This is a genomic window from Stenotrophomonas sp. SORGH_AS_0282, from assembly GCF_030818125.1.
GTDB classification, from domain to species: domain Bacteria; phylum Pseudomonadota; class Gammaproteobacteria; order Xanthomonadales; family Xanthomonadaceae; genus Stenotrophomonas; species Stenotrophomonas rhizophila_A.
Map to the genome: position 1 here is coordinate 1,886,312 of NZ_JAUTAB010000001.1, position 57,671 is coordinate 1,943,982.

General features: G+C 68.1%; 45 protein-coding genes and 2 pseudogenes (2 of these 47 running past the window's edge). 20 read left to right on the top strand and 27 right to left on the bottom strand.

Going from position 1 to position 57,671, the window contains the following annotated elements:
* Together QE395_RS08400 and QE395_RS08405 are read right to left on the bottom strand one after the other, a co-directional pair.
* Positions 1-2,001, bottom strand: the 5' portion of a protein-coding gene (locus QE395_RS08400; RefSeq protein WP_306988480.1) for a DUF802 domain-containing protein. The gene continues 282 nt to the left of window position 1, outside the view; the window shows 2,001 of its 2,283 coding nt (coding positions 1-2,001); its start codon is at positions 1,999-2,001; its stop codon lies beyond the left edge, outside the window.
* A gap of 10 nt (positions 2,002-2,011) precedes the next feature.
* A complete protein-coding gene (locus QE395_RS08405) occupies positions 2,012-2,689 on the bottom strand; it encodes a DUF3348 domain-containing protein (RefSeq protein ID WP_176472663.1) in 678 nt (225 codons plus the stop codon).
* A 152-nt stretch (positions 2,690-2,841) separates the two neighbouring features.
* Between QE395_RS08405 and QE395_RS08410 the strand changes: the two genes are divergently transcribed.
* From QE395_RS08410 to QE395_RS08435, 6 genes are all read left to right on the top strand, one after another.
* Positions 2,842-3,261 (top strand): host attachment family protein, encoded by a 420-nt coding sequence (locus QE395_RS08410; protein ID WP_093535732.1) that lies wholly within the window; start codon positions 2,842-2,844, stop codon positions 3,259-3,261.
* 3 nt (positions 3,262-3,264) lie between these two features.
* Positions 3,265-3,588, top strand: a complete 324-nt coding sequence (locus tag QE395_RS08415; protein WP_306988484.1) for a thioredoxin family protein — start codon at positions 3,265-3,267, stop codon at positions 3,586-3,588.
* Positions 3,589-3,659: 71 nt separating this feature from the next.
* Positions 3,660-4,001 carry a type II toxin-antitoxin system prevent-host-death family antitoxin gene (locus tag QE395_RS08420; RefSeq protein WP_068852335.1) on the top strand — a complete coding sequence of 114 codons (342 nt, stop codon included), beginning with the start codon at positions 3,660-3,662 and terminating at the stop codon, positions 3,999-4,001.
* A 3-nt stretch (positions 4,002-4,004) separates the two neighbouring features.
* Complete coding sequence (locus QE395_RS08425; protein ID WP_217538163.1) at positions 4,005-4,631, top strand: hypothetical protein; 627 nt, start codon at positions 4,005-4,007, stop codon at positions 4,629-4,631.
* Positions 4,632-5,160: 529 nt separating this feature from the next.
* Positions 5,161-6,648 carry a glycine betaine/L-proline transporter ProP gene (proP, locus tag QE395_RS08430; RefSeq protein WP_068852330.1) on the top strand — a complete coding sequence of 496 codons (1,488 nt, stop codon included), beginning with the start codon at positions 5,161-5,163 and terminating at the stop codon, positions 6,646-6,648.
* A 119-nt stretch (positions 6,649-6,767) separates the two neighbouring features.
* On the top strand, positions 6,768-9,110 hold the full coding sequence (locus QE395_RS08435) for a GH92 family glycosyl hydrolase (RefSeq protein ID WP_306988488.1): 2,343 nt from the start codon (positions 6,768-6,770) through the stop codon (positions 9,108-9,110).
* 6 nt (positions 9,111-9,116) lie between these two features.
* Here the strand turns inward: QE395_RS08435 and QE395_RS08440 are convergent, their stop codons facing one another.
* The gene (locus QE395_RS08440) at positions 9,117-9,845 is read right to left on the bottom strand and encodes an SOS response-associated peptidase family protein (RefSeq protein WP_306988490.1); all 729 of its coding nucleotides are present in this window, start codon (positions 9,843-9,845) and stop codon (positions 9,117-9,119) included.
* 94 nt (positions 9,846-9,939) lie between these two features.
* Here QE395_RS08440 and QE395_RS08445 point away from each other — a divergent pair, with 94 nt between their 5' ends.
* Positions 9,940-10,737, top strand: a complete 798-nt coding sequence (locus QE395_RS08445) for a helix-turn-helix transcriptional regulator (protein ID WP_068852322.1) — start codon at positions 9,940-9,942, stop codon at positions 10,735-10,737.
* A gap of 126 nt (positions 10,738-10,863) precedes the next feature.
* On the opposite strand, the gene QE395_RS08450 is transcribed toward QE395_RS08445, so the two are convergent.
* The 3 genes from QE395_RS08450 to QE395_RS08460 form a co-directional block, all read right to left on the bottom strand.
* Positions 10,864-11,628 carry a hypothetical protein gene (locus tag QE395_RS08450; protein ID WP_141236257.1) on the bottom strand — a complete coding sequence of 255 codons (765 nt, stop codon included), beginning with the start codon at positions 11,626-11,628 and terminating at the stop codon, positions 10,864-10,866.
* Positions 11,629-12,442: 814 nt separating this feature from the next.
* The gene (locus QE395_RS08455) at positions 12,443-13,261 is read right to left on the bottom strand and encodes a Fic family protein (RefSeq protein WP_306988493.1); all 819 of its coding nucleotides are present in this window, start codon (positions 13,259-13,261) and stop codon (positions 12,443-12,445) included.
* Between the two features lie 553 nt (positions 13,262-13,814).
* The gene (locus tag QE395_RS08460) at positions 13,815-15,056 is read right to left on the bottom strand and encodes an MFS transporter (protein ID WP_095363943.1); all 1,242 of its coding nucleotides are present in this window, start codon (positions 15,054-15,056) and stop codon (positions 13,815-13,817) included.
* A gap of 179 nt (positions 15,057-15,235) precedes the next feature.
* Between QE395_RS08460 and QE395_RS08465 the strand changes: the two genes are divergently transcribed.
* The 3 genes from QE395_RS08465 (at position 15,236) to QE395_RS08475 (ending at position 18,465) form a co-directional block, all read left to right on the top strand.
* Positions 15,236-16,600: a hypothetical protein gene (locus QE395_RS08465; protein WP_306988496.1), complete on the top strand. Its 1,365-nt coding sequence runs from the start codon at positions 15,236-15,238 to the stop codon at positions 16,598-16,600.
* A gap of 66 nt (positions 16,601-16,666) precedes the next feature.
* Positions 16,667-17,089, top strand: coding sequence for a DUF2231 domain-containing protein (locus QE395_RS08470; RefSeq protein ID WP_306988498.1), 423 nt, complete (start codon positions 16,667-16,669; stop codon positions 17,087-17,089).
* Positions 17,086-18,465: a sorbosone dehydrogenase family protein gene (locus tag QE395_RS08475; protein ID WP_249832567.1), complete on the top strand. Its 1,380-nt coding sequence runs from the start codon at positions 17,086-17,088 to the stop codon at positions 18,463-18,465. Before QE395_RS08470 ends, QE395_RS08475 begins: the two co-directional genes overlap by 4 nt.
* Before the next feature lie 57 nt (positions 18,466-18,522).
* On the opposite strand, the gene QE395_RS08480 is transcribed toward QE395_RS08475, so the two are convergent.
* The gene (locus tag QE395_RS08480; RefSeq protein ID WP_141236259.1) at positions 18,523-19,197 is read right to left on the bottom strand and encodes a hypothetical protein; all 675 of its coding nucleotides are present in this window, start codon (positions 19,195-19,197) and stop codon (positions 18,523-18,525) included.
* A gap of 162 nt (positions 19,198-19,359) precedes the next feature.
* On the opposite strand from QE395_RS08480, the gene xth reads away from it, so the two are divergent.
* From xth to glgX, 8 genes and pseudogenes are all read left to right on the top strand, one after another.
* A complete protein-coding gene (xth, locus tag QE395_RS08485; protein WP_095363987.1) occupies positions 19,360-20,157 on the top strand; it encodes an exodeoxyribonuclease III in 798 nt (265 codons plus the stop codon).
* A gap of 325 nt (positions 20,158-20,482) precedes the next feature.
* Positions 20,483-22,051: a glycogen synthase GlgA gene (gene glgA, locus QE395_RS08490; RefSeq protein WP_306988501.1), complete on the top strand. Its 1,569-nt coding sequence runs from the start codon at positions 20,483-20,485 to the stop codon at positions 22,049-22,051.
* A gap of 80 nt (positions 22,052-22,131) precedes the next feature.
* A pseudogene (gene glgB, locus QE395_RS08495) lies at positions 22,132-24,000 on the top strand (1,4-alpha-glucan branching protein GlgB); the annotation flags it as partial.
* Positions 23,997-25,634 (top strand): annotated as a pseudogene (gene treZ / locus QE395_RS08500) (malto-oligosyltrehalose trehalohydrolase); the annotation flags it as partial. The pseudogenes glgB and treZ, both read left to right, overlap by 4 nt.
* A gap of 99 nt (positions 25,635-25,733) precedes the next feature.
* Complete coding sequence (locus tag QE395_RS08505) at positions 25,734-27,647, top strand: 4-alpha-glucanotransferase (RefSeq protein WP_249832566.1); 1,914 nt, start codon at positions 25,734-25,736, stop codon at positions 27,645-27,647.
* On the top strand, positions 27,644-30,148 hold the full coding sequence (treY, locus tag QE395_RS08510; protein ID WP_249832565.1) for a malto-oligosyltrehalose synthase: 2,505 nt from the start codon (positions 27,644-27,646) through the stop codon (positions 30,146-30,148). The genes QE395_RS08505 and treY overlap by 4 nt, the downstream gene beginning before the upstream one ends.
* A 9-nt stretch (positions 30,149-30,157) precedes the next feature.
* A complete protein-coding gene (locus tag QE395_RS08515) occupies positions 30,158-30,322 on the top strand; it encodes a DUF2934 domain-containing protein (protein ID WP_083214152.1) in 165 nt (54 codons plus the stop codon).
* Entirely contained in the window at positions 30,319-32,445 is a 2,127-nt protein-coding gene (gene glgX, locus QE395_RS08520; protein WP_249832564.1) for a glycogen debranching protein GlgX, read from the top strand. Before QE395_RS08515 ends, glgX begins: the two co-directional genes overlap by 4 nt.
* 18 nt (positions 32,446-32,463) lie before the next feature.
* Here the strand turns inward: glgX and QE395_RS08525 are convergent, their stop codons facing one another.
* Positions 32,464-33,687: a patatin-like phospholipase family protein gene (locus tag QE395_RS08525; RefSeq protein WP_306988507.1), complete on the bottom strand. Its 1,224-nt coding sequence runs from the start codon at positions 33,685-33,687 to the stop codon at positions 32,464-32,466.
* A 55-nt stretch (positions 33,688-33,742) separates the two neighbouring features.
* A complete protein-coding gene (locus tag QE395_RS08530; RefSeq protein ID WP_249832562.1) occupies positions 33,743-34,663 on the bottom strand; it encodes a LysR family transcriptional regulator in 921 nt (306 codons plus the stop codon).
* A 126-nt stretch (positions 34,664-34,789) separates the two neighbouring features.
* On the opposite strand from QE395_RS08530, the gene QE395_RS08535 reads away from it, so the two are divergent.
* Positions 34,790-35,920: an alkene reductase gene (locus QE395_RS08535; RefSeq protein ID WP_249832561.1), complete on the top strand. Its 1,131-nt coding sequence runs from the start codon at positions 34,790-34,792 to the stop codon at positions 35,918-35,920.
* Here QE395_RS08535 and pip read toward each other — a convergent pair.
* The gene (gene pip / locus QE395_RS08540; protein WP_249832560.1) at positions 35,896-36,858 is read right to left on the bottom strand and encodes a prolyl aminopeptidase; all 963 of its coding nucleotides are present in this window, start codon (positions 36,856-36,858) and stop codon (positions 35,896-35,898) included. The two genes, QE395_RS08535 and pip, sit on opposite strands and share 25 nt — an antisense overlap.
* Before the next feature lie 47 nt (positions 36,859-36,905).
* Complete coding sequence (locus QE395_RS08545; RefSeq protein WP_249832559.1) at positions 36,906-37,352, bottom strand: hypothetical protein; 447 nt, start codon at positions 37,350-37,352, stop codon at positions 36,906-36,908.
* 130 nt (positions 37,353-37,482) lie between these two features.
* On the opposite strand from QE395_RS08545, the gene QE395_RS08550 reads away from it, so the two are divergent.
* Positions 37,483-42,237 (top strand): ATP-dependent helicase, encoded by a 4,755-nt coding sequence (locus QE395_RS08550; RefSeq protein ID WP_306988511.1) that lies wholly within the window; start codon positions 37,483-37,485, stop codon positions 42,235-42,237.
* Positions 42,238-42,247: 10 nt separating this feature from the next.
* Here QE395_RS08550 and QE395_RS08555 read toward each other — a convergent pair whose 3' ends face one another.
* From QE395_RS08555 to QE395_RS08630, 16 genes are all read right to left on the bottom strand, one after another.
* On the bottom strand, positions 42,248-42,847 hold the full coding sequence (locus QE395_RS08555; RefSeq protein WP_306988513.1) for a nucleotidyltransferase family protein: 600 nt from the start codon (positions 42,845-42,847) through the stop codon (positions 42,248-42,250).
* The gene (locus tag QE395_RS08560; protein ID WP_249832557.1) at positions 42,844-43,875 is read right to left on the bottom strand and encodes an XdhC/CoxI family protein; all 1,032 of its coding nucleotides are present in this window, start codon (positions 43,873-43,875) and stop codon (positions 42,844-42,846) included. The genes QE395_RS08555 and QE395_RS08560 overlap by 4 nt, the downstream gene beginning before the upstream one ends.
* Positions 43,872-46,070 carry an aldehyde oxidoreductase molybdenum-binding subunit PaoC gene (gene paoC / locus QE395_RS08565; protein WP_249832556.1) on the bottom strand — a complete coding sequence of 733 codons (2,199 nt, stop codon included), beginning with the start codon at positions 46,068-46,070 and terminating at the stop codon, positions 43,872-43,874. The genes QE395_RS08560 and paoC overlap by 4 nt, the downstream gene beginning before the upstream one ends.
* 3 nt (positions 46,071-46,073) lie before the next feature.
* The gene (locus QE395_RS08570; protein WP_249832555.1) at positions 46,074-47,024 is read right to left on the bottom strand and encodes a xanthine dehydrogenase family protein subunit M; all 951 of its coding nucleotides are present in this window, start codon (positions 47,022-47,024) and stop codon (positions 46,074-46,076) included.
* Entirely contained in the window at positions 47,021-47,665 is a 645-nt protein-coding gene (gene paoA, locus QE395_RS08575) for an aldehyde dehydrogenase iron-sulfur subunit PaoA (RefSeq protein WP_306988517.1), read from the bottom strand. Before paoA ends, QE395_RS08570 begins: the two co-directional genes overlap by 4 nt.
* 60 nt (positions 47,666-47,725) lie before the next feature.
* Positions 47,726-48,193, bottom strand: coding sequence for a molybdenum cofactor biosynthesis protein MoaE (locus tag QE395_RS08580; protein ID WP_249832554.1), 468 nt, complete (start codon positions 48,191-48,193; stop codon positions 47,726-47,728).
* Complete coding sequence (locus QE395_RS08585) at positions 48,190-48,435, bottom strand: MoaD/ThiS family protein (protein WP_208856145.1); 246 nt, start codon at positions 48,433-48,435, stop codon at positions 48,190-48,192. Before QE395_RS08585 ends, QE395_RS08580 begins: the two co-directional genes overlap by 4 nt.
* Positions 48,432-49,022 carry an NTP transferase domain-containing protein gene (locus QE395_RS08590; RefSeq protein WP_306988519.1) on the bottom strand — a complete coding sequence of 197 codons (591 nt, stop codon included), beginning with the start codon at positions 49,020-49,022 and terminating at the stop codon, positions 48,432-48,434. Before QE395_RS08590 ends, QE395_RS08585 begins: the two co-directional genes overlap by 4 nt.
* The gene (gene moaC / locus QE395_RS08595) at positions 49,019-49,510 is read right to left on the bottom strand and encodes a cyclic pyranopterin monophosphate synthase MoaC (protein ID WP_249832552.1); all 492 of its coding nucleotides are present in this window, start codon (positions 49,508-49,510) and stop codon (positions 49,019-49,021) included. The genes QE395_RS08590 and moaC overlap by 4 nt, the downstream gene beginning before the upstream one ends.
* Positions 49,507-50,532 (bottom strand): GTP 3',8-cyclase MoaA, encoded by a 1,026-nt coding sequence (gene moaA / locus QE395_RS08600; protein WP_249832551.1) that lies wholly within the window; start codon positions 50,530-50,532, stop codon positions 49,507-49,509. The genes moaC and moaA overlap by 4 nt, the downstream gene beginning before the upstream one ends.
* A 1-nt stretch (position 50,533) precedes the next feature.
* On the bottom strand, positions 50,534-51,787 hold the full coding sequence (locus QE395_RS08605) for a molybdopterin molybdotransferase MoeA (RefSeq protein WP_306988522.1): 1,254 nt from the start codon (positions 51,785-51,787) through the stop codon (positions 50,534-50,536).
* A gap of 6 nt (positions 51,788-51,793) precedes the next feature.
* Entirely contained in the window at positions 51,794-54,070 is a 2,277-nt protein-coding gene (locus QE395_RS08610) for a xanthine dehydrogenase family protein molybdopterin-binding subunit (protein WP_306988524.1), read from the bottom strand.
* A complete protein-coding gene (locus tag QE395_RS08615) occupies positions 54,067-55,137 on the bottom strand; it encodes a xanthine dehydrogenase family protein subunit M (protein WP_249832548.1) in 1,071 nt (356 codons plus the stop codon). The genes QE395_RS08610 and QE395_RS08615 overlap by 4 nt, the downstream gene beginning before the upstream one ends.
* Positions 55,110-55,694, bottom strand: coding sequence for a (2Fe-2S)-binding protein (locus QE395_RS08620; RefSeq protein WP_306988527.1), 585 nt, complete (start codon positions 55,692-55,694; stop codon positions 55,110-55,112). The genes QE395_RS08615 and QE395_RS08620 overlap by 28 nt, the downstream gene beginning before the upstream one ends.
* A 163-nt stretch (positions 55,695-55,857) precedes the next feature.
* A complete protein-coding gene (locus tag QE395_RS08625; RefSeq protein ID WP_249832547.1) occupies positions 55,858-57,138 on the bottom strand; it encodes a HAMP domain-containing sensor histidine kinase in 1,281 nt (426 codons plus the stop codon).
* Positions 57,135-57,671 carry the 3' portion of a response regulator transcription factor gene (locus QE395_RS08630; protein WP_210132816.1) on the bottom strand. 138 nt of this gene lie beyond the right edge of the window, so only the last 537 of its 675 coding nucleotides appear in the window; the start codon falls outside the window, past its right edge; the stop codon is at positions 57,135-57,137. The genes QE395_RS08625 and QE395_RS08630 overlap by 4 nt, the downstream gene beginning before the upstream one ends.

The following is a 57,671-nucleotide window of genomic DNA, read 5'->3' on the forward strand; positions in this document are numbered from 1 at the left end:
GGCCACGCCATCCAGCTTGCCGGTCTCGGCAGCAATGTGGTTGGTGAACTGCGTGCCCACGCGCTCCAGCAGATCGGCCGAGGTGCTGACCAGCGCGTCCACGGCGGTGCGCTGTTCGGTGGACGCGTGGTTGACTGCATCCAGCAGCGTTTCCAGCGTGGCCAGCAGGCGGGTGCGTTCGTCGAGCATGGCGGTGTCGCGGACCATGCTGTCGGACAGCTTCTGGCGCAGTTCGGCGACCACTTCGGCGGCCGCCTTCGGGGCTTCCGAGGCGAGCGTGACCAGCCGCGAGATCTCGCTGATGGTCTCGGCCGCATGCGCCTGCGCCTGCGTGCCGATCTCGTGTGCGGTACGCGACAGGGTTTCGCAGACCGCCTGCTGGCTGGCCGCAACCTGCGCGCCGTTGTCGGCCCATTGCTGGCCGAGCTGCTCCGACAACTGGGTGAAGGCATCGCTCCAGGTGGCCAGGCGCTGCGCATCGCGGGCCTCCAGACGATCCTGCAGGCCGCTGTGCGAGGCCTGCAGGCCATCCACCAGCGAACGCGCATGCCCATCGAAGCCGGCCGTGGCCGCGACCAGTGCCTGCTGGTTGCGTTCGGCCAGTTCGGCGTTCACCGACTGCTGGCCCTGCAGTGCATCGCGCCACGCCTGCGCGTGGGTGCTGGCGCTGTTGTCCATGCGCTCGGCGAGGGTGTCGACCCAGGCAGTCAAACGCGTACCCACCGAATCGAGCAGGCGGGCACCGTGCTCGCCCTGCAGCTGGCTGAAACCTTCAAGCGTGCTGCGCAGATCGCGGGTAAGGGCGGCATGGCGCTGCGCCTGTTCGGTCTGTGCCCCGGTCCATGCATCCACGCTGGCGTCGAGACGGGCGGCCAGGGTTTCCAGCAGCTGCACGGCACGCTGGTCGTGCTGTTCGCTGAGCGTGGCCAGGGTAGAACGCAGTTCTGCCGACAGGGTGTCGTGCGCCTGCTTCTGACTGCTGAGCGCAGCTTTCCAGGTCTCGCTGGTGGCGGCGCGGCTGGCATCGAAGCCACTGGCCAGGCCGTCCAGCTGCGCGCGCACGGCATCGCCCACCGTGGCCTGCAGGGCAGTGGTCTGCTGGCTGATGCCGGCCATGGTCTCGGCCATGATCGGCTGCAGCGCCTCGCCGACCGCGCGCGCACTCTGCGCGACGCTGGCCTGCAATGCCTCCTGCACCGAACCGGCGAGGCGCTCATGGGCGGCCTCGGCGCGGGCATGGAAGGCGTCCTGGCTGGCCGACAGGCGTTCGCCGGCCGCGCCGCTCTGCGCTTCGATCGCGGCACTCATCGCTTCCAGGCGGTCCACCAGCGCCGGCATCAGGCCTGCCTGCGCCTGCAGCAGGCGGAGCGCTTCGGCGCGCTGCCACGCCTGCGAGTGCAGGTGCAGGGTGGTGGCGATGCGGGTATCCAGCTGCTGCACGCCCAGCAGGCGTTCGCGCCGGCACAGCGCCGACAGCAGGCCCAGCATGGCCGAGGTGGCCACGCCGGCAATCGAGGTGCCGAAGGCCACGGCCAGGCCTTCCACCGGCGCGCCCAGCGAGCCGCGGATGGACTGCAGGTCGGTGGCGCTGCCCAGCGCCAGCCCGGTGCCGCGCAGGGTGGCCATCATGCCCAGCAGGGTGCCGAGCATGCCCAGCAGCACCAGCAGGCCGACCAGATACGGGGTCAGCACCGGCGCCGGCAGCGCCACGCGCTCGCCCTCCACGCGCAGGCGCACCGCGTTGCGCAGGCCTGCCGGTACCTTCTCCAGCCAGTCGCCCAGGTTGGCCGGTGCCGTCGCCGCCTCCGCCACCGCGACGTTGAGTCCTGCGGTAGCCGCCCGGTAGCGGTGCAGTTCCACTGCACCGGCCACATAGCAGGCGGCAATCACCAGCGCCATGGCCAGGCCAACCGGGTTGCTGCCCACGTAACCGGCACCGATCCAGCACACCGCCAGCAGGCCGGCAAGGAAAACAACGAGGTAGAGAGGAGTTCTGAACATGACAGCCCGGTTAGTGGGGGCGAAGCGCTGCAAGCAGGCCTTCGATGGGGTGAAAACGGACATCCAGCTCGGCCAGCAGCACGGCCTGCATGTCGTTCCTGAACAAGTGCAGCCAGCCGCTGTCGGGATCGACCTCAGCGGTGCCGGCGTCGTCGCGCAGACGCTCGAAATGGGCGCCGAGCAGGGCCGGCACGCTGGCCAGCAGTTGCTGCTCGCGCGGGCTCAGCGCCTGCTCCATGGCGGCGTCCACCTCGGCCAACCGGGGCAGCTCGCCGGGCCCGGCACTGAGCCGGTCCCGCAGCAGGCCGCGCAGGCGCCCGGTGGCGGTGAGCATGGCGCGCTGCACGGTGAGACAGCGCTGGCGGTAGGCGGTGGCGTCGGTCGCGGCCGGTTTGCCTGCCGCCGGCGGGGCGGTGATGCTTTCGACCAGGGTGGCGCGTACCCGCGCGCATTCCTCGTCAAGCGCCTCGACGGAACCCGGTGCGGCGTCGGCCACGGCCGGCAGCCGCCCGTCGAGCGCGCGCGACAGGGCCACGGCCCGGGTCCAGTCGATCCACTGGCTGAGCCGGTCGGACAGGTCGGGCCCGGTACGCGGGGCGTTGCGGTCGGCCAGCGCCGCCAGCAACCGGATGAAGGGCGGGCCGGGGACAGGCGTGCGGTGCTGCTTCTTCGCCATGGTTCCGGTCAAAAACCGCGAATTTTACACTGTAATGACCGACCGACTCCCTGAATGCCCTTGCACACACGGTGAACACGCGCCTATGCACCGCGCTTACATCCGTTTCCCTACGGTGGGGGCGGGCCAACACATCGCCCGTTTTTCCATCCAAGGAGTTCACCATGTCCACCCTGCAGATCCCCAAAGGTACCCTCGTCATCGTCGCTGATGGCGGCTCGGCCCGCGTGTTCACCAATGTGGGCGACGGCCGCACCCTGCAGCTGAAGCAGGAGGAGGAACTGGAGGTCAAGGACATCAGCGCCGAAGGCGTCTCCGGCCAGGGGCCATCCGGCTCGGTGCCCAAGGACATGAGCATTTCCCAGCTCAATGAGGCCACCTTCGCCAAACAGCTGGCGCAGCAGTTGAACGATCACGCGCTCAAGCACCGCTATGAGCATCTGATCCTGATCGCCGACCCGACTACGCTGGGCCACATCCGGCCGCAGCTGCACAAGGAAGTACAGAGCCGGATGCTGAAGGAGATCGCCAAGGACTACACCAATTCCACGCTGGACGACATCCAGCGCGCCCTGGCGGCCTGAGTCATGGCCTACGCACGCAGGTTCACCGATCTGCTGGAGCCTGCCCGCGCCGAGGTGGAGGCTGGCACGGGCTGGCAGCTTCTGGAATTCGGCACGGACTGGTGCGGGCATTGCGCGGCTGCGCAGCCGGTGGTCAAGGACTTTGTTGAAAAACACGACCTTGACCACCGCAAGGTCGAAGACGGCAAGAGGCGCCCCTTGGGGCGCGCCTTCACGGTCAAGCTCTGGCCCACGCTGGTACTGCTGCGCGACGGGCTGGAGGTGGCACGGGTGGTGCGCCCCACCGCCGAGGGAGATCTGGATGCCCTCGACCGCGCCCTCGGGTAGATGAATATCCCTTTATTCCCAATTTACCCAAAAGGGGTATAGTGGCCACATCCCTCCGCTGGATGTCCGTCATGAGCCTGCCCCTGGATGTTCCCGGCCTTGAAAAGGCCACTGCGTCATCGGTGAAGACCCGGGGCTGGCCGAGCCTGATGCGCACCGTGCGCGAAAAGCAGGCCCTGGTGATCACCAACCACAACCACCCCGAAGCGGTGATCGTGGACATCAAGGCCTACCAGGAGCTGCTGGCCCGCGCGGCGGGCAACCCGGATGACGCGCGACAGGGGGAGCTGGATCGACTGCGCGCGGAGTTCGATACCACCCTGGCCAGCCTCAATACCGACGGTGGGCTGGGCAAGGTGATGGGCCAGCCGATCCGTCGCGGGCGCAGGACCGCCCTTGGCCCGTCGCTCTGATCGGTGGCGCGGATCCTGGTACTGGCCGGCGTCAATGGCGCCGGTAAAAGCTCGCTGCTGGGCACATGGCTGCGCGACGCCGGGCTGACCTGGTTCAATCCGGACAGCTTCACCCGGCGGCTGGTGGAGCAGGGCTGGCCGCTGGACGAGGCCAACGCCGCAGCATGGAGCGAGGGCGCCCGACGGCTGCGCCAGGCGATGGCCGATGGCACCGACTTTGCGTTTGAAACCACCCTGGGCGGCAACACCATTCCGCGCCTGCTGCGCGATGCCTGCCAGACCCACGACGTGGCGATCTGGTTCTGCGGCCTGCACAGCGTGGCGTTGCACATCGAACGCGTGGCGGATCGGGTCAGCCAGGGCGGACACGATATTCCGCACGACAAGATCCGCGCGCGTTTCGATTCCGCGCGCGAAAACCTGATCGAACTGCTGCCGCATCTTGCCGAGCTGCATGTGTACGACAACAGCGCGCCCGCCGATGCAAAGGGCAGGGCGGCACCGCTGCCGCTGCTGCAGCTGGATCGCGAGGGATTGCATTTTCCGGTCACGGTGATCGATCTGCTGCAGACGCCCGATTGGGCCAAGCCCATCGTAATGCGCGCGATGGAACTGCAAAGCGGGGCCTGATGCAGAGCGGTAGGGTCGCATCCCAATCGACGATGTGCATGGATGCACGAGTGGTGAGGCCGCAGGATGCGGAAGAGCACCACCGCCGTGGAATTGCCAACATTCGATTACGGCATGACCGTCGGCGACATCACGCTTCTGCCTCGGCACAGTCCATGCGTTACCGAACGCGGAAGCGCTGAGGGCAGTCGTTCGGGAACCGACTCTACCAATGGACGTCAACGATTGCCCCAACTTTACCAATGGCTGAAAAAACGCCTTGAAACAAGGTGTTTGGACAGAATGTGAAGAATCGATAAAGGCCACATGCACACACTGTGGTAACATGTGCGCTTGATCATTGCCTCGGGCCATTGCCCGTCTCTCGGTCATCCTTCCTGCAGCGCCGTGGTGTACCACGCGGCCGTCCGGGAACGCCTGTTGTTACCCCTCTTCGCGCCTCGTGCCGCGTTCTTCCAGAGGCGGTGTTTACCTGTGCCTTGCGCGGGACCTCGGGTGCGTTGATGACCCTGCTTCCAGGAGAAAGCAGATGCAGGAACTGCATGCCGCACATGCCCATTTCGGGTGGTTCAAGCGCCGCCGCCAGATGAAGGTCGACGAAGTCACCGTGGTCGATCGCCCCATGCTCAAGAAAGCCGTGGGTGCCGCCGCGCTCGGCAATGCGATGGAATGGTTCGATTTCGGTGTGTATGGCTATCTTGCGGTCACGCTCGGCCAGGTGTTCTTCCCCGCCAGCAGCCCGACCGCGCAGCTGATCGCCACCTTCGCCACCTTCACCGTGGCGTTCCTGGTCCGCCCGCTGGGTGGGCTGGTGTTCGGGCCGCTGGGTGACCGATACGGCCGCCAGAAAGTGCTGGCGTTCACCATGATCCTGATGGCGCTGGGCACCTTCAGCATCGGCCTGATTCCGTCCTACGACAGCATCGGCATGTGGGCCCCGGCCTTGCTGCTGCTTGCGCGCCTGGTGCAGGGGTTCTCCACCGGCGGCGAATACGGCGGCGCGGCCACGTTCATCGCCGAATATTCCACCGACCGCAACCGCGGCCTGATGGGCAGCTGGCTCGAGTTCGGCACGCTGGGTGGCTACATCGCCGGTGCGGCCACGGTGACCGTGCTGCACATGGCCTTGAGCAGCACGCAGATGCTGGACTGGGGCTGGCGCCTGCCGTTCCTGATCGCCGGCCCGCTGGGCCTGCTCGGCCTGTACATGCGCATGAAGCTGGAGGAGACCCCGGCCTTCCGCGCCTATGCCGAAGAGGCCGACAAACGCGACCTCGAACGCCCGGGGCTGGGCGCACTGCTGCGCGTGCATTGGCCGCAGCTGCTCAAGTGCGTGGGCCTGGTGCTGGTGTTCAACGTTACCGACTACATGCTGCTCACCTACATGCCCAGCTACCTGAGCGTGACCATGGGTTATGCCGAGAGCAAGGGCCTGCTGCTGATCATCATCGTGATGCTGGTGATGATGCCGCTCAACGTGGTGGGCGGGTTGTTCAGTGACCGCCTGGGCCGCCGGCCGATGATCATCGGCGCGTGCATCGCGCTGTTCGCGCTGGCCATTCCGTGCCTGCTGCTGGTCGGCAGCGGCCACGACGGGCTGATCTTCCTCGGCCTGATGCTGCTCGGGTTGGCGCTGGTGTGTTTCACCAGTTCCATGCCGTCCACCCTGCCGGCGCTGTTCTACACCCCGGTGCGCTACAGCGCGCTGTCGATCGCGTTCAACGTCTCGGTGTCGCTGTTCGGTGGCACCACGCCGCTGATCACCGCCTGGCTGGTGGAGCGCACCGGCGACCCGCTGGTGCCGGCGTACTACCTGATGGGCGCGGCGGTGATCGGCCTGGTCACCATGCTGTTCGTCAACGAAACCGCCAACCTGCCACTGCGCGGCTCGCCGCCGGCAGTAGCCAGCGAAGCCGAAGCCCACGCCCTGCTGCGCAGCGACGAGCCGGTGACGGTGGATGCCACCCAGCCGACGCTACCCCGGCCGGCACTTCCGAACGACCCCACCCCCGCGTAGTGCCACGCCCTGCGTGGCAACCCCAGCCAATTCAACCCAAGCACGCCCCCGCGCCGCAACATGCGGCGCGGGGACAACCAATGCTAGGATCGGTTCACCTTGAATCGATCTAAATCCATATGAGCAGAGCGGGGAAGTCGGGGTTGGTGGCACTGGCCATGGGCGCCATGCTGGTGGCAGGCACCGCAGCAGCGGCGCCGCAGAGCGCAGGCGAACGCGCCTACGCCGCCGTGGATCCATTCATTGGTACCGGGGGCGAAGGGCATACCTATCCCGGCGCGACGGTGCCCTTCGGCATGGTCCAGCTCAGCCCGGACACCCGCATCCAGCCGCGCGAAAAGGCCTACGACTGGGCCGCCGGCTACCGCCACGACGACAGCAGCATTGTCGGCTTCTCGCACACCCATTTCTCCGGCAGCGGCCATTCCGACCTGGGCGATGTGCTGGTGATGCCGTTCACCGGCGACCCCGGCCTGGAGCGTGGCGATCCGGAAAAGCCGCGCAGCGGCTACGCCTCGCGCTTCGACCACAAGGATGAGAAGGCCGAACCGGGGTATTACGCGGTCACGCTGCAGGACTACAAAGTCCGCGCCGAACTGACCGCCAGCGCGCGCACCGGCGTGCACCGTTACACCTACCCGAAGGGCCAGGAGGCGAAGGTGCTGCTGGACCTGCGCACCAGCCTGTACGACTACCCCGGCAAGATCCTGTGGTCGCGCCTGCGCCTGCGCGAAGACGGCACCGTGACCGGCTTCCGCGAGACCCGTGGCTGGGCGCCGGGCCGCCAGTTGTATTTCGCGATGCGCTTCTCGCGCCCGCTCACCGGGCACGCGCTGCACAACACCGAGACCGACATCGCCTACAAGGGCTTCCCGCCGCCGGGGCAGAACCACCCGGAGCAGCGCCCGCAGATCGAAGGCCGCCAGTTGGTCGGCACGTTCGACTTCGGCAAGCTCGATGCCCCGCTGGTGGTCAGCGTGGCGATCTCCTCGGTGAGCGAAGCCGGCGCCATCGCCAACCTCGACGCTGAAGCGAAAGACCAGAACTTCGACCGCATCCGCGCCGACGCCCGCACGCAATGGCAGCAGGCGCTGTCAGTGCTGGACATCGAGGCCCCCGCGCATGACAAACGCAGCGCCTACACCGCGCTGTACCACAGCCTGCTCGGCCCGACCCTGTTCATGGACGTGGACGGCCAGTACCGTGGCTCGGACAACGCCGTGCACCGCGCCGAGGGCTATACCAATTATTCGACCTTCTCGCTGTGGGACACCTACCGCGCCCTGCACCCGCTGCTGACCCTGGTGCAGCCGGAGCAGCGCACCAGCGACATGGTCAATTCGCTGCTCGCGCACCAGCACAACAGCGCCTACGGCATGCTGCCGGTGTGGGCGTTCCACGGCCAGGAAACCTGGTGCATGATCGGCTACCACGCGGTGCCGGTGATCGCCGATGCCTACGTCAAGGGCATTCGTGGCTTCGATGCCGACAAGGCGCTGCAGGCGATGGTGGCCACCGCAAACTACGGCCCCTACGATGGCATCGCGCAGTACCGCGAGCTGGGCTGGGTGCCGATCGACGAAGAGGGCGAGGCGGCCAGCAAGACGCTGGAGTATGCCTTCGACGACTGGACCATCGCGCGCATGGCCACGGCCATGGGCAAGACGGATGTGGCGGCCGAGTTCGACAAGCGCGCCGGCAACTGGCGCCATGCCTTCGACGCCGAAACCGGCTTCATGCGCGCACGCAAGCGTGACGGCAGCTTCCGCACCCCGTTCGATCCCAGCGCCAGCGGCTACGGCACCGACTACACCGAAGGCAACGCCTGGCAGTATTCCTGGTACGTGCCGCAGGACGTGGCCGGCCTGGCCGAAGTGCACGGCGGCGCCGACAAGCTGCTGGCGCGGCTGGACGCCGTGTTCGATGCCAAGGTCGATCCGTCCATCTTCGAGCACATGGAAGACATCACCGGCCTGATCGGCTGGTACGCGCACGGCAACGAACCCAGCCACCACGTGGCCTACCTGTATTCGTACGCGGGCCAGCCGTGGCGCGCGCAGGCGCGCTTGAAGCAGATCATGGACACCCAGTACGCCGACCGCCCCGATGGCCTGGCCGGCAACGACGACCTGGGCCAGATGTCGGCCTGGTACGTGTTCACCGCGCTGGGCTTCTACCCGGTGGCACCGGGCAGCGCCGAGTACATCATCGGCCGCCCGTTCCTGCCCAAGGCGGTGCTGAACCTGCCCAACGGCAAGACCTTCCGCATCACCACCGACGGCATGGGCAAGGGCCACGAATACGTGGGTTCGGTGACGCTCAACGGCAAGCCGTTGAACCGCACGTTCCTGCGCCATGCGGAAATCCTGGCCGGCGGCGAACTGCACTTCACCCTGCAGGCAACGCCGAACAAGGCATGGCCGGGGCAGGGCGCGGAACAGCCGTACTCGATGTCGCGCTGACCCCGCTCAGCTGTCCTCGTCCCAGCCATCGCCGTCCCCGTCCACCGGGGGCGTCGATGTCGTTTCCAGGTCCGGATCGACCGGTTCCAGCAGCGTGTAGTCGTCGCGCTTGAGGTCGCGGAAGGCGCGTCCGACCGGATACGCCTCCAGTGCCGGCGAGCGTACCCGCAGCGACGCAGGGGTGTTGGCGGCACCGGAAAGCCATGCCAGTGCCAGCTCGGCGGACAGGAACACCGGCCCATCCGGCGTCAGCGGTTCCGGAATGGCGCGGTTGGGTGCGGTGAGCACGCTGAAGGAATCCATCGCGTGGCCGTCGCCGTCCTCCCAGTGCTCCCAGAGGCCGGCGGCCAACAGGGCCAGGCCATCGCGCCGCTGCACGAACTGCGGCCACGGCGGCCGGCGCTGGCGGTCCAGCTTGTAGTAACCGGTCATCGGAATCACGCACGGGCGTTCGGCCCAGGCCTTGGCGAAGATGCGGCTGCCCGGCGCCCGGTCCAGGCGGGCGGTGACAGTGGTGTAGGGCGTATCCGGCGTCTTCGACCAGCGCGGCACCAGGCCCCAGACCATGTCGGTCACGATCAGCTCGCCATCGGCATTGCGGGCCAGCACCGATGCCGTGGAACCCTTGCCGATGTTGTAGCGGTCCGGCGCTGCGGCCACGGCAGTGGCGAGACCGCGCGGCAGTCCGTCGGGGACCGATTCCGGCTCGGCAATGGCTTGGGCGAAACGACGCATGGGTGCAGAGTAGGGCGCGTGCCGTGAGCGTGTGGTTGAGTGGCGGCGCGGGCGGCGCTAGAGTCGCGGGGTGGTTGTTTCGCGGTATCTGCCCATGCCTCATCGGAAAAAAGACATCCCGCCGGTTGACGCCGCGGGCCAGCGCCTGCCGCTGGGCCCCGAGTCCGCCGTGCTGTGCCGGGCGCGCGATTACGCCGCCGGCACGGTGATTCCGCTGCACCACCATCCGGACCGCCACCAGCTGGTCTACGCCGCCTCCGGCGTGCTGGTGGTGCAGGCCGGGGCAGGGCGATGGGTGGTGCCCAGCACGCGCGCGATCTGGATGCCGGCCGGGATCGGCCACAAGGTGAGCTGCATCGGCGCGGTGCGCATGCGCAGCCTGTACATCCTGCCGCAGGCCATCGCCGATGCGCCGCCCAGCGCAGCGACCGTGTCGATCACGCCCTTGCTGGCCGAACTGATCGGTGCGGCCGCCATCGTGGAGCAGCCCTACGTTCCGGACTCACGCGACGGCCATCTCATGCAGCTGATCCTGGATGAACTGCAGGCGCTGCCGGTGCTGCCACTGCATGTTCCGGAACCGGTCGACCCGCGCCTGCAGCAGATCGCGCAGCATTGGGATGCCGCGCCCGACGACGCTTCCACGCTGCAGGACTGGGCCGTTCGCCTCGGCGTGGACGCCAAGACGATCCAGCGCCTGTGCGCGCGCGAACTGCACATGACGTTCGGTCAATGGCGCCAGCAGATCCGGCTCGTCCGCGCCCTCGAACGCCTCGCCCATGGCGAGAAGGTCATCGACGTAGCGCTGTCGCAAGGCTACGCGAGCCCCAGCGCGTTCACCGCCATGTTCAAGAAGCGCTTCGGCCAGCTGCCCAGCCAGTTCTTCGAGTAGTGCCGGCCGCTGGCCGGATCCCCGCCACCCAAGCGAAAGGTCGTGCTGACGGTAGTGCTGAATGTCGGTCGGCAAAGCACTGAAGCTGCCGACCGTTGGGTCGGCAGCGAGAGACATCTGTATCAATCAGGGGCGCGGCGTTGGTTGCCGGGAATGGGCAAACGACTGGTACAGCTGTGACGCGCGTCGGTCGATGGCCGCCTGTTCCATCTGCTGCAGTCCAGGAAAGCGCCGCTGCAGCTCGTCACTTGCCTTGGAATCACCGAGAATGTAGGCGACTCTCAGATACGCGCCGGACTCTACGATGCCGCCCAATCCCGGTGTCCCATACACTCTCGACATTGCGTAATAACCATAGATGCTGCCTCGCTGAGTCGCATCGAAGATGTACACGAGACCAGCATCGGTATCTCCTTGCGAAGCCAATCGTTGGCCATAGTTGACCATCGCCGCCAGCGAGCCTCTATCAGCCTCGCGCTTCAGCTGACGATCTGACATGGCCTCGAGTCGATTCAGCAGCTCGGAGGATGGATACCCATTCTGTAACAGCCACCGGGCCTCTTCGGGTGTATTTGCGCCGAGAATATCCGCGTCGCAAACAGGACCCGCTTCGCAGATGTATGCCAATGACAAAAGCTCCTGCGATGGAGTTGAGCTGCCAGGAGGAGGGGGCGCTGAGGAATTGTCCGCACTTGGCTCGGAAGCCACCTGGGCAGCCTTCTCCAATTCCGCTTCCTTTGCCGGTGCGTTCTCGTGCCGAACGCAGCCTGCGCTTGTCGTCAGGACTATCATGATTGAGATCGACAACACGAGCCTGTGGTTGCGCATGGAGAACTTCTTGGTCAAATGCTGCATTGCTTTTCCTGAATCTGCGTCCACCAGCGAGAGCAAGTTGTCTCCTGAGTGACGTGATCGTACTTGATCCTAAGAGAGTTCGCCGGATTAAGCGCGTTGACAAGTGTCTGTGGGAAATAGTCCGAAAGACTGATTCCTTCGCGATTGAGCCATTGAGCAAAGAACTGGGTAAACGACATTGTAGGTTCGGCTTCCGCCTGCAGCCTTCCCATTGCACCAAGACATAGTCGTTCCGGATTGGTCAGCCCAATACCCAGTCGGTAGGAATCCGAATCCTGTGTCTGTAATGAGCATGCATTTGATAGCGTGCGGAAGAATTGTTCGTTGATCTGATTGACTGGATAGCCTCCGGCGACGATAAAGTTGGTATGGCCATTCAGCGCTGCCGTAACTTGTCCGCGGGCTCGCGGTGACGTGCTGGGCTGTTCGCGGTAATAGAGCAGCTTGGCCAGCCCGCTTCCGTTCGGATACCGCTCGCGCCCGTACTCTGGTCCTCCGGGGAGGGGAATGGGGTTGGGGCACTGGGGAGGCTTTCGGGCAAGGAGCTCGGTGCACCTCGGGTGCGGGCCGGTGCTTCCCTGTCCCCCGTCTCCTCCGCCTCCATGGTTTCCGCCATTTGAGACATCACTACCAGGCCACGGGTCTGGTTCCGGATCGCTGGGGCGAGGGTGCGTTACTTCGATTGTGTCTTCATTCCGGGTATCGGTCGTGTCGGCAACTGAGTTCTGCGACACCAACCCTCCGCTGCAGATCAAGGTGAGGTAAATCAGAGAGCGGATTGACTTGCATAGACTTGTCTTTGAAGCTGGCCTCTTGTTCGGGTTTTTGTGCTGCGCTGCTTCCATGGGGCTCATTCAATTCCTGTTGGTGTATTTAGCTCGTCGATGCACGCGATGAGTCTATTGATGGGGCATTCTTCGTTCCTTTCCCTATGCAGGTTCAATGTGTTGGTCGCAGTGGTGAGGATCTTTCCTGCGAGTGATGCCCCGGTGCGATCAATTGCCCGGATCGTTTCTTCCGAGAACCTGCCAAAGCAGCATGTCGAGACCACCAGCGTCCGCCATGGCTTGCTGTCGGGATAAAGTCGCAGGACTTGTTCTGTTAGTTGGCCAAGGCGGACTAGTGCTGTTGAGGTGCGGGTCGCATCCACCTGCAGTTTGCTTATCGCACCTGCGTCTCCTGACCATGCGCGGCCAAATTGGCGGCGGTCTTCAAGCAACATCAGCGACAGCGCTAATCCTCCGGAATCCTGGCTGGCAAGGCTCAGTGCGGACATCCACAGTCGCGCGAAGCGCCCATTGCCGTCGGATAGAGGATGGATATGGGTGAACTGGAAGAGGAAAATCTGGGCGATCTGCGTCGGACAGGCGCAGGCAAGTTCTCGCCCCAGGAATTCGCGTAGATCTGCAAGTAGGGAAGTGATGTGCGCTACTGGGGGTGGCACAAGCCAGGCATCCTGGAATGTGGCCCCGTCGACCCATGTAAGGCTGTCGCGAATGCTCGGCGTGCTGCTGCCAGAGTTCCGTGAAAAGCTCAGGATCTCATCAGGGTCAATAGCCGATACGAGTGTTGCTTTAGAGCGGTAGGCCGATACCATTCGCAGCGAGTGGGAGCCGATATCGGTGGGGATCGCCCCGTGAGTCACCATCCTCTGTTTGCCGCTGCTCAATGCCTCAATTCTTCGGGCAATCAGAAAGAGCAGGTCGCACGATATGCGGCCGGCAGCTCGGGACGGAGCGTCAAGCCCCTGGAGAGGGGCTGGATGTGAGTAGATGTACGGCTTACTTCCATCCAGTGCGCGAACCATGGCCGCGAATTGGCTCGGCCTCTTCGGACGATAGAGCGTGAAGTTGGTCACGCAACTTCGCTGCCAAGGCAGGCTGAGCTGAGGCAGGCCTCAATCTCAGGGAGCGATGCTCGCGCCCAGGGCGAGCGCGACGGAACTCTACGGGTAACACTTGCTTGCAGTGGACAATCCATTTGCCGAGTCTCGCTTTGCTCCTGGCTGGAAAGTTGAATTACTTTCCGGCATCCGCAATTGAGTGCGGAGGCTGAGCAGCGTATTTCGGCGCACGCTGGATATCCAATTGATCTTCACGGCACTTGTGGGCCGCAGTGATATTTCCCGTCGATCGTTAGCTAGCGAGCTGCAGCTGTCAGCTTCCAATAACGCGAAAAGTCTGACGCGAAACGGTAGTGCCGACTGTTAGTCGGCAACTATGTCAGCGCCCGTTGGTCTTCGGCAGAAACGCAGTAGCCAACCCCAACAACGGCAGGAACGAGGTGAGGTGGTAGACCCACACGATGCCATGGATGTCAGCCAGCTTTCCCAACCCGGCCGCGCCGATCCCACCGATACCGAACATCAGCCCGAACATGAGCCCGGACACCATCCCGACGCGCCCCGGCACCGCTTCCTGCGCATACACCACCAGCGCGGCAAACGCAGACGACATCACCAGCCCGACGGCAACGGCCAACACCGCAGTGCCCATCAGATTGGCATAGGGCAGGGCAAGCGCGAACGGCGCCACGCCCAGGAACGAAATCCAGATCACTGCCTTGCGCCCGATCCGGTCACCCACCGGGCCGCCGATGAAGGTGCCCAGCGCGATCGACGCCAGGAACACGAACAGGTACATCTGGCTCTGCTGCACGCTCAGGTGGAAACGTTCGATCAGGTAGAAGGTGAAGTAGTTGGTGATGGAGGCGATGTACACGAACTTGGCGAACATCAGCACAGCGATCACCGCGATGGCCTGCACCACCTTGCCGCGGCTCAGGCCGATGCCATGCGAGCGCGCCAAGCTGTTCATCTTGGCCTGGCCGTGGCGCACGGTCCAACCGGTCAGCCGGAACAGCACGAAGATGGCCACGGCGGCGATCAGCAGGAACCAGCCGATGGCGCGCTGGCCGTGCGGAATCACCACGGCAGCGGCCAGCAGCGGGCCGATGGCCGAGCCGGTATTGCCGCCGACCTGGAAGGTGGACTGCGCGGTGCCGAAACGCCCGCCCGAGGCCATGCGCGCCACCCGCGAAGCTTCCGGGTGGAACGTGGCCGAGCCCACGCCCACCACGGCGGCAGCCAGCAGCAGCATTTCGTAACTGCTGGCCATGGCCATCATGCCGATGCCGACGAACGTGGCGATCATGCCGGAGGGCAGCAGGTAGGGCAGCGGGCGCTTGTCCGTGTACATGCCCACCCACGGCTGCAGCAGCGAGGCGGTGAACTGGTAGACCAGCGCGATGGTGCCGATCTGGCCGAAGGTCAGCGCGAACTGGCTCTTGAACATCGGGTACACGGCCGGCAGCACGGCCTGGATCATGTCGTTGAGCAGGTGCGCGAACGCGGCGGCACCCACGATGCGGATCGCAAAGCCCTGGTGGGCGGGATCGGACGCGGCAGGCAGTACCGGGGAAGCTGGGACGGCGGGCGGAGCGGACGGCGGGGTTTCTGTGCTCATGGGACCATTGGAAATACAGCTGCGGTCCCGGCCGGCCACGCCGCCAGGGATCCGGCGCGTGCTCCAGCCTGGACCTGGTGGGGGACAAGCGGAGCACGAGGGTAAGCCGACCGCACGCTGCCGTCTCGCGCGATAGGGACCACTATCGTCGCGTTAGGGACATCACGCATGATGGCGGCATGAGAATCCGCTACGCCGCGCTGTTGCTTGCCATCCTGATGACCCATGCCGAAGCGGGACCGCTGCTGGAACCCGGGATTTACCAGCTCTCGCCCGAGGCGCCCCAGGCAGAAACGGCGGCAGCGCCGGCCGCAGGCGAAATCCAGCAGGACCTTCTTGCCACCGCGATTCCCGACGCGGCGAACGTGCGCTACGCCTTCGTGTCGCGCGATCCGGGCGAGGCGTTGAACAAGCTGGTATTCGTCACCGATGCGGTGTACCGCCACGACATCAACAGCGCCAACCGGCTGTGCCCGGCCTATGCCTTTCCCGATTGGAACGAACGTTCCGAGGCGCAGCCCTTCTGCCGCACCAACATTGGCAGCGCGGACAGCGAAGCGGCGCTGGCCTGGACCGAACGCGCCTTCACGCTGCGCTGGGCGGACCAGAAAACGCTGATCCGTACCGAGCAGGTTCCCGGCAGCCGCAAGCCCACCCCGGATGAGATCGGCGCCTGTGCGGTGGGCGGCGTGTGTGCGCCCGACGCTTACGGCAGGTCTGTGCACCACTACCAGGTAACCCACTATCGCGACGGGTTCTTCCTGCAGGCGCCACGACCCTACATCGACGTGTTCGCGGCGACCATGGACACCCCGGTCTACCGAAGCGCCGGGGACGGTACGGCATCCGGCACGCTTGCCGCGGGGCGCTATGCCGGTGTGCTCAGCAGGGGCGCTGAGTGGATCGCCATTGAAGAAGTGGCGGCAGACGGCGCGGCGACGCCCGGCTGGATCCGTCGGGATGATCTTGCCGCCGGCGATATGCGGATTCCCCAGCAGGCAACCACCGACCACCTGCGTTTCGTGCTGGTCGTTGCGCCCGCCGACGACGATCAAGCGGTGCTGCAGGCCATCGACATCCTGGACGCCACGACCGGCCAGCGCCGGCAGATCCTGCGCGACATCGATGCCGAGCCGCTGAGCGCCGGCCCGGACGTGGTGCAGCTGGTGGACGCCAACTTCGACGGCTGGCCCGACCTGAGCGTACCCGGATACGCCGGGGGTGCAGGCCCGAATGCCACGCGGAACCTGTACCTGTTCGACCCGGTGGCCCAGGCCTTCGTGTTCGAGCCAACGCTGTCGAGCCTGCCACAGCTGGACATCGACCCCGCCACGCGCACCCTCATCTCCGCCTCGCGCGGCGGCTGCTGCTCGCACGCCACCGAAACCTACCGTTATGTGGACGGCCAGCTGCAGCAGGTGGCCAGCTGGGAGGAATCGCTGTCGCCCGATGGCGAGCACCTGCAGACGACGGAGGGCACTCTGCGCAACGGAACGATGAAGTACCGCACCCGCACGCGGAAGCTGCCCGCCGACTGGCGCTGAGCACATCAACCGCCCGTCACGCAGGCGGTGGCAGGATACCGGTTGCATTCCCCTCAGGAGACAGCCGTGTCCACAACCGCCGTCGTGACCCGCCACTGGGTCATCCATCCATTCCATGCCGCCGTGCTCGGCGGCGTGCTGCCGCTGTTCCTCGGCGCGCTGCTGGCCGATTACGCGTACTGGAACACCTACGAAATCCAGTGGAGCAACTTCGCCTCCTGGCTGCTGGTCGGGGCGATGGTCATGACCACGTTGGCGCTGTTGTGCGGCCTGGTGGGCCTGGTGCGCGGCAGCCGTAACGGCTTCTACGTCATCGTGCTGGCGGCCAGTTGGATCGTGGGCTTCATCAACTCGCTGCACCACGCACGCGATGCCTGGGCGATCATGCCGGCCGCGCTGCTGTGGTCGGTGATCGTCACGGTGCTGGCGTTGATCGCCACCTGGCTGGGCTTCGCCAGCGTCCGTGTGCGCGTGGGAGGTGTCCTGTGAACCGCGCCCCGAAGGTATTCGCACTTTCCGTACTCACCGTGGCCCTGGCCGCCTGCAGTGGCAAGGCGCCGGAGCTGCAGCAGCTGGGTGCCAACCCGGAACTGCCCAAGCCCCATCGCGGCGTGATGCCGGACATGACCATTGCCCAGCCGACCGCGTGGGGCGATACCGTTCCCACCGTGCCGGCCGGTTTCAAGGTCTCGGCGATCGCCACCGACCTGGCCATTCCGCGCCAGACCCTGGTGCTGCCCAATGGCGACATCCTGGTAGCCGAAGGTCGGGGCGGCAGCGCGCCCAACCTCAAGCCGAAGGATGTGATTGCCGGCAAGATCAAGGCCAAGGGCAATACGCAGGTGAAGAGCGGCAACCGCCTGACACTGCTGCGGGATGCCGATGGCGACGGCGTGTATGAGCTGAAGACGGTGTTTGCCGACAAGCTCAATGCCCCGTACGGGCTGGCACTGGTGGGCAACGCCCTGTACGTGGCCAACCAGGATGCGCTGGTGCGCTTCGACTACACCGAAGGCCAGACCAAGGCCAGCGGTGCGCCGACCAAGGTGACCGACCTGCCGTCGGCCATCAACCACCATTGGACCAAGTCGCTGGCCGCCAGCGCCGATGGCAGCCACCTGTACGTGGGCATCGGCTCCAACAGCAACATCACCGAACGCGGCATGGCGGCGGAGATCGATCGCGCCCAGGTCTGGGAGATCGATGCGCAGACCGGTGCGCACCGCACCTACGCCAGCGGCATCCGCAATCCCACGGCACTGGCCGTACAGCCCGGCACCGGCACGTTGTGGGCGGTGGTCAACGAACGTGACGAAATCGGGCCGAACCTGGTGCCGGATTACCTTACTTCGGTGCGCGACGGCGGCTTCTATGGCTGGCCCTACAGCTACTGGGGCAAGCACGTGGACCGCCGGGTGATGCCGCAGAACCCGGAGAAGGTGGCATCCGCGCTGACCCCGGACTTCGCGCTGGGCTCGCACGTGGCCGCGCTGGGCGTGGCGTTCGCCAACCCGGCGGTGGGCGGCAACTTCACCGACGGCGTCTTCGTCGGCCAGCACGGCAGCTGGAACCGCAATCCACCGGTCGGCTACAAGGTGGTGTTCGTGCCGTTCCGTGATGGCAAGCCCGCCGGAGAAGCGATCGATTTCGCCACCGGCTTCCGCGGCGATGACGGCAAGACCCGCGGCCGGCCGGTGGGCGTCAGCGTCGATCCGCGCGGCGCCGTGATCGTGGCTGATGACCTGGCCAACACCATCTGGCGGATCACGCCGACCGCAGCTCCCGCCACGCCAGCGGCACCGCCTTCGGCAACTCCGTCGACGCCGCCGGCAACCCCATCGGCGCCTTCGGCCCCGACGCCGTAGCGCCAGGCCCTGCCTGGTTGCTTTGCGCCTGCGGCCCAACGCCGCAGGCGCAGACGTTCACTCCACCCAGCGCACGGCCTTCAAGGCAGCCGCAAGCTTGTCCCGCGCATCCTCAGTGCTGAACGGCGGTGTACGCGGCGGGTCGTACACCTCCGGCCGGGTACCGGCTACTACCAGATCAATCGCATAGCACCGCGCGTGCTGCACTGCGCGGTAGCTGTCGGCCGATACGTAGTGACTCATCGCTGCGTCGCCCACCGGGAAGTGGGTGAAGCTCACGCCGCCTATGTCCACGGTGTCGGCTGGCCCCGTAGCTTCTGCGGGAGGCGTCAGGCAGTCGGCGACGGCACCGGCGTCGTCGCTGCGTCCGACGCGAAGCTCGGCAGCCGTTACCTCGTTGGACCCGTCCAACACCAAGGCCGCCAGTGGCGAACCGGTGCTGCCCGAGGCATCGAACAGCTTCCAGCCATCCAGCGTCAGGTAGCTGCGGGTGAAATCCCTGCGCAGCTCCATGCCAGGAACTGCAGCCAGCGCGATGCCGGGCGGCGTTTCACTGAAGGCATCGGCAGGCGGTGACGATGTTGCACGCGCCTCGTGGGTGACTGCCGCCTTCGCCGCACCCGGATCCCCGCCGCTAGGTTGTGGCGGTCCCTCCGCGTCGGGCGAAGGCGTACAGGCGGTAGACGCCAGCACGGCGGCCAGCAGCAGCGGACGAGAGGACAGGATGGGCATCGGAAGCGGCACCAGGGAAGGGAAACCCAAGCATGCGCCCGCCCAGGTTGCGCGGAGTGAAGCAGGCAGAAGCCTGGGTGCGATGGCCCCGTGAGCGGACTCTTGACGCGCACGCAGCGCAATGCCGGGAATACTGGCGACTCCCTCCTGCTGGAGCACGCCATGGCCCGTCGCAGGCGCCTCCGGATTGCCACCTTCAACGTCAACGGAATCAAGACGCGGCTTCCGCACCTGTTGGCGTGGCTGGAGAAAGAGAAACCCGACATCGTGGCGCTGCAGGAGCTCAAGGCCAGCCAGGATGCGTTTCCTGAAACCGAGATCCGTGACGCAGGCTACGGCTGCCTGTGGCAGGGGCAACGTGCCTGGAACGGCGTGGCGCTGCTGGCGCGTGGGCAGGACCCGATCGAAAGCCGGCGCGGGCTCCCGGGCGATCGCACCGACGACCAGAGCCGCTACCTGGAGGCGGCGGCGCACGGCGTGCTGGTGGGAGGGCTGTACCTGCCCAACGGCAATCCGCAGCCCGGGCCCAAGTTCGATTACAAGCTGAAGTGGATGCAGCGGCTGCACAGGCACGCGCTGGGACTGGTCGGCCTGCCGCATCCGGTCGCACTGATCGGCGACTTCAACGTGGTCCCGACCGACGCGGACATCTACGATCCCAAGTCGTGGCGGCGGGATGCGCTGTTGCAGCCGGAGGCGCGCGAGGCCTACGCCGATCTGCTGGCACAGGGCTGGACCGACAGTCTCCGCCATGTCTACGGCGAGCAGACGATCTACACGTTCTGGGATTATTTCCGCCAGCACTACGAGCGCGACCGCGGGCTTCGCATCGACCACCTGCTGCTCAACCCCGTTCTTGCCGAGGGACTGAAGGACGCCGGTGTGGACCGCTGGGTTCGTGGTCTGGAGAAAGCGAGTGACCACGCGCCGACCTGGATCGAGGCGCTCGCGCCGCAATGATTGCAACGGAGGCGTGACAGTACGCGGCCGAGAATGAAGGATTCAGGCGGGCGGCTGCAGGCGCGAAGGTCATGATGCGAACGCATCTGCTCATGCCGTAAAAGCATCGACAGCCTGCGACAAGCGCTGCATTGCAGGCACCTTGCGCCTGCGAAGCGTGGCGGGGTCACGATGTTGTCGCATCAAGTTCACGCGGTGTTTATTCCGCACACAGGTAGATTCCAACCAAGGTTCGCGCGCGACGTTTCCGGCGCCGCAGAAACCCCCGCCCTTGGCGCAATGCCGAGGGCACCCCCACCGCGGTACCACCTTCGAGATTCCCCCCATGTCGCATCTGCGTCAGATCGCTGTTCCCGTGGCTTTGCCCGTTCCCGCTGGCGACGAAGGCGGCACCCGCGTTCGCCGCACGCCCCGGCTTCGCGCCGTGGAGACCACCCCGCCGCCGCTCGATCGTGTCGATCCGGCTCGGCGCGTCCTGTTCGTCACCTCCGAGATGGCGGACTACGTCAAGGCCGGCGGGCTGGGCGACGTTGCCGCGGCGCTGCCACGTGCGCTGCGCACCCGGTCCGATGTGCGGGTGCTGATCCCGGGCTACGACGAAGTCATCGCCGGTGCGCCGGACCTGCGGTTGGTGGGCCGCGTGCCGGCACGGGCCGGGATTCCCGCCTGCGACATCGGGGAGACGCTTGCGGGTGGCGTGCCGGTGCTGGTGCTGGTGTGCCCCGGGCTGTTCCAGCGGGGTGGCAGTCCATACGGGGATGGCAGCGGGCAGGACTGGAGCGACAACGCGGTGCGCTTCGCCGCGCTGTCGCGCGCCGCGGCGGTGATCGCCTGCGGCAATGCCGGCATGGAATGGCAGCCGGAACTTCTGCACCTGAATGATTGGCCGTGCGCACTGGCCGCCGCCTATCTGCGCTGGTACGGCTCGGACGTGCCCGCGCTGCTGACCGTCCACAACCTGGCCTACCAGGGGTTGTTCCCGCTTGAAGACGCCGCCGTGCTGGGCGTTTCGCCCGAGCAGGCCGAGAGCATCACCTTCCATGGCCGGCTGTCGTTCCTGCAGGCGGGCATCGTGCATGCCGACCATGTGAACACGGTCAGCGTGAGCTACGCGCGCCAGATCACCGGCCCCGAACAGGGCTGTGGGCTGGACGCGCTGCTGTCCCGCCACGCGGCGAGCGGTCGCTTGAGCGGCATCGTCAACGGCATCGACAGCAGCTGGGACCCGCGCACCGACCTGCACCTGAGCGAACACTTCGACCTGCACCGCTGGGAAGGCCGGGTCGCCAACAAGCGGCGCGTGCAGCGTGCGCTGGGGCTGCCGCACAGCGACGGGCCGCTGTTCGCGGTGGTATCGCGCCTGGTCCACCAGAAGGGCCTGGACCTGAGCTGCGCGGTAGCGCACCAGATCGCCGCCGCCGGGGGCCAGTTGGCCATCATCGGCGGCGGTGAACCGCGCATCGAAGCGGAAGTGGCCGCGCTGTCCCGGCGGTTCCCCTCCAGCGTGGGCGTGTATCCCGGGTTCGACGAAGGCTTCGCCCGCAAGATGTTCGCCGGGGCCGATTTCCTGCTCATGCCCTCCCGCTTCGAGCCGTGCGGGCTGAGCCAGATGTATGCGCAGCGGTTCGGCTGCCTGCCGATCGCGCATGCCACCGGCGGCTTGATCGACACGGTGGAGGACGGCGTGACCGGCCTGCTGTTCAACTCGGCCGACGCCGACTCGCTGCGCCGCTGCGTGCAGCGTGCGTTCCGCACCTACCGCATCCCCGGGCTGCTGTCGGCCATGCGCCGCGCGGCCATGCTGCGGCCGAGCAGCTGGGACCTGGCCGGTACGGAGTACCTGAGGCTGTATGAGCGTGTACTGGATGCGCGCGTGCCGGAGCTGCAGGCATGAGCGAGCACGCCTTCGTTGCGCGCGACGCCAGCTTCGCATCCGATCCGACCGAATCACCCGGCACGACGGACGACACCGCGCTCAACCCGGCGCAGCTCGACGCACTGCGCAGCGGCGACCCGGACGCCGCCCGTCGGCTGCTGGGCGCGGTGGCCACCGGAAACGGCGGGGTGCGCTTCGCCGTGTGGGCGCCCAATGCCAGCCGGGTGGCCGTGGTAGGCGATTTCAACGGCTGGGACGCGGAGCGGCACCCGCTGCGCCAGCATCCCGAGGCGGGGGTCTGGGAAGGGTTCGTGCCGCGCGTGGCGGCCGGTGCCCGCTACAAGTTCGCGGTCACTTCCGGTGACGGAAGCTCCGTGGCGTTCAAGGCCGACCCGATGGCACGTGCCTGCGAACTGCCGCCCGACACCGCCTCCCGCGTTGCCGGTCCGGCGACGCACGCCTGGCAGGATGGCGCGTGGATGGCCGCACGCGGCGTGGCCGGGGGCCAGGCCATTTCAGTCTATGAAGTGCACGCGGGTTCCTGGCGCCGCGATGCGGACGGCCAGCCGCTCGGCTGGTCGGCGCTGGGCGATGCATTGATTCCCTACGTGAAGGCCCTCGGTTTCACCCACATCGAGCTGCTGCCGGTCAGCGAGCATCCCTTCGGCGGGTCCTGGGGCTACCAGCCGCTGGGCCTGTTCGCGCCGACCGCGCGCCACGGCGGCCCGGAAGACTTCGCGGCATTCGTCGACCGCTGCCACGTAGCGGGGTTGGGCGTGATCGTCGACTGGGTGGGAGCGCACTTCCCGAGCGACGCACACGGCATGCAGCGCTTCGACGGTACTGCCCTGTACGAGCACGAAGACCCGCGGCTGGGCCTGCATCCGGACTGGAACACGCTGATCTACAACTACGGGCGCACCGAAGTGGCCGCGTTCCTGATCGGCAGCGCGTTGGAGTGGATCGAACGCTTCCACATCGACGGGCTGCGCGTGGATGCGGTCGCCTCGATGCTGTATCGGGACTACAGCCGCGCCGAAGGCGAATGGCTGCCGAACGTCAACGGCGGTCGCGAAAACCTGGAGGCGGTCGCCTTCCTGCGCCAGTTCAATGAGGCGATCCGGACGCGCTTCCCGGAGGTGCTGGTCATGGCCGAGGAATCCACCGCGTGGCCGGGCGTTACCGCACCGGCCAACGCGAACGGCCTGGGGTTCACCCACAAATGGAACATGGGCTGGATGCACGACACCCTCGCGTACCTGCGCCGCGATCCGATCCACCGTGGCCACCACCACGGCGAAATGACGTTCAGCGCCATCTACGCCTTCAGCGAGCGCTTCATCCTGCCGCTGTCGCACGACGAAGTGGTGCACGGCAAAGGCTCGCTGCTGGCGAAGATGCCGGGCGAGCGTGCGCAGCAGTTCGCCAACCTGCGGGCCTGTTATGGGTTCATGTGGGCGCACCCGGGCAGCAAACTGCTGTTCATGGGCGGCGAGTTCGCCCAGCCGGCGGAATGGAACCACGACGCTGCCCTGGACTGGGACAGCGCGGCGCAGCACGAACATGCCGGCATCGCCCGGCTGGTCGGCGACCTCAACCGCTTGCTGCAGCAGGAACCGAGCCTGCGCCTGGCCAACGATGACGATGCCGGATTCGAGTGGAGCGTCAGCGATGACCACCAGAACAGCGTGCTTGCGTTCGTGCGCCATCCGCCGCGCGGCGAAGGCCGGGCGACGCTGGTGGTCTGCAACTTCACCCCGGTGGCGCGGCATGGCTACCTGCTGGGAGTGCCGTCCGCCGGTGACTGGGTGGAGATCCTCAACACCGACAGCGCGTTCTATGGCGGCAGCAACCTGGGCAATGAAGGTCGCGTGGCGACCATTGCGCAGTCGATGCACGGCCACGCGCAGTCGCTGCCGTTGACCCTGCCGCCGCTGTCGGTGCTTTACCTGCAGGCCAGGGAATGAGTGCAGCGCAGGTGCGGTGGGGAGCCTGGCAGGATACGAACGGCGGTTGGCGTTTCGCACTATGGGCACCGGCGGCCACGTCGGTGGATCTGCTGCTGGAAGACCAGGTGCTGCCCATGCAGGGCAGCGACGACGGCTGGTTCGCGCTGACGGCGCCGGGTGCGCCCGGCATGCGCTACCGCTACCGCATCGATGGCGGCGACGCGGTGCCCGACCCGGCCTCGCGTCAGCAGCCTGACGGCCTGTTCGGACCCAGCGCGCTGGTGGCCGACGACTTCGAATGGCAGCATCCGGACCGGTCCGGCCGGCCGTGGCACGAGGCGGTGATCTACGAGGTGCACGTAGGCGCCGCCGGCGGGTCGTTCAACGCCGTGCGCGAACAGCTGCCGAAACTGGCCGACCTCGGATTCACCGCGATCGAGCTGATGCCGGTGGCCACCTTTCCGGGTGAGCGCAACTGGGGCTACGACGGCGTGCTGCAGTATGCGCCTGCGCCCGCCTACGGCACGCCTGACGAGCTGAAGGCACTGGTCGATGCCGCCCATGGCCTGGGGATGATGGTGCTGCTGGACGTGGTGTACAACCATTTCGGCCCGGACGGCAATCCGCTGCCGGCCCTGGCGCCGATGTTCTTCCGCAGCGACCTGTGCACCCCGTGGGGCAACGCGGTCGATTTCCGCCGCCCCGAGGTGCAGTGCTACTTCATCGACAACGCGGTGATGTGGATGCGCGATTACCGGTTCGATGGCGTCCGCCTCGACGCGGTGCACGCCATCCACCCGCTGGCGTTCCTTAACCTGCTGCGTGACCGGGTGCGCGCGGCGCTGCCCGGCCGCGAGGTGCTGCTGGTGCTGGAGAACGAGAACAACCAGTCGGCGTTGCTGGCCAGCGGATTCACCGCTCAGTGGAATGACGACTTCCACAACACCCTGCATGTGCTGCTGACCGGGGAGCATGAAGGCTACTACGGCGACTACGCCGACGATCCCTCCGGCCGCCTGCGCCGGGTGCTGGCCGAGGGCTTTGCCTGGCAGGGCGAGACCACCCGCCGCGGGCGTTCTCGGGGTGAACCCAGCGCGGGCATTCCGCCGCAGCAGTTCGTGGTGTTCTGCCAGAACCACGACCAGACCGGCAACCGTGCGCAGGGCGAGCGCCTGCTGCAGTTGGTGGGGCCGCGCCGGACCGCGTTGGCGATGGCATTGACCGCCTTGACGCCGATGATTCCGATGTTCTTCATGGGCGAGCCTTGGGGAGCGCGCTCACCGTTCCTGTATTTCACCGACCACCGCACGCCGCTGGACGAGCAGGTGCGCGAGGGCCGCCGCGCCGAGTTCGCGCACTTCAGCAGCTTCAAGGATGAGCACCGACGTGCGCTGATTCCGGATCCGAATGCGCCGACCACGCTGGCCATGTCCCGTGCCCCGTGGCCGACGGAAGACGATCCCGACGCCGCGGCTTGGCTGACCTGGTTCCGGGACCTGCTCGCGGTGCGTGCGGCCTGGCTCGGCCCAGCCGCCAGCGCGCAGTCGCTGGGTGCTGATGTGCTGGCGCCGGGCGTGCTGCGCGCTGGCTGGCAGCTGCCCGGAGCGCAGTGGTGGATCGCGTTCAATGCCAGCGATGCCACCGTGCCGGTGACGTTGCCGGCCGGGCGCGAAGTATTCCGGCTCGGCCCCACCGGCCCATGAGGACGGACTGGCGCCCGACAGCCTGTACGCGGTGGTGGTGGCTGCAGCATGAGCACGCAACCGGGATTGGGCGCATTGGCGGAGGCGGTGGGCCTCGCCGTTGACTGGGTGGATATCGCCGGGCGTCCGCAACGCGTGGATGACGCGGTACTTGGCGCGATCCTCGACGCCCTGGAGATTCCCAACGCCACGCCCGCGCAGCGTCGCGAGGCGCTGTCCGCGTTGGGGTCGCGCCGCCAGGTCCCGCTGCTGCGCACTGCCGTGGTCGGGACGCCGGTGGATGCCGGCGCCGCAGATGCGCCCTGCGTGTGGGAGCGCGAGGACGGCAGCCGGGAGGACGGCCACACCAACGCGGCGGGGCAGGCGATGGCGCCGGCACGTCCGGGCTACTGGACCCTGGCCTGTGGTGCACACACGCAGCGTGTTGCGGTGGCGCCGCTGCGGTGTTTCGGGGTCCACGATGCGGTGAGCCGTGCGCATCCGTGGGGCCTGGTCCTGCAACCGTATGCGGCCCGTGGCCCACACGATGGCGGCACCGGCGATACCGCTGCCTGCGCGGCGTGGGCGCGGCAGGCGGGCGCGGCCGGCGCGGATGCGCTGGCACTGGGGCCGGTGCACGCCGGCGGCGGCATGGACGCAGACTACAGTCCCTATTTCCCGGGCGACCGGCGCTTCCTGGAGGCGGTGTACGCCGCACCGGTGGAGCAGTTCGGTGATGCGGCGCTGCAGGTGCTGGAGCGCGACCCCGCGTTGCGCGAGCAGCTCGCCGCACTGCGCGCCGCACCCCTGATCGATTGGCCGGCGGCGGCGATGGCCAAATGGGCATGGCTGGCCGCGGTGCGCGGCGCGATCTCCGATGACGCGGAGGCGACCCGCGACCTGCAGCGTTTCGTCAGCGACGGTGGCCCGGCGCTGGCGCGGCATGTGGCGTTCATGCATCCGCGCTTGGGACTGTCGTCGTCGCTGTACCTGTTCGGACAATGGATGGTGAGCCGCGGCTGGCAGCGTGCACAGGCGCAGGCGCGCGCGAGCGGCATGGGGCTGGGCCTGATTGCCGACCTCGCAGTGGGCTTCGATCCCGCCGGCGCTGAAGCCGACGCCGCCGGCAGCGCACTGCTGCGCGGGCTGGTGCTCGGTGCGCCGCCTGATAGATTCTGCGCTGCGGGCCAGGTCTGGGGCGTAACCAGCTATTCGCCGCACGGGCTGGCCGAACAGGGCTTCGCACCGTTCATCGCGCTGCTGCGTGCGGTGATGCGCGACCGTGGCGGGATCCGGATCGACCACATCCTCGGCTGGCAGCGGTTGTGGGTGGTGCCCGATGGCGCCGGGGCAGGACAGGGCGCCTACCTGAGGTATCCGCTGCAGGACCTGCTCAACATCGCCGCGATCGAGTCGTGGCGCAGCCGCTGCATCGTGATCGGCGAGGATCTCGGGGTGGTGCCTCCGGGCATCCGCCAGACACTGGCCGCACGCGGCGTGCTGGGCATGGATGTGCTGCCGTTCGCCCGCGATGAGAACGGCGGGTTCCTGTCGCCCGGGGCATGGCGCGCGGATGCCGTGGCGATGACCGGCACCCACGACCTGCCGACCCTGGTTGGCTGGCGACGGGGGCTGGATCTTGGCTGGCGGCACCGGCTCGGCGAGCTGGACGAGGAGGAACTGCGGCAACAGTTCGCCGAGCGCAGCGCCGATATCGCGCGCCTCGATGAAGCCATGAAAGGGCGTGCCCTGGATGAGATATCCGGCCGCCGCGCAGCACTGGAATACGTCGGCGCCAGTCCATCGGCGCTGGCGCTGCTGCCGGTGGAAGACGCGCTGGGCATGGCCGGGCAGGTCAACCTGCCGGGGACGGTAGGGGTCCACCCGAACTGGCGCCAGCGACTGCCCACCGAAGGGGTCGAGCACACCTTGGAGGACGCCATGCAACGATTCGCTACCGCCCGCGCGCAGGTGGGCCCATGAGCCGGGTGCGCGCCACCGCGCGTCTGCAGCTGCATGCGGGATTCACCCTGGACGATGCCGCGCGCCAGCTGGATTACTACGCCGCGCTGGGGATCAGCCACCTGTACCTGTCGCCGATCTGGCGCGCCGTGCCGGGGTCGACCCATGGCTACGACGTGGTGGACCCGACCGAAGTGAACCCCGAGCTGGGAGGCGAACGTGCCCTGCGCGCGCTTGCCGACCGGGCGCGGGCGAGTGGCATGGGGCTGGTGCTGGACATCGTGCCCAACCACATGGCCGCGCACGCGGACAACCGCTGGTGGTGGGACGTGCTGCAGCATGGCCGCGCCAGCCCGTATGCCCACTGGTTCGACATCAACTGGAAGGCGCCGCTGGCAGGCGGCGCGCTGCAGCTGCCGATCCTGGATCGACCGCTGGACGCGGCCATCGAGGACCGCGTGCTGCGCGTAGAGCACGAGGCTGGCGTTGCGGTGCTGCGTCACCACGAGGCGCGGTTGCCGCTGGCGCCCGGCACGGTGCCCGATGCCGCCCCCGATGGGCTGCGCGGCGTCATCGAGGCCCAGGCCTACCGCCCGATCTGGTGGCGGCTGGGCGACGACCGCTTGAACTACCGGCGCTTCTTCACCATTTCCAGCCTGGTCGCCCTGCAGGTGCACCACGACGCGGTGTTCGACACCGTGCACCGCCTCCCGCTGGCGTTCCTGGCCGAAGGGCTGGTGGACGGCCTGCGCGTGGACCACGTGGACGGCATTGCCGACCCGCAGGCCTACCTGCAGCGCCTGCGCACCGCGATGGACAGCGCCTGCGCCACGCACCGCGTTGCGCCCCTGCTGTGGGTGGAAAAGATCCTGGCGCCGGACGAGGAACTGCCGGCGTCGTGGGCCTGCGACGGGACTACCGGCTACGATTTCATGGACCAGGTCTCGGCCTGGCTGCACGACGCGTCGGGCGAGGCACCGCTGGCCCGGCAGTGGCAGCAGGCCACGGGGCGCACCACGTCGTTCGGCGAGGAAGAACGGCGGGCGCGCGATGAAATACTGGCGCGTGGCCTGCGCAGCGAGTTCGACACACTGCTGCGACACCTGCTGCGCATGGAGCGCGCCGCGTTGCCGGCCAGCGCCCGGTTCGGGCGTGCGCTGCTGTCGCGTGCGTTGACCGCGCTGCTGGTGCGGTTCCCGGTTTATCGGACGTATGCCACGCCAACCTGTTTCGACGAACACGACCAACGTCGCTGGGACGCAGTGCTGGACAGCGTGGCGCGCGAGGAACCGGCGGATACGGCGCTGGCGGCGGGCTGGATAGCCGCCTGCTTCCGCGACGACGGCGGTAATGCGCGCGCACGCGCCACGCTGCGGCGGCGCTTCCAGCAGCTCAGCGCGCCGCTCAACGCCAAGGCGGTGGAGGACCGCGCGTTCTACCGCTACGGCGTGCTGCTCTCGCGCAACGAGGTGGGCAGCCGTCCCGACCATTTCGCCCTGTCCACGCGTGCCCTGCATACGCGCACGCTGATGCGCGCCCATCGCCAACCGCAGGCCATGCTGGCCACGGCCACCCATGACCACAAGCGCGGTGAAGACAGCCGTGCGCGGTTGGCGGTGCTGTCCGAGCAGCCGCAGTGGTGGGGCAGGCTGGTGCGGACATTGGATCGTCGCGCTGCACGCGTCGGGATGGCCCTGCCGCCGCCGGCGGTGCGCCACATGCTGTGGCAGACCCTGCTCGGCGCGTGGCCGATGCAGGGCCTGCACGATCCGCGCAGCTTCGCGGAAAGGGTCGTGCAGTGGCAGCTGAAGGCGTTGCGTGAGGCCGATCTGTTTTCCTCCTGGACAGACCCGGATAGCGCCTTCGAGGCGCGCACGCAGGCCTTCATCGAACAGCTGCTGCTGCACCCGGCGACGGCCTCGCTGCGCGGCACCCTCCAGCAGGCGGCCGAGCACGTCGGTGCCGCCGGCGCCCGCAACGGGCTGGCCCAGCTGGCGCTGCGGCTGACCCTGCCGGGCGTGCCCGACCTGTACCAGGGCGCCGAGGGCTGGGACCTGTCGCTGGTGGATCCGGACAATCGCCGCGAGGTGGACTACGCGCAGCGCCGCGCCTGGCTCGACGATGCACGCCGTTGGCCGCAGCTGCTGGTGCAGTGGCAGGACGGCGCGGTCAAGGCGCGCCTGCTGCGGCACGTGCTGGCCCTGCGCCGCGAACAGCCGGCGCTGTTTGCCGAAGGCACCTACCAACCCCTGCATGCGGACCGCGAGGTGGCGATGCTGGCCTTCCAGCGCGAACACGCCGGCCAGCGGCTGCTGGTGGCGGTGGCGCGCCACACCGCGGCGCAGCCTGCCCGGCAGGGCGCCGCGCTGTCCGGTTCGCATTGGGGCGGGGCAACCCTGACGGTCCCGCCAGGTCATTACCGCAACCTCCTGACCGGCGCGGCGCTGGTCAGTGATGGCACTCCCCTGCGCCTGCGGCAGCTGTTCGACGGCAGCCCGGTCGCGATTCATTCAACCTGCTGAGATACGACGATGGACGAGCAACAGAAAGCCGAACGCACCCGGGAACTGGCCCGGCAGATCTGGGAGGCGGAAGGCCGCCCGGAAGGACAGTCGGCACGTCATTGGCAGATGGCCGAGCGGCTGGTCGCCGCCGAGATCGAAGCGCTCCTGCACGACCAGGAGGTGCCGCGATGAGTACCGGCAACGGCGCAGGACATACCCGGGTCAGGGCAGGGCGACCTTACCCGCTGGGCGCCACCTGGGATGGGCTGGGCGTCAACTTCTCGCTGTACAGCCGGCACGCCACGCAGGTGGAGCTGTGCCTGTTCAACGAACGCGGGCGCGAGGTGGAGCGGATCCGCCTGCCCGAGTACACCGACGAGATCTGGCACGGCTACCTGCCGGACGCGCGGCCCGGCCAGCGCTATGGCTACCGCGTGCACGGGCCGTACGCGCCGGAGGCCGGCCACCGCTTCAACCCCAACAAGCTGGTGATGGACCCGTACGCCAAGCAGCTGGTCGGGCAGATCAAATGGGCGCCGCACCTGTTCGGCTACACCCTGGGCCACAAGGACAAGGACCTGAGCTTCGACCGGCGCGACAGCGCGGCCTACGTGCCGCGCTGCGTGGTGGTCGACCCGGCGTTCACCTGGGGTGCCGACCGCAGCCCGGCCACGCCGTGGGACCGGACGGTCATCTACGAGGCGCACCTGCGCGGGTTGTCGATGCAGCACCCGGCCGTGCCCGAGGCCATGCGCGGCACGTTCTCGGCGCTGCGTTCCGACGCGCTGTCCGACCACCTGCGGCAGCTGGGCGTGACCGCGCTGGAGCTGCTGCCGGTGCATGCGCACGTGGACGACCAGTACCTGGTCGAGCGCGGGCTGAAGAACTACTGGGGCTACAACACGCTCGGCTTCTTCGCACCGGACCCGTCCTTCCTCTCCACCAGCACCATCGCCGAGTTCAAGCAGATGGTGGCCAGCCTGCACGACGCCGGACTGGAGCTGATCCTCGACGTGGTCTACAACCACACCGCCGAGGGCAACGAACTCGGTCCGACGCTGTCGTTCAAGGGCATCGACAACGCCAGCTATTACCGCCTGGCCGACGATCGCCGCTACTACATCAACGACACCGGCACCGGCAACACGTTCGACCTCACCAATGCCGGCGCGCTGCGCATGGTGATGGACTCGCTGCGCTACTGGGTGCAGGACATGCACGTGGACGGCTTCCGCTTCGACCTGGCCACCATCCTCGGGCGCGAACGCGCCGGCTTCGATCCGTCCGGCAGCTTCCTCGATGCGGTGCGCCAGGACCCGGTGCTGAGCCAGGTGAAGCTGATCGCCGAACCCTGGGACATCGGGCCCGGCGGGTACCAGCTCGGCAACTTCGCGCCGGGCTGGGCCGAGTGGAACGACCGCTTTCGCGACAACCTGCGCGCGTTCTGGAAGGGCGACGAAGGCCAGCTCTCCGAGTTCGCCACGCGCCTGATGGGCTCGGCGGACCTGTTCGACCACAACGGGCGCCGGCCGTCGGCGTCGGTCAATTTCGTGACCGCGCACGACGGGTTCACCCTGCACGACCTGGTGAGCTACAACGACAAGCACAATCTGGAAAACGGCGAGGAAGGCCGCGACGGGACCGATCACAACATTTCCTGGAACCACGGCGCGGAGGGGGCGACCGACGACCCCGGCATCCTGGCGCTGCGTCGCCGGCAGATGCGCAACCTGCTGGCCAGCCTGCTGCTCGCGCAGGGCACGCCGATGCTGCTTGCCGGGGACGAGTTAGGCCGCACCCAGAACGGCAACAACAACGCGTACTGCCAGGACAACCCGATCAACTGGATCGACTGGGAGCGCGCGGCGAGCGAAGAAGGCCAGCAGCAGTCGCTGTTCGTACGCCGCCTGCTGGCGCTGCGCCGACGCTACCCGCAGCTGCGTCGCAGCCGCTTCCTCGACGCCCGCGACGGCCACGGCACCGACGCCGCGCACTGGATCCGGCCGGACGGCCAGCCGATGCAGGAAGGCGACTGGCACGCACCGCAGCAGCGGGCCTTGATGCTGCAGCTGCCGGCGATGCCCGCTGATGGCGACGGCAACGGCAACGGGGTGGAGGGCATCCAGCTGTTGCTGCTGGTCAATGCCGCCGCAGAGCCGCAGGCCTTCGTGCCGCCGCCGTTGGACAACACGCCCTGGCGGCTGTTGATCACCTCCGTCGACGACGCGCCGGTGCAGGCCGACGAGCAGGGGCACTGGCACCTGCCGGACCGCGCCATCGCGTTGCTGGCCAGCCGGGGCAGCAATACGCACTGACCGCGTTGCCTCCCGCGTTCAGGGCTCGTCCGCGGGCGACATTCCGGGCGGGCGCGACAGCCACACCGGGCCTTCGCGGGCCCGGTCGTAGCCGACCTGGTAGAGCACGGTCATGCGCGCCGGATCAAAGCTGGCGGCGTCGGCCAGCGCAAGCCGGGAATCGATGGTGACCCAGGCAAAGCGCGCACCGTCGCGCCGGGCGTACGCGTACTCGCGGAACAGGTCGCCGATCATCCCGGCGCGGCCGGCGACGTCGATGGAACGGAAGGCTATGCCGCGCAGCGAACGCTCCGCCGGGTCCGACGCCGCGGCCAGCTGGCCATTGTGGATCATGAAAGTATCGTAGGTGGCAGGTGCGCGTGACAGCCGGTTGTAGAGGCGCTGGGGATCGATGATGCCGGCGTGCAGGAAAATGTTGGCGGCAACGAAGCCGTCCACATGCATTTCGTCGAAGCGCTTGCCCAGCACATCGACCTCGATCAGTACCGGCGGAAAGGCGATCGGGATCGAGGCCGACGCCAGCATCACGCGTCGGAACAGCGCCAGCGCCTCGGGCGATCCGCGCGTGGCGATCAGGCCCATGTTCCAGACCACGAACTGGCGCGAATCCAGATCTGCCGTCCCCATGTAGAGACGACGCCCGGCCCGGTGTTCGACGGCGATCCTGGCCAGCAGCGGCGCGTCGATGGCGCGTGCGATCAGAGCTTCCAGCGGCGCGGTGTTCGCCAGTGCATCGCGGCGAAGCAGCGCCATCAGCGGGTTGCCGGCCGCGAATACGTCGGCGTCGGAGGTGGTGGTGTAGAAGCGTCGCAGCGCCTGGTCGTAGTCCGGGCCGAGAAACGCATAGGGCGCCATCAACGCACCGGTGGATACGCCGGTGACGATCTTGAAGGTGGGGCGGGTGCCGGTCGCGGTCCAACCATTGAGAAAGCCCGCGCCGAAGGCACCATTGGCGCCCCCGCCGGACAGGGCCAGATGTGGGTAGTGGATGCGCCCGTCGGCGGCCACCGGAAACTGATCCGCGCGCTCATCGCGGATGGACTGCTCGAAGTCGAGCTCCATGTCGCGGTTCGGCCGGCCAGCCCAGGCACGCACGTCCGGCATGCCGGGTACCACCGCCCAGGCGATCTGGTCGGCGGGCACCGGGGTGCGGGGGAGGGTGGCGCAGCCGCCGAGCAGCAGGCACACCGCCAGGACAGCGGCCAGGAGCGGAAGGCGGCGGAAGGCATGGATCGCATCCATGCGCCCAGCGTGGCATCGACCCGGACCCGGTTCCACAGTAATTCCCGCAGCGTCTCTACAGATCCCAGGCGGGTGGGGTGCCGAATCCTTCCAGCAGGAACGCCGTCACCTCGCGCACCTTGCGCGACCGCAGCTTGTTCTCAGGTGACAGCAGCTGGATGTAGGAGGTCTCGGTCGCAACCGAGCCTTCCCACGCCCCGAGCAGCGGCACCAGTTGCTGCTTCGCAAAGCTTTCGCGGTGGTACAGCCAGCTGGGGAAGAGCACTACGCCGTGGCCTTCCAGGGCCGCGGCAAGCAGCACTTCGGCGTTGTTGCTGCAGAGCGGACCGCTTACGTTGATGCCTTCGAACGGCTGTGAAGGTGACTCGCGGAAGTACCAGCGTTGCCTGCCGAATTGTCCCTTGTAGAGCAGGCAGCGGTGGTCGAGCAGGTCGGCCGGTGTTTCGGGCGTGCCGTGCTCGGCCAGATAGGCGGGGCTGGCTGCGACGATCTGCTGCTGCGCGGCGAGGGTCCGGCCGATCAACCCGGAATCGACCCGCGGCCCTATCCGGACCGTGATATCCACGCCTTCCTGCACCGGGTCGATATACGCATCGGTGAGCTGCAGCTCGACCTCCAGCGCCGGATGCGCCGCTTGCAACTGGTTGACCAGCGGCGCCACGTGCAGTCGACCGAATGCCTCCGGGGCATTGATCCGCAGGCGACCATGCAGCGCGCCGTCGTCGCGGCCCAGGTCGTCCACGGCCGCATCCAGCAGTTCGACCGCTTCGCGGGCCTGCTGGTAAAAGCGTTCGCCTTCCTCGGTCAGCCGCACCGCACGGGTGCTCCGGTAGAACAGCTGCCGGCCCAGGTCCTTCTCAAGCGTGGCGATGAAACGGGACACCGACGATGCCGGTACCTGGAAATGCCGGGCGGTCGCGAGAAAGCTGCGCGTGGTGGCCACCATCAGGAAGTAGCGCAGGGCCTTGAGCTGCATGGGAATGCTCCGCTAATGCTGTTTCAGCAATTGTGATTTGCCGTGTGGCGGGATTGTAGCTGTATCGGCATCTACCTACGATGGCCGCCTGCCCGCACTGGCGGGCCCCTCCCCAGGAACACCGCAATGACGTCCTTGTTCACCCCGTTCGATCTCGCCGGCACGCCGCTCCGCAACCGCGTGGTGATGGCCCCGCTGACCCGCGCCCGCGCGCCCAACGACATCGCCGACGAGCGCATCGCGCTCTATTACGCCCAGCGCGCTACCGCCGGCCTGATCGTCAGCGAAGGCACCCCCATCTCGCAGGAAGGGCAGGGTTACCTGTTCAACCCGGGCATCTTCCGCCCGGAACAGATCGAGGGCTGGCGCCTGGTCACCAACTCGGTGCATGCCGTGGGCGGCCGCATCGTGGCCCAGCTCTGGCACGTGGGCAGGGTTTCGCACCCGACCATCCAGGCCGATGGCCGCCTCCCGGTGAGCGCCAGCTCCAAGCAGCCGGTGGGCGCGCAGGCGTTCGGCCTTGACGACGCCGGCAACCCCGCGCTGATCGCGCCGCCGGCACCGCGACAGCTGGCCACGGATGAAATCGCCCGCATCGTCGGCGAGTTCGCCCAGGCCGCCGCCAATGCAATCGACGCCGGCTTCGACGGCGTGGAGATCCACGGCGCGAACGGTTACCTGTTCGAGCAGTTCATGAACCCGCTGGTCAACGACCGCACCGATCAGTACGCGGCCGACACCATGGAAAACCGCCTGCGCTTCACTCTGGAGGTGATCGACGCGGTGGTGGCCCGCATCGGTGCGGAGCGCACCGGCATCCGCCTGTCGCCCTACGGGCAGCTGTTCGACATGCCGCTGCACGACGGCATCGACGAAACCTACGGCGTGCTGAGCAAGGCCATCGGCGAGCGTGGGCTGGCCTTCGTCCACCTGATGGACCAGTCCGGGTTCAAGGTGGGCGATGTGGTCGTCGACCCCGGCGCCGAAGGTGGCTTCCAGGGCCTGCTGCGCACCATCAAGGGCAACCTGCCCAACACCGCGCTGATCCTTGCCGGTGGCCTGGACCGTGCACGCGCCGAGCAGTTGATCGACGCCGGCCTGATCGACCTCGCGGCCTTCGGCACGCCGTTCATCGCCAACCCGGACCTGGTGGCGCGCCTGCAGAACGGCTGGCCGCTCAACACCCCGGACCGCACCACGTTCTATGGCGGTGGCGCGAAGGGCTACACCGATTACCCGGCGTACGCCGCGGCCTGATCGGCGAACGCATCGGTGGCGCGCACCAGCGCGTCCACCGTGGCCGGCTCGGTCGCGCTGTGGCCGGAGAGCACCATCTCCAGCCTGGCTTCCGGCCATGCCTGGGACAGGTCCCAGGCACTGCGCGGCGGACAGATGATGTCGTAGCGCCCCTGCACGATCACCCCGGGCAGGTGGCGGATGCGGTCGATGTCGCGCAGCAGCTGGCCGTGTTCCAGAAACGCGTTGTGGCGGAAGTAGTGCGCCTCGATCCGTGCCTTGGCCAGGGTATCCAGCGGATCGGCGTCGGACACGGCATCCACCTCGTGCACCAGCGTGGCGGCGAAGTCCTCCCAGCCCAGCCAGGCCTGCGCGGCCGCGATGCGGGTGGCGCTGTCGTCGCTGTCCATTCGCTGCCAATAGGCTTCAATCATGTTGCCGTGCGCTTCCTCTGGCAGATGGGCGGCATAGCGCGCCCAGCGCTCGGGAAACACCCAGCGCGCACCGCCATCGGCTTCATTGAACCAGCGGTTCTCTTCTGCACGGCCCAGGTAGACGCCGCGTACGATCACGCCGGTGGCACGGTCGGGGTGCGCCTGCGCATACGCCAGTGCCAGCGTGGAACCCCACGAGCCACCGAACACCAGCCAGCGTTCGATGCCCAGCCGGGCACGCACGGTTTCGATATCGGCCACCAGATGCGCGGTGGTGTTGTCGCGCAGTTCGCCGAACGGGGTGGAGCGGCCGCTGCCACGCTGGTCGATCAGCACGATCCGGTAACGCGCCGGATCGAAGAAGCGCCGGTGCGTCGGCGATACCCCTGCACCGGGGCCGCCATGCAGGAATACCACCGGGATGCCGCCTGGGGTTCCGCATTCCTCCACATACAGCGTATGCAGGTCATCGACCGGGAAGTGGTGCTCGCGGAACGGGGTGGCCGGCGGATAGAGCGTGCGCATGGCGAAAACCTTGGGCGGGTGCCTGCCAAGCATAGCCCAGGCGTCAGTCAGTCGCGGTCCACGTCGACATCGACATCCCGTGCGGTATCGCGCAGCAGTTCGACGGTAAAGCGGGGTGAGCCGCGCTGCGCCGTGATGACGATATCCTCGCCGCCCACTACGACGGCCGCATAGCGTTCGCCGAGCCGGGTCGCCAGTGCATCGCGGGCGGCACGCGCGATCTCGCTGTCCGACTCGCCCTTTCGGATCGGAACATCGACGTGCATCGGCGACTCTTCCTGCACCCACAGGCGGAAGCTGATGATGCCGTCTGAATCGGCTGCGTCGTGGAACTCCAGCCGCCAGCGGTCGGCCGGCTCCGGTCGCGGTGCCTGGTTGGCGTTCGGCATGAGGAGCGGAGCAAACTGCGCATACGCAGGCGCATCCGGGGCAGGCAACGCGCACAGGGTGACCAACACCACCGCCAGGGTGTTTCTGATCGCCTGCGGATTCATGCTGGACGCTCCGCTGTTGGCCGAGGGGCCAACCCAGTGTGAGCCTTGCATGAAAAACCGTCGGCCGCATCGGAAAATCTGCGTGGCCGTGATCGGTATTTCTACGCAGCGGAAGGTAAGGTGGGCAGCCATGACGCCTTCGCCCGCTGCCGCCCTGATGTTGTTCGAACCCGCTACCAGCGCCTGGTTCGCCTCGGCATTTCCCGCGCCCACCCCGGTACAGACCGCGGCGTGGCGCGCCATCGGTGCGGGCGAGCACACGCTGGTGATCGCGCCGACCGGATCTGGCAAGACCCTGGCGGCGTTCCTGCACGCCATCGACCAGCTGTACCGGGCACGACAGCAGGAGGCCGCGCGCCCCGGCGCGTCGAAGGCGCCGCCGCGCCGCACCCGTGTGCTCTACCTGTCGCCGATCAAAGCGCTTGGCGCCGATGTGCAGCGCAACCTGCAGGTGCCGTTGCAGGGCGTGGACGCCGAACGGGAACGGCGGGGCGATCCCGCGGTGGCGCTGACGGTCGGCATCCGCACCGGCGACACTCCCGTGGCTGAACGTGCGCGACTGCTGCGGAGGCCACCGGACATCCTGATCACCACGCCCGAATCGCTGTTCCTGATGCTGACCTCGAAGGCGCGAGAGACCCTGCGCGAGGTCGATACCGTGATCGTGGATGAAATCCATGCGGTGGCGGGCAGCAAACGCGGCACCCATCTGGCGCTCAGCCTGGAACGGCTGGACGCATTGCTGCAGGTGCCCGCGCAACGCATCGGCCTGTCGGCCACGGTGCGCCCGGTCGAGCAGGTCGCTGCCTTCCTGGGCGGCGACCGGCCGGTCACCGTGGTCGACCCGGCCAGCCCGCGCAAGCTGGACGTCAGCATCGTGGTGCCGGTGGAGGACATGGCGGACCTGCCACCCCACGCAGGGCCGGGCGCGGAAAGGGAGCCGAGCGGACGGGTGGGCTCGATCTGGCCGCACGTGGAAGCAAGCATCCTCGACCAGGTGCTGGCGCGGCGCTCCACCATCGTGTTCGCCAACTCACGCGGGGTGGCCGAGAAGCTGACCGCGCGGCTCAACGAACTGCATGCCGAACGCACCGCACGCGCGGCCGGCCAGCCGCCTGTCGCGCCCGTACCCGAGCAGTACGGCTCGTTCACCGGCAGCACGGTGTCGCGGGTGGTGGCCAGCCCAGAGCTGATCGCGCGCTCCCACCACGGCTCGGTGTCCAAGGAACAGCGGCGCGACATCGAGCAGTCGCTCAAGGACGGTTCGCTGCGCTGCGTGGTGGCGACCTCCAGCCTGGAGCTGGGCATCGACATGGGGCTGGTGGACCTGGTCATCCAGGTCGCGGCACCGCCGTCGGTGGCCAGTGCGCTGCAGCGGATCGGCCGGGCCAGCCACCAGGTCGGCGGCACCTCCACCGGGCTGGTCTACCCGCGCACGCGACGTGACCTGATCGACGCCACCGTGGCGATCGAGCGGATGCTGGAAGGGCGCATCGAAGCGGTGGATCCGCCGCGCAACCCGCTGGACGTGCTGGCCCAGCAGACCGTGGCGGCGGCCTCGATGGAGCCGCTGGATGTCGACGCCTGGTATGCGCGCGTGCGTCGCGCGGCGCCGTACCGCAGCCTGCCGCGCAGTGCGTTCGATGCCACCCTGGACATGCTGGCCGGGCGCTACCCGTCCGACGACTTCGCCGGCTTCCGCCCGCGCCTGGTGTGGAACCGGCAGAGCGGTGAACTGAGCGCACGGCCGGGGGCCAAACAGCTGGCGGTGACCAGCGCCGGGACCATTCCCGACCGTGGCATGTACAGCGTGATGCTGCCCGAAGGCGAAGAACGTGCCGGCTCGCGCCGGGTCGGCGAGCTGGACGAGGAAATGGTCCACGAATCACGGGTCAATGACGTGATCACGCTGGGGGCCACTTCCTGGCGGATCGAGCGGATCACGCATGACCAGGTCGTGGTCACGCCCGCGCCTGGGCGCTCGGCACGGCTGCCGTTCTGGCGGGGCGAAGGCGTGGGCCGCCCGGCGGAACTGGGCGAGGCGGTGGGCGCGTTCCTGGCCGCGCTGGATGCCGACGCGGGCAACGACACGCTTGCACCGGCGTTGCTCACGCGCTTGCAGGGCGCGGGTCTTCAGCCCAATGCGATCGGGAACATCATTGGCCTGCTGGATGAGCAGCGCGCGGCAACCGGCGTGCTGCCAACCGACCGCCGGCTGGTGGTGGAACGTTGCCGTGACGAATCCGGCGATTGGCGGGTGATGCTGCATTCGCCCTACGGACGACGCATCCACGATCCCTGGGCGCTGGCACTGGCAGGGCGCATCCAGGAGCGCTGGGGCGTGGACCCGGCGGTGGTGGCCAGCGATGACGGCATCATCGTGCGGATTCCCGATTCGTCTGGGCGGCTGCCGGGCGCCGAGCTGTTCCTGTTCGAGCCCGAACGGCTGCGCCGCGAGGTGACACTGGCCGTAGGCGGTTCGGCGCTGTTTGCCGCACGGTTCCGCGAGTGCGCGGCGCGGGCCCTGTTGCTGCCGCGAAGCAAGCCGGGAAAGCGCTCACCGCTGTGGCAGCAGCGCCTGCGCGCCGCCGAGCTGCTCGCCATCGCGCAGCGCTATCCGGAATTCCCGATCCTGATAGAGGCGGCGCGCGAGTGCCTGCAGGATGTCTACGACCTGGATGCGCTGGACACGCTGATGCAGCGGCTGGCCGACGGCCGCATCGAGATCGCCGAGGTCACCACCGAGGTGCCGTCTCCGTTTGCCGCCAACCTGCTGTTCGGCTACGTGGCCGAGTTCATGTATGGCACCGATGTGCCGCTGGCCGAGCGCCGCGCGTCGGTGCTGTCGCTGGATGCCGGGCTGCTGGGTGACCTGCTCGGCCAGGTGGATCTGGGTGAACTCCTTGATCCCGCCGTTGTGGAACAGGTGGGGCTGGAGTTGCAGCGGTTGGCACCAGGGCGGCAGGCGAAAGGCAGGGAAGGGCTTGCCGACCTGCTGCGCGAGCTGGGCCCGTTGAGCGCAACGGACATCGCAGCGCGCCTCATCGATGCAGACAGCGTCGGCACGCTTCTGCTTTCGCTCCAGGGCGAGCAGCGCATCGTTTCCGTCCAGGTGGCCGGGCGGCCGGTCTGGGCCGCCGTGGAGGACGCCGCCCGCTTGCGGGATGCGCTCGCCGTTGAACTGCCAGGCAGCGTACCCGCCGTGTCCCTGCAGCCTTCCAGCGATCCGTTGGGCGAGCTGCTCGGACGCTACGCGCGCACCCATGCGGCATTCACCACGGGCGATGCAGCCCGCCACTGGGGGCTGGGCGTGGCCGTGGTGGATGCGGCGCTGGAGCATCTGGCCGGACAGGGCAAGGTGCTCAGTGGTCATTTCGGCGCGGGGAACGCGCGCGACGACGGCGCCGATGCTGCAACGGTTCCGTTGGCGCGCCGCGAATGGGTGGGCGACGCGGTGTTCCAGCGCCTGCGCCTGCGCTCCCTGCAGGCCGCGCGTGAAGCGACCCGTCCGGCCAGCCGTGAAGCGTATGCGGCGCTGCTGCTGGAGCGGCATGGGCTGGTGGCCGACGCGACGGTGGCATCGCGCTCCAGCGCAGTACCCGCGCACGGCGCGCTGGAAGGTGGCGACGGCGTCCTGCGCGTGATCGAGCTGCTGGCCGGAGTTCCGATGCCGGTGTCGGCGTGGGAGCACCAGATCCTGTCGGCGCGGGTAGCCGACTACACCCCGACGATGCTGGACGAACTGCTGGCGACCGGCACGGTGGCGTGGGTGGGTCATGGCCGCCTGGGCGAGGATGACGGCCTGGTGTCGCTTCACGTGCAGGAGGGCATGGGCGAAACGCTGCCTGTCGTGCAGGCGATCGAACCTTCGCCCTTGCAGGCCGCGCTGTTGACGGTAATGGCCGATGGCGGTGCGTTCTTTGCACGACAACTGGCCACCGCGGTGCAGGCGCGCCTGGCTGCTGCCGGCGTGGACGATGTCGTGGTCGATGCCGAGACGCTGCACACCGCGCTGTGGGAACTGGCGTGGTCCGGCTTGGTGACCACCGATCTGTGGACGCCGCTGCGGCACCTGTCGGCCTCGCGACCCGCGCGCCCGCGGGCGACGACCTCTGCGCGACAGAACCGCTACGCCCGGGGCAGGGCGATGATGGATCCGCTCGGCGCTGCGGGCGGCCTGCAGCCGATGGCGACCACGTTGGCCACGCCTACCCTCGCGGGTCGATGGTCGCTGCTGCAGCGGCCGTTGGTCAGCGATACGGTGCGTGCGGTCGCGCTGGCGAACGGGCTGCTGGAGCGCCACGGTATCGTGACGCGCGGCGCGGCCATTGCCGAAGGCATCGCCGGGGGTTTCCCCGCGCTGGTGCAGGTCTATCGCGGCATGGAGGATGCCGGCCGGGTGCTGCGCGGGCGGTTCGTGGACGGGATGGGCGGCGCACAGTTCGCCGAACGTGGCATGGTCGATGCCCTGCGTGAGGTAGCCGAGGCGCAGCAGCCCGGGCGGGTCGGGTTCAGCGTGGGACTGTCCGCGGCGGACCCTGCCAATCCGTTCGGTCCGGTGCTGCCATGGCCGGCGCACCGCGTGTCACAGCGGCCGGTACGACGGCCCGGTGCACTGGTGGTGATCGGCGGCGGGCGCCTGCGCATGTACCTGGCCCAGGGCGGGCGGCAACTGCTGACGTGGTTCGAGCCGGGCGCGCCTGGCGAAGACGCGGCGCTGACCGCGGCCGCCCAGGCGCTGGTCATCGCACTGCGACGCGGGCGGCGCATGACGTTCACCCTGGAATTGATCGACGATGCGCCCATCCAGCGCGATGCGGTGACCGAGGCACTGCGTGCGGCGGGTTTCTCCAGCGCGCCACGCGGCCTCGACTGGCAATCCTGAAGCCACGGCGTCAGTCGTCGATCAGGCCGAGTTCGTGCGCGGCGCGCAGATCGTCCGGGGTATCGATATCCAGCGCGAGGGCAGGGGCGTGCAGCACGCCGACCGTTCCGGGTTCCAGCGCGCGCAGCCGTGCGCGGAAGCCGCTGTCACCCTGGCCGTCGGCGAGATCGGCGAACCATGCGCCGGGCACCACCGCCGGCACGCCGAGCGTGCCCAGCAGCAGGGTGGCCGCGCAGCCTGAGGTTGACTGGCTGGCACTGTCCAGCAACGCCTGCAGATGCGCAGCCTCCAGCGCGGGCTGGTCGCAGGCGACCACAAGCACCCGTGCGGAGGCCTGGACCATCGGCGCAGCGACCACCAGGCTGCTGCCCATGCCGCGCTGCGGCTGTGGATTGAGCGCCTGCACGCATTCGAGGTCGGCCACCGCATCGGTGAGCGGTCCAGACGCCTCGGGCAGCACCACCACCAGCACCGAAGGTACGGTGCCTGCTGCCAACCGGACCATGCGGTGCAGCAGGGTCTCGCCCTCGCGGCGCAGGAGCTGTTTAGGGCGGCCCAGCCGCGTGCTTGCGCCTGCGGCGAGCACCACGGCGGCATGGGCGTTGATCACGGCACTTCCGGCACGCCGTGCCGCCATGCCTGCAGCTGGGCGGCAATGCTCAGTGCAATGGCCTCCGGCCCCCGCCCACCCAGCCCCAGCCCGATCGGCGAACGCAGGCGAGGGGACAGCGCTGCCCGTGCTTGCGGGGACAGCAGCTTGAACAGGTCGTCGCGCCTTCGGCCCGGCCCCAGCAATCCGATGAAGGGAATGGAGGTGGCCGCCAGTGCGTCCAACGCTTCCCGGTCCAGCTCGAAATTGTGGTGCATCACCAGAACCGCATCCGGAAACGGCCCGTTGGTCCACCGCGTGCTGCAATCGGTGGACGAACCCGCGGTAGCACCCGACCGTTGGTCGGGTGGCGCGACAGCAGCAAGCCGCCCCTGCCACCGCGGGCGCGGCTCACGCACCTCAACCCGCCATCCCAGGCCCATCAGCAGGGGCACCAGCGGCGCGGCCTCCGGGCCCGCGCCCAGCACCACCACGCTCGGCGCACGCCGCCATTGCAGCTGCCACTCCCGGCGAGGTGCTTCCCAGTCGACCGGCGGACTGGCGATGTCATGGGAGAGGCCCATGTCGCCACAGCGCCACTGCAGCACACCCGTGCCGTGCAGCGTCAGTTCAAGCGTTTCCTCTCCCCGCAGCCACGGGTCAAGCACGCTGTCGATGCCGGCAAGCGACGTCAGCGGAATCAACACCACCCGTTGCCGCCCACGGCATCCCACCGCGTTGCCGGCAAACAACGCATCATCATCGCGGGTATCGATCTCCATCCATGCCAAGCTGTTCTCGTCCACGGCCTGCATCGCGCGGCGCTCAATCTCCGGCTCCAGGCAGCCACCGCTGAGCCAGCCGACGTGGCCGTGATCGGAAAACAGCACCACCGTGCCGGCGCGCGTATAGGTGGACCCTTCGGTTTCCAGCACCACCGCCAGCGCCGCGCGGCGACCCTCGCGCAGCGCATCGAGGGTCGCCTCGAACACGAGGCCGGGGTTACCGTCCTCGGCATCCAGCGGCGTACTGGCCAGGCCGGCACTCATCCCAGCGCGGGCAGCCCGGCCAGCAGTTTGTCCAGCGTGATCGGATATTCGCGCACGCGGGTGCCGGTGGCGTTGTAGATCGCATTGGCTACCGCCGCACTGACACCGCACAGGCCGAGCTCGCCCACGCCCTTGGCCTTCATCGGCGACGACACCGGGTCGGTCTCGTCCAGGAACACCACCTCCTGGTGGGGAATGTCGGCATGCACGGGCACTTCGTAGCCGGCCAGGTCGTGGTTGACGAAGAAGCCCAGCCGCGTGTCCACCGCCAGCTCTTCCGACAAGGCCGCGCCCACGCCCATGGTCATGGCGCCAATCACCTGGCTGCGCGCGGTTTTGGGGTTGAGGATGCGCCCTGCGGCGCACACCGCCAGCATGCGCCGGATCCGGCTTTCGCCGGTGGCGACATCCACGCCTACTTCGACGAAATGCGCGGCGAAGGTGGACTGCTGGAACTTCTCTTCCAGTTCGGCGAACTCGATGGTGTCTTCCACCACCAGCTCGCCGTCGGCTGCGGCCTTGCCCAGCGCGAAGCGCTTGCCGCCGGCGCTGACCTGGCCGTCGGCAAAGGTCGCGGTGGCCGGGTCCAGTCCCAGTTTCGTCGCCACCGCCTCGCGCAGCTTGGTGCACGCCGCGAACACGCCGGCAGTGGAACTGTTGGCGCCCCATTGGCCGCCGGAACCCGCCGAGGCCGGGAAGCTGGAATCGCCCAGCTTCACCGTCACCTTCTCAATGGGCACGCCCAGCATCTCTGCGGCGGTCTGGCCCAGGATGGTGTAGCTGCCGGTGCCGATGTCGGTCATGTCGGTTTCCACCGTGACCTGGCCCGTGGCATCCAGGCGCACGCGCGCACCCGACTTCATCACCAGGTTGTTGCGGAAGCCGGCGGCCACGCCCATGCCCACCAGCCAGCGGCCATCGCGCTGCTGGCCGGGGCGCGCATTGCGCTTGTCCCATCCAAAGCGCTGCGCACCGTCGCGCAGGCACTGCACCAACTGGCGCTTGGAGAAGGGTCGTTCCGGATTGGCCGGGTCCACCTGGGTGTCATTGCGGATGCGGAACTCCACGGGATCAAGGCCCAGCTTCTCGGCCATTTCATCCATCGCGATCTCCAGCGCCATCAGCCCCGGGGTTTCGCCCGGCGCGCGCATGGCGTTGCCTTCGGGGAGGTCCAGGTGCGCCAGGCGCAACCCGGCCAGCCGGTTTGCGCCTGCATACATCAGCTTGGTCTGCTGGATCGCTTCTTCGGGGGAGCCGCCGGGCAGGTTGCCCGACCACGATTCGTGACCGATCGCGGTAAGCGTCCCCTGCGCGGTGGCGCCCAGCCGGATGCGCTGCAGCGTGGCGGGACGATGGGTGGTGTTGTTGGCGATCTGTGGGCGCGACAGCGCGACCTTGACCGGGCGCTTCGCTGCGCGCGCACCCAATGCCGCCAGCAGCACGTCCGAACGGACGAACAGTTTGCCGCCAAAGCCGCCGCCGATGTACGGCGAAACCAGGCGCACGTTCTCCTTCGGCAGTCCCAGGGTCTTGGCCAGGTCGGTCTTGCCCCAGTCGATCATCTGGTTGGAGGTCCACACCGTGAGCTTGTCGCCTTCCCACGCGGCAAGGGTGGCGTGCGGCTCCATCATCGCGTGCGACTGGTCGGGGGTGTGGTAGAGCGCGTCCAAGGTGACCGGTGCCTCGCCGAAGGCCTTCTCGAAATCGCCCACGCGCGCGTCCGGGTCGGTCTTCTGGAAATTGGTGCCGGCCTTCTTCGCCGCGGCCAGGTCGTAAGCGCCTTTCTGCGTGGTGTAGCGGACCTTGACCAGGCCGGCCGCGGCACGCGCCTGTTCAAAGGTCTCGGCCACCACCAGCGCCAGCGCCTGGTGGTAATGCGAGATCTCCGGCCCGCCCAGCAGCGCGGCGGTATTGCGTTGCGACTTCTGCAATGGCCCGGCGTTGTCGGCGGTGACGATGGCCAGCACCCCCGGGGAGCGGCGTGCGGCATCCAGTTCCATGCTGCTGACCCGGCCCTTGGCGATGCCGGCGGTGACCACGTAGCCGTATGCCGGCGCGGCCACCGCGTCGTGGCGTTCGTAGGCATAGGGGGCATGGCCGGTGGTCTTGAGCGGACCGTCGATGCGATTCAACGGCTGGCCGACCACCTTGAGCTGGTCGATCGGATTCTTTCCTGCAGGCGTGTCGAATTTCATGGCTTATCCCTTCGCCTCCAGCAGCACGGCGGCGAGCGTGCGTTCGGCCAACTGCACCTTGAAGGCGTTCTGTGACGAGGGCGTCGCGCCTTTCAGCAGCGAGGCCATGACGGCAGCCGCACCCTGCGGCAACAGCGCGTCGGCTTCCGGCGTGCGCCAGGGCTTGTATGCCACCCCGCCCAGGGCGACCCGACCACTGCCGTCGCGCTGGACCACCGCGGCCACCGACACCAACGCAAACGCGTACGAGGCGCGATCGCGCACCTTGCGGTAGATGTGCGTCCCGCCAAGCGGAGCAGGCAGCACCGCGGCGGCGATCAATTCGCCCTTGTCGAGCACGGTTTCCACCTGCGGCGTGGTGCCGGGCGCGCGGTACAGGTCATTGAGCGGGATGCGCCGGCTGGAGCCGTCCGGGCGGATGGTTTCCACCACCGCGTCCAGCGCCATCATCGCCACCGCCATGTCGCTGGGATGGGTGGCGATGCAGGCCGGGCTGGCGCCAACCACCGCCAGCTGCCGGCTGACGCCGCCGATGGCGCCGCAGCCACTGCCCGGCAGGCGCTTGTTGCACGGCTGCGCGGTGTCGTAGAAATACGGGCAGCGGGTACGCTGCAGCAGGTTGCCGGCGGTGGTGGCCTTGTTGCGCAGCTGGCCGGAGGCGCCGGCGACCAGCGCGCGGGTGAGCAGGGCGTAGTCGCGACGGATGCGCGGGTCGGCCGCCAGGTCGGTGTTGCGTACCAATGCACCGACGCGCAGGCCGCCTTCGGCGGTGGCTTCGATGGTATCCAGCGACAACCCGTTGACGTCGATCAGGTGCGCGGGCGTTTCGATCTCCAGCTTCATCAGGTCCAGCAGGTTGGTGCCGCCGGCAATGAAGCGCGCGCCCTGGGTGCGGGCCGCCGCAGCGGCCGCTTCGGCCGGCGTAGTGGCACGCTCGTAAGTGAAGGCCCTCATGCGCGCGTTCCTCCGACGTCTTCGATCGCTTCGACGATGTTGGAATAGGCGCCGCAGCGGCAGATGTTGCCGCTCATGCGTTCGCGTATCTCATCGGCGCTGAGCGTGGCGCGGGCGCCGAGGTCATCGGTGACGTGGCTGGGAATGTTGTCGCGCACTTCCTGCAGCACCGCCACCGCCGAGCAGATGTGCCCGGGGGTGCAGTAGCCGCACTGGTAGCCATCGTGCTTGACGAACGCAGCCTGCATCGGGTGCAGTTTGTCCGGGGCGCCCAGGCCTTCGATGGTGGTGATCTTCGCGCCCGGATGCATCACCGCCAGGGTCAGGCAGGCATTGATGCGGCGGCCGTCCACCAGCACCGTGCAGGCACCGCATTGGCCGTGGTCGCAGCCTTTCTTGGTGCCGGTCAGGTGCAGGTGCTCGCGCAGTGCATCGAGCAGGGTGACGCGGGTGTCCAGCTGCAGCGTGCGCGGCTTGCCGTTGACCTCGAAGGCCACCTCGGCGGTCACCGGTGCGCGTGCGCCGGCGGTGTTTCCCTGGGCTTCTGCGACCACGGTGGGGATGACCATGCTGGTGGCCGAGCCGGCGCCGAGTTTCAGCACGTCGCGGCGGGAAAGGGAAAGCTGGGGGGGCGTGCTCATGGGGTGGCTCCTCGTTGGCTGCTGCAGCCTGGCTCACGGGATCGGTACGATGATGATGGTTCAGGGGTGGTCGGCATGCGGTGAAGCGCCATGTGAATGGGGGTTGCCGCCGTGCGAGCAGACCACCCACTCGCTGTCGCCTTCCACGTACAGCTCTTTCTTCCAGACCGGCAGCCGGTGCTTGATCGCATCGATGATGTAGCGGCATGCACCGAAGGCGGCGTCGCGGTGGGGCGAGGAAACGCCGACCCACACGGCCAGCTCGCCTACCGCCAGGCGTCCGCTGCGGTGGACCCCGATCGCATCGATATCGCCGAAGCGCTCGCGGGCTTCGGCCAGGATGGCCTCGCCCTCGCTCTGCGCCAGGGCGGCGTACACCTCGTATTCCAGGCCTTCCACATCGCGGCCGTCGTTGCGGTTGCGCACCCAGCCTTCGAACGCACAGAACGCGCCGTGCGCGGGATTCTGCAGGGCCGAACGCAGCGCCGGCACATCCAGCCCCACCGCGCTTACCGAGAATCCGCTCATCCGCCGTTGACCGGTGGGATGAACACCACGGTGTCGCCGTCCTGCAGCGGGTGGTCCCATCCACAGAAGCGCTCGTTCACGGCCACCCTGAGCGTGGACGCCGGCAGGGTGAAGCCGTGCCGGGCCTGCAGCTGCGCGTAGAGCGTGCCCAGCGAGTCGGCGTCGGTCTCCACGCGTTCGGCACCCCTGTTGGCCTGTTCGCGCAGTTGCGCGAAGTAATTGAGTTCGACCTGGGGCATCAGCTGGTTTCCAGTTGTTGGCGTGCCTGCAGCAGCTCGCCGGGGGTGTTGACGTTGTCCAGGGCACTGCCAGGCGAAGGCAGCGCGTGGATCTGCAACTGCAGCAACGCTTTGCGCGGGCAGTAGTTCCCCGCGTCGAAGCGCTGGCGCAGCAGCGGCGCGGAGGAGGGTTCCCAGATCGCACAGAGCGGCTCGGGCAGGTCGTCGTGGCGGCTGACGAACGCCGTGGCGTCCTTCGCGGGTTGCCGTGCCGCCACCAGCGCGCGCAGCGTGCGCGCATCCAGCAGGGGCAGGTCGCAGGCGATCACCAGCCATGCATGACCGGGGAACGCCTGCTGCGCGGAGAGGATGCCGGCGACGGGACCCACGCTGTCGACGCTGTCCACCAGGGGGGGCAGGCTGCCGCGCAGCGTTTCGCCGCACTGGTCCGGGCGAAGCGAGACGAAGGCCTGCACCACCTCGACATGCCTGAGCAGGGCCCAGGCACGCAGCAGCTGGGGCTGTCCGGCGTAGTCGAGCAGTGCCTTGTCGGCCTGCATGCGGCGGCTGGCACCGCCGGTCAGCAGCAGGGCCGACAGCGGTGCGCTCATGACGGATACGCCAGGTCGGACTTGCCGCCGCGTTTGGACACCAGCCGCACCTGCTCGATCACGATGGCATGGGACAGCGCCTTGCACATGTCATACAGCGTGAGCGCGGCAATGCTGGCCCCGGTCAGGGCCTCCATCTCGACGCCGGTGGTGCCGTGGCAGGCGACCGTGCAGTCGATCACCGCGCTGTCGCCGTCCATGTCGATGGTGATATCGCAGCGCTGCAGGGCGAGCGGGTGGCACAGCGGAATCAATTGCGAGGTGACCTTGGCGCCCATCACCCCGGCAATGTGGGCCACGGTCAGCACCGCGCCCTTGGGCAGCACGAAGCCGGCCTCGCGCAGCTGGGTGGCGACCTCGCGCGGGAAGCGCACCCGGGCCTGGGCGTGTGCGACGCGGTCGGTGGCGGTCTTGCCGCCCACATCGACCATGCGCGGCCGTGCATCGGCGTCCAGGTGCGAGAGCAGGGCAGGGTTGGGTTCCATCATCCACCTATGTAGTGCATTTCGATGCGGCGTCCGGGCGTTGACGCCGGGCGGCCGCGCAGTTCGCTGTAACGGTCGTTGCGGGCCGACCACACCCCCGCCAGCACCGCGCGCAGGGCGGCGTCGTCCGCGCTGGCGCGCAGCAGGCCGCGCAGGTCGGTGCCACGGGTGGCGAACAGGCAGGTGTAGAGCTGACCTTCGGAGGAAAGGCGCGCCCGCGTGCAGTCGCCGCAGAAGGGCGTGGAGATGGACGAGATCAGGCCGATTTCACCGTCCCCATCAACGAAACGGTAGCGGGTGGCGACTTCGCCCGGATGGCGGGGCGGCAACGCCATCAGCGGCCAGCGGGCGTGGATGCGCGCGTGCAGTTCCTGCGAGCTGACCACGCTGTCCACTGACCAGGCGGTGCGGTTGCCCACGTCCATGAACTCGATGAAGCGCAGCACCACGCTGCTGCCGCGGAAGCGTTCGACCAGCGCCAGCGCGCCGGCGTCGTTGAGCCCGCGCTGCAGCACGGCGTTGATCTTGACCCCGTCACGGAAGCCAGCGGCGCAGGCCGCGTCGATCCCGCGCAGCACGGCGTCCACGTCGCCATGCCCGCCGCTGATCTGGCGGAACAGCGCGGGATCCAGCGTGTCCAGGCTGACCGTGACCCGGTCCAGGCCCGCATCAGCCAATGCCTGCGATTGCCGGTCGAGCAGCACGCCGTTGGTGGTCAGGGCGATATCGTCGATGCCGTCGATGCGACGTAGGCGCCGGATCAGGTCGGGCAACTGCGGGCGAAGCAGCGGTTCGCCGCCGGTCAGGCGCAGCTTGCTCACGCCCAGCGAGGCGGCCTGGCGGCACACGCGCTCGATCTCATCAAAGCTCAGCCGCGCCGCCGGCGGCAGGAAGGCATAGTCCTCGCCATAGGTCGCCGCCGGCATGCAATAAGTGCAGCGGAAATTGCAGCGGTCCATGACCGAGATGCGCAGGTCGCGCAGGGGGCGGTTGCGGCGATCCAGGAGGGGTGCGTGGACGCTCATCTCACCACCGGTGCAGCCGCAATGGCTGGCCTGCTTGACCCGCGCTGCCGGCAGCCAGCTCCAGCACGCCGGCGGTGCCGGCCAACGCCGTGAAGTCACCGGAGTTGCGCGAGGCCACGGGCTCGGCCACCGCATTGCCGGCGCCATCGTCGCGCAGATGGACCGGAATGAACTGGGCCAGTGCAAAAGCGGGCAGGGCGGTGGCGAGGGACACCTGCTCCGGTGCAGCGGGCGCAGCGCCCATGCCCGCCAGCAGCGCCGGGCGCACGTAGCGGATCAGGCAGACCAGCGACGAAACCGGATTGCCGGGCAGCGCGAAGACCCGCTGTCCTTGCGGCCCCACGCCGAACCACATGGGCTTGCCCGGCCGTTGTGCGATGCCGTGGAAGTGGCAACGCACGCCCAGCGCCTCCAGCGTGTTGGGCAGGTAGTCGCGCTGTCCCATGGAAACGCCGCCGGACAGCACCAGCGTGGCGTGCGACGCCAGCAGCCGGCCCAGCGCCTCGGCAAGCAGGGCCGGATCGTCTGCGAGGTGGTGCAGGGAGGCGCGGCCGAGGCCGGCCGCCTGCAGCGCGGCCATCAAAGCCAGATCGTTGGAACGACGGATGCGTCCGGGCGGCAGCGCTGCGTCCACGTCCACCAGTTCATCGCCGGTAGCGACGATGGCCACCTTCGGCAACCGCGCCACGGTGACCCGGGCCACGCCGTTGGCCGCCAGCAGTGCCATCTGTGGGGGCCCTATGTGGATGCCCGGCGCCAGCACCGGCGTGCCGGCAGCGCAATCGCTGCCACGGCGGTGGATGAACTGGCCGGCGACCGGCACGGCGGTGGCGCGCAGCGCATAGCCGCCAGCGGTGCGCTCCAGCTGTTCGATCGGCACGATGCAGTCGCACCCCTCGGGCAGGACGGCGCCGGTGGAAACCTCGATGCAGCTGCCGGCGTCTTCCAGCACCTGGCCGTGCATGCCGGCCATCTGCGCTCCGGCAACCCGGAGCACGGCGGGCATCACCGGCTGCCAGCGCGTGGCCACGCCATCCATCATGACCCGGTCGAACGGCGGCTGCGCGCCTTCAGCTACCACCGGCTGTGCCAGCACGCGGCCGACCGCATCCGGCAGGGCGATCTGTTCCGTGACAACGTCGGGGGTGCTGGAACGAAGCACGGCATCGGCTTCCTCTACGCTGATCAACGGCCTCATCAGTGCGTGCGGGTGGCTTGGGATGGCCCAGTCTGGCGATTCCGGCGTGATCGCCATTTCACGTCAGCGCATCACCTTGTCCGGGGTGATCGGGGTGCTGCGGATGCGCTTGCCGGTGGCGTGGAAAATGGCATTGCTGATCGCGGCCGATACCCCCACCAGGCCGATTTCGCCCACGCCCTTTGCGCCCAGGCTGCTGACCACGCGGTCATCCTCCTCGACGAACAGCACGTCCACGTCGTGGATGTCGGCGTTGACCGACACGTGGTACTGGGCGAAATCCCGGTTCATGAAGCGGCCGAACCGATGGTCGGCCTCGGTGTGCTCGTGCAGGGCCGCGCCGATGCCCCAGACCACGCCGCCGATGATCTGGCTGCGTGCCGTGGTCGGGTTGAGGATGCGCCCGGCGGCAATGGCACTGACCACCCGCATCACCCGTACGGTGCCCAGGTCTTCGTCGACCCGCACTTCCACGAACACCGCACTGTGGGTGGCGCGGGTGAACTTCCGTTGTTCCAGCAGGTTGGGCAGCAGCAGGTAGCTGGCCTCGACGCTGGCGCGCTCAGCGCCGGCCAGCAGCGCGGTCAGCGGAACCGCGCTGGCGGGGTCGTCGCGCAGCGCCAGGGTGCCATCGCGGAACACCACATCCTCCAGGCGGGCGCGCGCGAACGCGGTTCCCGGCGCCAGCCGCGCCAGTGCCAGCAACCGGCGACGCAGTTTGGTGCAGGCGCCTTCCACCGCCGAGCCGACGGTGCTTACGTGTGACGAGCCCCCTTCGATGGGCGCCACCGGCAGCGTCGAATCGCCCAGCTGGAAACTCACCTGCTCCAGCGGCAGTCCCAGCGCCTCGGCGGCGATCATGCTCATCACGGTGTAGGTACCGGTGCCGATGTCGCTGGCGGCGCTGCTTACGACCAGCCGTCCGTCGGCATGCAGCACGGCGCGCGCGCGGGCGAACATCTGCATGGCATCCCATTGGCCGGTGGCCATGCCCCAGCCGACCCACTCATTGCCTTCGCGGCGCGAACGCGGCTGCTGCGGGCGGTCGGCCCAGCCGAAGCGGGCGGCGCCCTGCTCGTAGCATTCACGCAGCGCCTTGCTCGAATAGGGCTTGCCGTCGGCCGGGTTGACCTCGGCATAGTTCTTCAGGCGCAGTGCCAGCGGGTCCATGCCGAGGCCTGCAGCAAGCTCGTCCATCGCCACTTCCAGCGCATGCACGCCGTGTGCGGCACCGGGTGCGCGCATGTCGATCGGGGTGTACTGGTCCAGGTCCACCACTTTGTAGCCCAGGTGCACGTTGTCGCAGGTGTACAACTGGCCGCTCCAGTTCACCACCACTTCCACGTAATCCTCGATGCGCGAGGTTTCGCCCACGGCTTCGTGCCAGATCGAGTGCAGGGTGCCGTCGGCGTCCGCGCCCAGCTTCACCCGTTGCACGGTCTCGGCGCGGTGGCCGAAGGTGAACATCTGCTGCCGGGTCAGCACCACCCGCACCGATCTCTCCAGCGCCAGCGAGCCCATCACGGCCAGCGGCAGCTGATACTGCGGGCGCAGCCCCGCCCCGAAGGCGCCACCCACATACGGGTTGCGCACCGTCACTTTACGCTTGGGCAGGCCGAACACATGCGATACATACCACCGGCTGTTCTGCGACCCCTGGGTCTTGTCGTAGATGGTCAAGTGCCCGTCGTCGCCACGGATCACCGTGCTGGCGAAAAGCTCCATCGGGTTGTGGTGTTCCACGCCGTGGTAGAAATCGGCGGTGACCTGGAAGGGCGCCTGCGTGAATGCGTCGTCGGGCTGGCCCTTGTCCTTGGGCGGGGCCGAAAAGCCTGCCTTCAGCTTCTTCGGTGGGCGTGCCCGGGCCATGGCAGCCACCAGGTTGGTGTCATGCTCGTCGACCTCGTAGTGCACTTCGACGCGTTCGGCAGCCTCGCGGGCGGCTTCAAACGTCTCGGCCAGTACCAGCGCGACCGGCTGGCCGCTGTACAGCACGGTGGCGTCGTACAGGGGGCGGAACGGGCTGCCAGCGGGCGCGGTCATGTCCTTGTAGAACAGACCTGCGCTGCGCATCCGCGGGCGGTTGTCGTGGGTGAGAATGCGCAGCACGCCGGGGACCGCCTCGGCGGCATCCAGGCTGAAGCCCAGGATGCGCCCCTTCGCGATGGTGCTGTTGACCGCCACGCCGTAGACCAGGTCGGGTGCAGGCCACTCGGCGGCATAGCGCGCCTGGCCGGTGACCTTCGCACGCCCGTCGATGCGCGGCGTACCGGTGCCGGTCGGCACGTGTCCGGTGCCTGCCGGGGCCACCGGCGGATGGAGCGGGTTGGGAAGATTCATGCCGGCGTCTCCGGTTGGGGGCGCGAGCTGCCCTGGTTGTCGACGGTGCCGCGTGCGGCGGTTTCGAGCGCGCGGATCACCGTGCGCCGGGCCAGCGGGATCTTGAAGGCGTTCTGGCCCTGCGACACCGCGCCCTGCACAAGTGCCTCGGCGGCGGCAGCGAAGGCTTCGGCTCCAGGTCTTGCGCCTTCCAGTACCGCTTCGGCGGCAGCCACCCGCCACGGCTTGTGCGCCACGCTGCCCAGGGCCAGGCGCGCTGCGCGGATGGTGCCATCCGGCGCGATATCCAGTGCGGCCGCGACCGAGACCAGCGCGAAGGCGTAGGACAGGCGCTCGCGAACCTTCAGGTACGCGCTGTGGGCGGCAAAGCGCGCGGCCGGTGGCAGCTCGATGCGCAGGATCAGTTCATCGGCGGCGAGCGAGGTGTCGACGTCGGGCGTGTCCCCCGGCAGGCGATGGAAATCGGCGAACGGAATCTCGCGCTCGCCGCGCACGCTGGCTACGTGCACCACGGCGTCCAAGGCTGCCAGCGCCACGCACATGTCAGACGGATGGGTGGCGATGCAGTGCTCGCTCGCGCCCAGGATGGCGTGGTGGCGGGTCAACCCGCCGATGGCGGAGCACCCGCTGCCCGGCTCACGCTTGTTGCAGGGCGTGGCCCGGTCATAAAAGTACGTGCAGCGTGTGCGCTGCAGCAGGTTACCGCCGTTGCTGGCCATGTTGCGGATCTGCGGCGATGCCGCTGCAAGCATGGCGGCGGACAGCAACGGGTAGTCGCGCTCCACCAGCGGGTGCCAGGCGGTGTCGGCGTTACGCGCCGTCGCGCCCAAACGCAGGCCGCCGTCCTCGCGTGCTTCGATACGATCCAGCGGCAGCCGGTTCACGTCGACCAGTGCGCCGGGGGTGACCAGCTGCAGCTTCATCAGGTCCAGCAGGTTGGTGCCGCCTGCGATGGGCCGGGTATCGTTGCTTCCGATGGAGCCGGCCAGGGCCTGCAGGGCGTAGGCGATCGAATCGGGTCGCTGGTAGGTGGCGGGAATCATGCGGGCACCGTGCCCGGAACCCATTCAGAGGCCGGGGTTTTGGCCGCCATTGGTTGTTCGCTTTCCAGGACGGACATCACCGCGTCGGTGATCTGCGGGTAGGCGCCGCAGCGGCAGACGTTGCCGCTCATCAGCTCGCGCACCTGGTCGCGGTTGCACGCCTTGCCCTCGTTGATCAAGCCCTGCGCCGAGCAGATCTGCCCCGGCGTGCAGTACCCGCATTGCAGCGCGTCGCAGGAGATGAAGGCCTGCTGCAGCGGATGCAGGTCGTCGCCGTCGGCAAGGCCTTCGATGGTCTGTACCTGTGCGCCATCCTGCATCACCGCCAGGGTCAGGCAGCTGTTGATTCGCCGCCCATCCACCAGCACGGTGCACGCGCCACACTGCCCGTGGTCACAGCCCTTCTTGGTGCCGGTCAGCTGAAGGCGTTCACGCAGCAGGTCAAGCAGGCTTACCGAGGATTCGACCTGAAGCGTATGCGGCACCCCATTGATGGTCAGGCTGAGCGGGTACAGCACGCGCGGTCGGGGATCAGGACGCGGTGGGGAGGCGGCAAGCAGGGGGGCGACAGACTCGCTCATGGCAGTTCCGGCTGGGGGCGATGCGTCCCACCGTGCGCCATGCCGCGTCCAACGGGGGTGGAGGCGCAGTGCAGTACACGCGAAGATGCAATTGACGGCCCTCACGTAGATTTACTGAGCCATCCACTGGGCTGAACGATCGGCATTGGGCTGACAAGCGTTCTCAAGAGCACGTGCGTGCAGCAGGATCGAGCCGGATGGACACCATGGTGCGGGTCCTGTCGGGATTGAATCGAAGGTCGATCTGGTGGCGCTCGCACAGGCGATGGACAATCGACAGCCCAAGGCCGTAACCGCTGCTTGCCGCGCCTTTGCTGAAGGGCTGCAGGGCGTCCGCATCGATGCCGGCACCCGGGTTGGTGATCTGCAACCAGCCCGCTTCCACCGCAATGCTTACCTCTCCCTTCAGCGTGTGCGCGAAGGCATTGCCGATCAGGTTGGACAGGATGACACGAAGTGCGGTGGGCGGCAGGCAGGCCTTTGCATCGCCCGCCACGTCCAGCGCCAGGTGCACCGGGCGATCGCCAAGAAGGCCGGTCTGGTCCACGATCACCCGCTCGATCAGTGGCAGCAGGGTGATCGATTCCGCGGGTTCCTGCAGATGCTGTTCGCGGGCCAGCATCAGCAGCGCGCTGATGGTGTGTTCCAGTTGCAGCACCGATTGGTTCATGTGGCCGAGCTGCAGGTGAAGCGCGGGGTCCAGATCGGCACGGGCCTGCATGCGCTCGCACGCACTGCGGATGACAGCCAGCGGCGTGCGCAGTTCATGACTGGCATCCCGCGTGAACTCGCGTTCGCGGTCCACGAAGGCCTCGATGCGTACCAGCAGCCCCTGCAGCGTGCGGGCCAGTGCGCCGACTTCATCGTCGGGAAGGCTCTCGGCGAACCCGGTCGGCAGATGCGTGGGACTGGCTCCGGCGACCACGTCGGAAAGCCGTGACAGCGGCGCGGTCATCCGTCGAGCCAGCCATGCGCCCAGCAGCAGGGCGATCCCAAGCACGCCAAGGCTCGACCAGCCCAACCATTTCAGGATGCCACCCCGCATCGGCCGCACCACCAACTGCTGGCTGACCTCCGCCACCAGCCAGGCATCCGTTGGCTCCAGCCGCCGCAGATGGTAGTGGCGACCTAGGTCGCCGGCGAACTCCCGGCGCCAGGGTTCCTCAACCAACCGCGCGCCGAGCCCTTCAGGCAGGCTTGCAGCAGTCTCATGCACCGACATGCCCGGCAATGCCGGTCGCGCCCATCCACCCCGGCTGGCGTGATGATGCAGCTGCACCTTGGCTTCCTGCTCCAGAAGCCCATTGAACATCTCGTCCTCGACCAGATAGACGAACAGCACCACGTAGAACCCGTACAGCACCGCCACCAGCAGCGCGAAGCCGGAGAAGGCCAGCATCAGGCGGCGGCGCAGGCGACGACGCGGACGCGGTGCGGCGCTCACGTGTCCGCCTCCAGGCGGAAGCCCACGCCATGCACGGTCTTGAGCAGGGGCACCGGGAACGGTTTGTCGAGCACCTGCCGCAGGGTGTACAGGTGCGTGCGCAGCGGATCGGACTCGGGCGGGCTGGCGCCCCACAACCGCTCGACCAGCTCGCTTCGGGTCAGCGTCCGTGGCCATGCTTCGGCCAGGAGCAGCAGGAGCTGCAGGGCGGTGTGGTGGAGCACCAGTGTCTGCCCGTGTCGCTGCACCAGGTTGCTGCGCCGGTCAATGCTGAGGCTGCCAACCGTCAGCAGGTGCGGGGTGCCTGCGCGGTGGCGCTGCGACAGGGCCACACACCGCGCCACCAGTTCGGCGCCGGCAAACGGCTTGACCAGGTAGTCATCGGCACCGCTTCGGAACCCGGCCAGCTTGTCCTCCAACGCATCACGCGCGGTCAGCATCAACACCGGCACGTGCCGGTCGCTGCGCGCGCGCAGCTGCTCGCACACGCGCATGCCATCCAGGCCGGGAAGGCCCAGGTCCAGCACCAGCAC

Excerpts from the sequence above, each read along its gene's own strand:
- QE395_RS08410 (WP_093535732.1), top strand. The coding sequence starts at position 2,842 with ATGTCCACCCTGCAGATCCCCAAAGGTACCCTCGTCATCGTCGCTGAT.
- QE395_RS08415 (WP_306988484.1), top strand. The coding sequence starts at position 3,265 with ATGGCCTACGCACGCAGGTTCACCGATCTGCTGGAGCCTGCCCGCGCC.
- QE395_RS08420 (WP_068852335.1), top strand. The coding sequence starts at position 3,660 with ATGAGCCTGCCCCTGGATGTTCCCGGCCTTGAAAAGGCCACTGCGTCA.
- proP (WP_068852330.1), top strand. The coding sequence starts at position 5,161 with ATGCAGGAACTGCATGCCGCACATGCCCATTTCGGGTGGTTCAAGCGC.
- QE395_RS08435 (WP_306988488.1), top strand. The coding sequence starts at position 6,768 with ATGAGCAGAGCGGGGAAGTCGGGGTTGGTGGCACTGGCCATGGGCGCC.
- QE395_RS08440 (WP_306988490.1), bottom strand. The coding sequence starts at position 9,845 with ATGCGTCGTTTCGCCCAAGCCATTGCCGAGCCGGAATCGGTCCCCGAC.
- QE395_RS08445 (WP_068852322.1), top strand. The coding sequence starts at position 9,940 with ATGCCTCATCGGAAAAAAGACATCCCGCCGGTTGACGCCGCGGGCCAG.
- QE395_RS08460 (WP_095363943.1), bottom strand. The coding sequence starts at position 15,056 with ATGAGCACAGAAACCCCGCCGTCCGCTCCGCCCGCCGTCCCAGCTTCC.
- QE395_RS08465 (WP_306988496.1), top strand. The coding sequence starts at position 15,236 with ATGAGAATCCGCTACGCCGCGCTGTTGCTTGCCATCCTGATGACCCAT.
- QE395_RS08480 (WP_141236259.1), bottom strand. The coding sequence starts at position 19,197 with ATGCCCATCCTGTCCTCTCGTCCGCTGCTGCTGGCCGCCGTGCTGGCG.
- xth (WP_095363987.1), top strand. The coding sequence starts at position 19,360 with ATGGCCCGTCGCAGGCGCCTCCGGATTGCCACCTTCAACGTCAACGGA.
- glgA (WP_306988501.1), top strand. The coding sequence starts at position 20,483 with ATGTCGCATCTGCGTCAGATCGCTGTTCCCGTGGCTTTGCCCGTTCCC.
- QE395_RS08505 (WP_249832566.1), top strand. The coding sequence starts at position 25,734 with ATGAGCACGCAACCGGGATTGGGCGCATTGGCGGAGGCGGTGGGCCTC.
- treY (WP_249832565.1), top strand. The coding sequence starts at position 27,644 with ATGAGCCGGGTGCGCGCCACCGCGCGTCTGCAGCTGCATGCGGGATTC.
- QE395_RS08515 (WP_083214152.1), top strand. The coding sequence starts at position 30,158 with ATGGACGAGCAACAGAAAGCCGAACGCACCCGGGAACTGGCCCGGCAG.
- glgX (WP_249832564.1), top strand. The coding sequence starts at position 30,319 with ATGAGTACCGGCAACGGCGCAGGACATACCCGGGTCAGGGCAGGGCGA.
- QE395_RS08525 (WP_306988507.1), bottom strand. The coding sequence starts at position 33,687 with ATGGATGCGATCCATGCCTTCCGCCGCCTTCCGCTCCTGGCCGCTGTC.
- QE395_RS08530 (WP_249832562.1), bottom strand. The coding sequence starts at position 34,663 with ATGCAGCTCAAGGCCCTGCGCTACTTCCTGATGGTGGCCACCACGCGC.
- QE395_RS08535 (WP_249832561.1), top strand. The coding sequence starts at position 34,790 with ATGACGTCCTTGTTCACCCCGTTCGATCTCGCCGGCACGCCGCTCCGC.
- pip (WP_249832560.1), bottom strand. The coding sequence starts at position 36,858 with ATGCGCACGCTCTATCCGCCGGCCACCCCGTTCCGCGAGCACCACTTC.
- QE395_RS08545 (WP_249832559.1), bottom strand. The coding sequence starts at position 37,352 with ATGAATCCGCAGGCGATCAGAAACACCCTGGCGGTGGTGTTGGTCACC.
- QE395_RS08550 (WP_306988511.1), top strand. The coding sequence starts at position 37,483 with ATGACGCCTTCGCCCGCTGCCGCCCTGATGTTGTTCGAACCCGCTACC.
- QE395_RS08560 (WP_249832557.1), bottom strand. The coding sequence starts at position 43,875 with ATGAGTGCCGGCCTGGCCAGTACGCCGCTGGATGCCGAGGACGGTAAC.
- paoC (WP_249832556.1), bottom strand. The coding sequence starts at position 46,070 with ATGAAATTCGACACGCCTGCAGGAAAGAATCCGATCGACCAGCTCAAG.
- QE395_RS08570 (WP_249832555.1), bottom strand. The coding sequence starts at position 47,024 with ATGAGGGCCTTCACTTACGAGCGTGCCACTACGCCGGCCGAAGCGGCC.
- paoA (WP_306988517.1), bottom strand. The coding sequence starts at position 47,665 with ATGAGCACGCCCCCCCAGCTTTCCCTTTCCCGCCGCGACGTGCTGAAA.
- QE395_RS08580 (WP_249832554.1), bottom strand. The coding sequence starts at position 48,193 with ATGAGCGGATTCTCGGTAAGCGCGGTGGGGCTGGATGTGCCGGCGCTG.
- QE395_RS08590 (WP_306988519.1), bottom strand. The coding sequence starts at position 49,022 with ATGAGCGCACCGCTGTCGGCCCTGCTGCTGACCGGCGGTGCCAGCCGC.
- moaC (WP_249832552.1), bottom strand. The coding sequence starts at position 49,510 with ATGATGGAACCCAACCCTGCCCTGCTCTCGCACCTGGACGCCGATGCA.
- moaA (WP_249832551.1), bottom strand. The coding sequence starts at position 50,532 with ATGAGCGTCCACGCACCCCTCCTGGATCGCCGCAACCGCCCCCTGCGC.
- QE395_RS08605 (WP_306988522.1), bottom strand. The coding sequence starts at position 51,787 with ATGGCGATCACGCCGGAATCGCCAGACTGGGCCATCCCAAGCCACCCG.
- QE395_RS08610 (WP_306988524.1), bottom strand. The coding sequence starts at position 54,070 with ATGAATCTTCCCAACCCGCTCCATCCGCCGGTGGCCCCGGCAGGCACC.
- QE395_RS08615 (WP_249832548.1), bottom strand. The coding sequence starts at position 55,137 with ATGGGTTCCGGGCACGGTGCCCGCATGATTCCCGCCACCTACCAGCGA.
- QE395_RS08620 (WP_306988527.1), bottom strand. The coding sequence starts at position 55,694 with ATGAGCGAGTCTGTCGCCCCCCTGCTTGCCGCCTCCCCACCGCGTCCT.